Source organism: Pseudomonas sp. B14(2022) (assembly GCF_012030485.1).
GTDB lineage: Bacteria > Pseudomonadota > Gammaproteobacteria > Pseudomonadales > Pseudomonadaceae > Aquipseudomonas.
Genome location: NZ_JAAUVM010000001.1, coordinates 283,290 through 340,960, shown reverse-complemented (window position 1 = coordinate 340,960; position 57,671 = coordinate 283,290). Strand labels below are relative to the sequence as shown.

The 57,671-nt window shown below is 60.9% G+C and carries 50 protein-coding genes (2 of these 50 cut by a window edge); 29 read left to right on the top strand and 21 right to left on the bottom strand.

The genetic code is table 11. The annotated features are described in order from the left end of the window. The 6 genes from HCF10_RS01665 to HCF10_RS01640 form a co-directional block, all read right to left on the bottom strand. Window positions 1–858, bottom strand: the 5' portion of a protein-coding gene (locus HCF10_RS01665; protein ID WP_131698336.1) for a CynX/NimT family MFS transporter. Its footprint begins 408 nt before the window's first position; the window shows 858 of its 1,266 coding nt (coding positions 1–858); it begins with the start codon at window positions 856–858; its stop codon lies beyond the left edge, outside the window. Then, on the bottom strand, window positions 848–1,507 hold the full coding sequence (locus HCF10_RS01660) for a FadR/GntR family transcriptional regulator (RefSeq protein WP_167654760.1): 660 nt from the start codon (window positions 1,505–1,507) through the stop codon (window positions 848–850). The genes HCF10_RS01665 and HCF10_RS01660 overlap by 11 nt, the downstream gene beginning before the upstream one ends. A 260-nt stretch (window positions 1,508–1,767) precedes the next feature. Then, window positions 1,768–2,532, bottom strand: coding sequence for an amino acid ABC transporter ATP-binding protein (locus tag HCF10_RS01655; RefSeq protein ID WP_003171943.1), 765 nt, complete (start codon window positions 2,530–2,532; stop codon window positions 1,768–1,770). Between the two features lie 11 nt (window positions 2,533–2,543). After that, entirely contained in the window at window positions 2,544–3,641 is a 1,098-nt protein-coding gene (locus HCF10_RS01650) for an amino acid ABC transporter permease (RefSeq protein ID WP_131698338.1), read from the bottom strand. 10 nt (window positions 3,642–3,651) lie between these two features. Next, window positions 3,652–4,833 (bottom strand): amino acid ABC transporter permease, encoded by a 1,182-nt coding sequence (locus HCF10_RS01645; protein WP_131698339.1) that lies wholly within the window; start codon window positions 4,831–4,833, stop codon window positions 3,652–3,654. 72 nt (window positions 4,834–4,905) lie between these two features. Then, window positions 4,906–5,937: an amino acid ABC transporter substrate-binding protein gene (locus HCF10_RS01640; RefSeq protein ID WP_131698340.1), complete on the bottom strand. Its 1,032-nt coding sequence runs from the start codon at window positions 5,935–5,937 to the stop codon at window positions 4,906–4,908. Between the two features lie 345 nt (window positions 5,938–6,282). Here HCF10_RS01640 and HCF10_RS01635 point away from each other — a divergent pair, with 345 nt between their 5' ends. Together HCF10_RS01635 and rhlB are read left to right on the top strand one after the other, a co-directional pair. After that, on the top strand, window positions 6,283–6,939 hold the full coding sequence (locus HCF10_RS01635; RefSeq protein WP_167654759.1) for an alpha/beta hydrolase: 657 nt from the start codon (window positions 6,283–6,285) through the stop codon (window positions 6,937–6,939). 95 nt (window positions 6,940–7,034) lie between these two features. Next, a complete protein-coding gene (gene rhlB, locus HCF10_RS01630) occupies window positions 7,035–8,498 on the top strand; it encodes an ATP-dependent RNA helicase RhlB (protein WP_167654877.1) in 1,464 nt (487 codons plus the stop codon). Between the two features lie 130 nt (window positions 8,499–8,628). Here the strand turns inward: rhlB and moaE are convergent, their stop codons facing one another. The 5 genes from moaE to HCF10_RS01605 form a co-directional block, all read right to left on the bottom strand. Next, on the bottom strand, window positions 8,629–9,078 hold the full coding sequence (moaE, locus tag HCF10_RS01625) for a molybdopterin synthase catalytic subunit MoaE (protein WP_145335269.1): 450 nt from the start codon (window positions 9,076–9,078) through the stop codon (window positions 8,629–8,631). Between the two features lie 2 nt (window positions 9,079–9,080). Further along, window positions 9,081–9,323: a molybdopterin converting factor subunit 1 gene (gene moaD / locus HCF10_RS01620; protein WP_131698344.1), complete on the bottom strand. Its 243-nt coding sequence runs from the start codon at window positions 9,321–9,323 to the stop codon at window positions 9,081–9,083. Then, window positions 9,320–9,793 carry a cyclic pyranopterin monophosphate synthase MoaC gene (gene moaC, locus HCF10_RS01615; RefSeq protein WP_131698345.1) on the bottom strand — a complete coding sequence of 158 codons (474 nt, stop codon included), beginning with the start codon at window positions 9,791–9,793 and terminating at the stop codon, window positions 9,320–9,322. The genes moaD and moaC overlap by 4 nt, the downstream gene beginning before the upstream one ends. An 88-nt stretch (window positions 9,794–9,881) precedes the next feature. After that, entirely contained in the window at window positions 9,882–11,276 is a 1,395-nt protein-coding gene (locus tag HCF10_RS01610; RefSeq protein WP_131698346.1) for a PhoH family protein, read from the bottom strand. A gap of 347 nt (window positions 11,277–11,623) precedes the next feature. Beyond that, the gene (locus HCF10_RS01605; RefSeq protein ID WP_145335271.1) at window positions 11,624–12,748 is read right to left on the bottom strand and encodes a polysaccharide deacetylase family protein; all 1,125 of its coding nucleotides are present in this window, start codon (window positions 12,746–12,748) and stop codon (window positions 11,624–11,626) included. A gap of 119 nt (window positions 12,749–12,867) precedes the next feature. On the opposite strand from HCF10_RS01605, the gene yaaA reads away from it, so the two are divergent. The 16 genes from yaaA to HCF10_RS01525 all read left to right on the top strand — a co-directional run bounded on the left by yaaA (window position 12,868) and on the right by HCF10_RS01525 (window position 32,774). After that, window positions 12,868–13,647 carry a peroxide stress protein YaaA gene (yaaA, locus tag HCF10_RS01600; RefSeq protein ID WP_131698348.1) on the top strand — a complete coding sequence of 260 codons (780 nt, stop codon included), beginning with the start codon at window positions 12,868–12,870 and terminating at the stop codon, window positions 13,645–13,647. An 888-nt stretch (window positions 13,648–14,535) separates the two neighbouring features. Then, on the top strand, window positions 14,536–15,852 hold the full coding sequence (locus HCF10_RS01595) for a nucleotide sugar dehydrogenase (protein WP_131698349.1): 1,317 nt from the start codon (window positions 14,536–14,538) through the stop codon (window positions 15,850–15,852). A gap of 83 nt (window positions 15,853–15,935) precedes the next feature. Beyond that, on the top strand, window positions 15,936–17,417 hold the full coding sequence (gene alg8 / locus HCF10_RS01590; protein WP_167654758.1) for a mannuronan synthase: 1,482 nt from the start codon (window positions 15,936–15,938) through the stop codon (window positions 17,415–17,417). A 38-nt stretch (window positions 17,418–17,455) separates the two neighbouring features. After that, complete coding sequence (locus HCF10_RS01585) at window positions 17,456–18,622, top strand: alginate biosynthesis protein Alg44 (protein ID WP_131698351.1); 1,167 nt, start codon at window positions 17,456–17,458, stop codon at window positions 18,620–18,622. A 2-nt stretch (window positions 18,623–18,624) separates the two neighbouring features. Further along, window positions 18,625–20,016 (top strand): alginate biosynthesis TPR repeat lipoprotein AlgK, encoded by a 1,392-nt coding sequence (gene algK / locus HCF10_RS01580; RefSeq protein ID WP_167654757.1) that lies wholly within the window; start codon window positions 18,625–18,627, stop codon window positions 20,014–20,016. Beyond that, complete coding sequence (locus HCF10_RS01575; protein WP_131698353.1) at window positions 20,013–21,500, top strand: alginate export family protein; 1,488 nt, start codon at window positions 20,013–20,015, stop codon at window positions 21,498–21,500. The genes algK and HCF10_RS01575 overlap by 4 nt, the downstream gene beginning before the upstream one ends. Beyond that, entirely contained in the window at window positions 21,500–23,068 is a 1,569-nt protein-coding gene (algG, locus tag HCF10_RS01570; RefSeq protein ID WP_167654756.1) for a mannuronan 5-epimerase AlgG, read from the top strand. The genes HCF10_RS01575 and algG overlap by 1 nt, the downstream gene beginning before the upstream one ends. An 11-nt stretch (window positions 23,069–23,079) precedes the next feature. Next, complete coding sequence (locus HCF10_RS01565; RefSeq protein ID WP_131698534.1) at window positions 23,080–24,528, top strand: alginate O-acetyltransferase; 1,449 nt, start codon at window positions 23,080–23,082, stop codon at window positions 24,526–24,528. A gap of 8 nt (window positions 24,529–24,536) precedes the next feature. Further along, window positions 24,537–25,646 (top strand): mannuronate-specific alginate lyase, encoded by a 1,110-nt coding sequence (locus tag HCF10_RS01560; protein WP_090409225.1) that lies wholly within the window; start codon window positions 24,537–24,539, stop codon window positions 25,644–25,646. A 218-nt stretch (window positions 25,647–25,864) separates the two neighbouring features. After that, window positions 25,865–27,397 carry an MBOAT family O-acyltransferase gene (locus tag HCF10_RS01555; RefSeq protein ID WP_053131362.1) on the top strand — a complete coding sequence of 511 codons (1,533 nt, stop codon included), beginning with the start codon at window positions 25,865–25,867 and terminating at the stop codon, window positions 27,395–27,397. Between the two features lie 11 nt (window positions 27,398–27,408). Beyond that, window positions 27,409–28,593: an alginate O-acetyltransferase gene (locus HCF10_RS01550; RefSeq protein ID WP_167654755.1), complete on the top strand. Its 1,185-nt coding sequence runs from the start codon at window positions 27,409–27,411 to the stop codon at window positions 28,591–28,593. Between the two features lie 16 nt (window positions 28,594–28,609). Then, window positions 28,610–29,266: an alginate O-acetyltransferase AlgF gene (locus HCF10_RS01545; protein WP_131698357.1), complete on the top strand. Its 657-nt coding sequence runs from the start codon at window positions 28,610–28,612 to the stop codon at window positions 29,264–29,266. 149 nt (window positions 29,267–29,415) lie between these two features. Continuing rightward, window positions 29,416–30,867, top strand: coding sequence for a mannose-1-phosphate guanylyltransferase/mannose-6-phosphate isomerase (locus tag HCF10_RS01540; RefSeq protein ID WP_027604735.1), 1,452 nt, complete (start codon window positions 29,416–29,418; stop codon window positions 30,865–30,867). A 213-nt stretch (window positions 30,868–31,080) separates the two neighbouring features. Continuing rightward, window positions 31,081–31,545: a multidrug transporter gene (locus tag HCF10_RS01535; protein WP_167654754.1), complete on the top strand. Its 465-nt coding sequence runs from the start codon at window positions 31,081–31,083 to the stop codon at window positions 31,543–31,545. Between the two features lie 14 nt (window positions 31,546–31,559). Continuing rightward, window positions 31,560–32,372 (top strand): SDR family oxidoreductase, encoded by an 813-nt coding sequence (locus HCF10_RS01530; RefSeq protein ID WP_167654753.1) that lies wholly within the window; start codon window positions 31,560–31,562, stop codon window positions 32,370–32,372. Further along, complete coding sequence (locus tag HCF10_RS01525) at window positions 32,373–32,774, top strand: nuclear transport factor 2 family protein (protein ID WP_145335283.1); 402 nt, start codon at window positions 32,373–32,375, stop codon at window positions 32,772–32,774. Between the two features lie 102 nt (window positions 32,775–32,876). Here HCF10_RS01525 and HCF10_RS01520 read toward each other — a convergent pair whose 3' ends face one another. From HCF10_RS01520 to HCF10_RS01505, 4 genes are read right to left on the bottom strand one after another with little or no spacing between them, the layout of a single operon-like run. Beyond that, window positions 32,877–33,737 carry an efflux RND transporter periplasmic adaptor subunit gene (locus HCF10_RS01520; RefSeq protein ID WP_167654752.1) on the bottom strand — a complete coding sequence of 287 codons (861 nt, stop codon included), beginning with the start codon at window positions 33,735–33,737 and terminating at the stop codon, window positions 32,877–32,879. 10 nt (window positions 33,738–33,747) lie between these two features. Then, window positions 33,748–33,948, bottom strand: a complete 201-nt coding sequence (locus HCF10_RS01515; RefSeq protein WP_027604741.1) for a DUF1656 domain-containing protein — start codon at window positions 33,946–33,948, stop codon at window positions 33,748–33,750. Beyond that, window positions 33,938–36,115 (bottom strand): FUSC family protein, encoded by a 2,178-nt coding sequence (locus tag HCF10_RS01510; protein WP_131698366.1) that lies wholly within the window; start codon window positions 36,113–36,115, stop codon window positions 33,938–33,940. The genes HCF10_RS01515 and HCF10_RS01510 overlap by 11 nt, the downstream gene beginning before the upstream one ends. A gap of 10 nt (window positions 36,116–36,125) precedes the next feature. After that, window positions 36,126–37,661 carry an efflux transporter outer membrane subunit gene (locus tag HCF10_RS01505; RefSeq protein ID WP_145335287.1) on the bottom strand — a complete coding sequence of 512 codons (1,536 nt, stop codon included), beginning with the start codon at window positions 37,659–37,661 and terminating at the stop codon, window positions 36,126–36,128. Between the two features lie 183 nt (window positions 37,662–37,844). Between HCF10_RS01505 and HCF10_RS01500 the strand changes: the two genes are divergently transcribed. The 5 genes from HCF10_RS01500 (at window position 37,845) to HCF10_RS01480 (ending at window position 42,341) form a co-directional block, all read left to right on the top strand. After that, window positions 37,845–38,813, top strand: a complete 969-nt coding sequence (locus tag HCF10_RS01500; RefSeq protein ID WP_027604744.1) for a LysR family transcriptional regulator — start codon at window positions 37,845–37,847, stop codon at window positions 38,811–38,813. 213 nt (window positions 38,814–39,026) lie between these two features. Continuing rightward, window positions 39,027–40,001, top strand: a complete 975-nt coding sequence (locus HCF10_RS01495) for a 2-hydroxyacid dehydrogenase (RefSeq protein ID WP_090409267.1) — start codon at window positions 39,027–39,029, stop codon at window positions 39,999–40,001. A 99-nt stretch (window positions 40,002–40,100) separates the two neighbouring features. After that, window positions 40,101–41,003, top strand: coding sequence for a chemotaxis protein CheV (locus HCF10_RS01490; protein ID WP_131698370.1), 903 nt, complete (start codon window positions 40,101–40,103; stop codon window positions 41,001–41,003). A 3-nt stretch (window positions 41,004–41,006) separates the two neighbouring features. Next, window positions 41,007–41,489, top strand: a complete 483-nt coding sequence (locus HCF10_RS01485; RefSeq protein WP_131698371.1) for a GNAT family N-acetyltransferase — start codon at window positions 41,007–41,009, stop codon at window positions 41,487–41,489. A gap of 108 nt (window positions 41,490–41,597) precedes the next feature. Next, entirely contained in the window at window positions 41,598–42,341 is a 744-nt protein-coding gene (locus HCF10_RS01480) for a YkgJ family cysteine cluster protein (RefSeq protein WP_167654751.1), read from the top strand. A gap of 30 nt (window positions 42,342–42,371) precedes the next feature. Here HCF10_RS01480 and HCF10_RS01475 read toward each other — a convergent pair whose 3' ends face one another. Next, window positions 42,372–43,154 carry a transporter substrate-binding domain-containing protein gene (locus HCF10_RS01475; protein ID WP_167654750.1) on the bottom strand — a complete coding sequence of 261 codons (783 nt, stop codon included), beginning with the start codon at window positions 43,152–43,154 and terminating at the stop codon, window positions 42,372–42,374. A 166-nt stretch (window positions 43,155–43,320) separates the two neighbouring features. After that, window positions 43,321–43,554, bottom strand: a complete 234-nt coding sequence (locus HCF10_RS01470; RefSeq protein ID WP_131698374.1) for a hypothetical protein — start codon at window positions 43,552–43,554, stop codon at window positions 43,321–43,323. 213 nt (window positions 43,555–43,767) lie between these two features. On the opposite strand from HCF10_RS01470, the gene HCF10_RS01465 reads away from it, so the two are divergent. The 6 genes from HCF10_RS01465 to HCF10_RS01440 all read left to right on the top strand — a co-directional run bounded on the left by HCF10_RS01465 (window position 43,768) and on the right by HCF10_RS01440 (window position 53,285). Next, window positions 43,768–44,934 carry an efflux RND transporter periplasmic adaptor subunit gene (locus HCF10_RS01465; protein ID WP_131698375.1) on the top strand — a complete coding sequence of 389 codons (1,167 nt, stop codon included), beginning with the start codon at window positions 43,768–43,770 and terminating at the stop codon, window positions 44,932–44,934. Then, window positions 44,931–48,026, top strand: a complete 3,096-nt coding sequence (locus tag HCF10_RS01460; RefSeq protein WP_167654749.1) for a multidrug efflux RND transporter permease subunit — start codon at window positions 44,931–44,933, stop codon at window positions 48,024–48,026. Before HCF10_RS01465 ends, HCF10_RS01460 begins: the two co-directional genes overlap by 4 nt. Before the next feature lie 31 nt (window positions 48,027–48,057). Next, entirely contained in the window at window positions 48,058–48,735 is a 678-nt protein-coding gene (locus HCF10_RS01455) for a heavy metal response regulator transcription factor (protein ID WP_027604753.1), read from the top strand. Continuing rightward, window positions 48,725–50,089, top strand: a complete 1,365-nt coding sequence (locus tag HCF10_RS01450; protein ID WP_167654748.1) for a heavy metal sensor histidine kinase — start codon at window positions 48,725–48,727, stop codon at window positions 50,087–50,089. The genes HCF10_RS01455 and HCF10_RS01450 overlap by 11 nt, the downstream gene beginning before the upstream one ends. A 288-nt stretch (window positions 50,090–50,377) precedes the next feature. Beyond that, entirely contained in the window at window positions 50,378–51,706 is a 1,329-nt protein-coding gene (locus HCF10_RS01445) for an OprD family outer membrane porin (protein ID WP_167654747.1), read from the top strand. Window positions 51,707–51,791: 85 nt separating this feature from the next. Continuing rightward, window positions 51,792–53,285 (top strand): sensor domain-containing diguanylate cyclase, encoded by a 1,494-nt coding sequence (locus HCF10_RS01440; RefSeq protein ID WP_167654746.1) that lies wholly within the window; start codon window positions 51,792–51,794, stop codon window positions 53,283–53,285. A gap of 113 nt (window positions 53,286–53,398) precedes the next feature. Here HCF10_RS01440 and lpxC read toward each other — a convergent pair whose 3' ends face one another. The 4 genes from lpxC to HCF10_RS01420 all read right to left on the bottom strand — a co-directional run. After that, window positions 53,399–54,310 (bottom strand): UDP-3-O-acyl-N-acetylglucosamine deacetylase, encoded by a 912-nt coding sequence (gene lpxC / locus HCF10_RS01435; protein ID WP_003171886.1) that lies wholly within the window; start codon window positions 54,308–54,310, stop codon window positions 53,399–53,401. 112 nt (window positions 54,311–54,422) lie between these two features. Further along, the gene (gene ftsZ, locus HCF10_RS01430; protein ID WP_053131424.1) at window positions 54,423–55,619 is read right to left on the bottom strand and encodes a cell division protein FtsZ; all 1,197 of its coding nucleotides are present in this window, start codon (window positions 55,617–55,619) and stop codon (window positions 54,423–54,425) included. A gap of 74 nt (window positions 55,620–55,693) precedes the next feature. Continuing rightward, window positions 55,694–56,956: a cell division protein FtsA gene (ftsA, locus tag HCF10_RS01425; RefSeq protein WP_027604757.1), complete on the bottom strand. Its 1,263-nt coding sequence runs from the start codon at window positions 56,954–56,956 to the stop codon at window positions 55,694–55,696. A gap of 15 nt (window positions 56,957–56,971) precedes the next feature. Continuing rightward, window positions 56,972–57,671: the 3' portion of a cell division protein FtsQ/DivIB gene (locus HCF10_RS01420; RefSeq protein WP_131698380.1), read on the bottom strand. 170 nt of this gene lie beyond the right edge of the window; only the last 700 of its 870 coding nucleotides appear in the window; its start codon lies beyond the right edge, outside the window; its stop codon occupies window positions 56,972–56,974.

Here is a 57,671-nt window from a genome sequence, read left to right as displayed (position 1 = left end):
GGCCAGGGAACTGAACAACTGCATGATGATGGAGCCGGACAACGCCAAACCGGCTTCGGTGGCACTCAGGCCACGACCGATCAAAATCGACGGCAGCCAGCCAAACACGATGTACGACAGGGACGATTGCAGACCCATGTACAGGGTGACCTGCCAGGCCAACGGGTCACGCAACAGGCCCTTCACTCGGTAGGCGACCTGGTGGGCGCCGTGTTTCTGGCCGACCTGCGGTAACCAGAACAACGCTGCCACCAACGCCGGCAGAATCCAGAAGCCCAGGCCAATGGTCCAGCGGTCGCCGAAGTAATGACTCAGCGGCACCGTGGCGCCAGCGGCCAACGCTGCGCCCAGACACAGGGCCATGGTGTACACACCGGTCATGGCGCCGGCGTGTCTGGCGAAATCGCGCTTGATGATGCCCGGCAGCAATACGCCGATGATGCCGATGCTCGCACCGGCAATCAGGCTGCCGGCGAACAACCCCACTTCGCCAAACGAACTGCGCAGGATGATGCCGGCGGCCAGGCTCAGCAAAATTCCCAACACCACTCGCTCGGCGCCAAACCGCCGGGCCAGGATCGGGGCCATGGGCGCGAACAAGCCGAGGCACAACACCGGCAAGGTGGTCAGCAAACCGGCCTTGGCCGCCGACAATCCCAGGCTGCTGGAAACCTCGGCCAGCAACGGCGCCACGCTCGACAACGCCGGGCGCAGGTTCAACGCCACCAGGATCAGGCCCAGCAGCAACAGCCAAGGGCGGCTTACCAGCGGGTGACTGGCTTGCACCACTTCGTCATCGGCTTCGGCGTCGATCAACAGCTCTTCCAACTCGGTCGTACGTTTGGTTTCAGGGTTCATTGATCAACTGCCGGCAAAGGGATTTGGCGCGTTCCGCGTCCTGGTGTTCCACGGCTTCGAGCAGGGCGATATGCAGGTCGAACACCGCCTGGCGGCGCGGCGAAATGTTCAGGGTCTGGCGCAACTGGGCGCCGACGATGGCGGAAAAGTACTGGTACAGCTCGCTCAATGCCGGGTTGTGCGCGGCGTCCACCAGGCGTTTGTGGAACTCCAGGTCGGCGCTGATATAGGCCTCCAGGTCACCGTGGTACAGCACCGCGCTGGCTTTGAGTGCCTCGTGCAAACCCGTGAGGTCGGCTTCGGTACGGCGCAACGCCGCGAGCCCGATGGCCTCCACTTCCAGGATCTGCCGCGTCTCCTGCGCCTGCTCCAGGCTGCAGTGAGATAACGCGCGCATGGCTCCCAGCGGGTCGGTCATGGAGCGCAGGTAACTGCCGTCGCCCTGGCGGATCTCGATCAACCCGGAGAACGCCAACACACGCATGGCTTCGCGCACGGTGTTGCGGCTGATGCCCAGCTCGGCGGCCAGCTCCGGCTCGGTGGGCAGACGTTCGCCGACGGCCCACCTGCCTTCGCTGATGCGCCAGCGCAATTGCTCAAGGGCCTGGTCCACCAGGGAGCGTTTGATCAGGGGAGCGATGTCAGACATGGGATGCAGGCTTTCGTCCAATCATAGGATGAATTTTCCTACAGCCTATTCAGAGTTGCCTACAAAGGCAACGCACTAGGGTTCTTAGGCTGGAAAAGGAGCAGTATTTTCGATTGGTACAATTACCCTTAGAGGGTAATTATTCAGCGCAGGTGTCTTATGGAAAAGTACACACCTCATTACGATCTGGCGGTGATCAAGGCCTCCTGAACAGACAAAAATAAACCCGGCCAGGCCGGGTTTATTTTTTCAAGCATCTATCAATGCAGGATCTGGCTCAAGAACAGCTTGGTCCGGTCATTCTGCGGGTTGTCGAAGAAGTCATTCGGCGCCGCCTGTTCGACGATCTCGCCCTTGTCCATGAAGATCACGCGGTTGGCCACGGTGCGGGCGAAGCCCATTTCGTGGGTCACGCACAACATGGTCATGCCGTCTTCGGCCAGGCCGATCATGGTGTCGAGTACTTCCTTGACCATTTCCGGGTCGAGGGCCGAGGTCGGCTCGTCGAACAGCATGATTTTCGGCTTCATGCACAGGGCACGGGCAATCGCCACACGCTGTTGCTGGCCGCCGGACAGTTGCCCCGGAAACTTGTGGGCCTGCTCCGGGATGCGCACACGCTCCAGGTAGTGCATGGCGATTTCCTCGGCCTTGCGCTTGGGCATCTTGCGCACCCACATCGGCGCCAGCGTGCAGTTCTGCAGGATGGTCAGGTGCGGGAACAGGTTGAAGTGCTGGAACACCATGCCGACTTCGCGGCGAATCGCTTCGATCTGCTTGAGGTCGTTGGTCAGCTCCACGCCATCGACCACGATGCGGCCCTGCTGGTGCTCTTCCAGACGGTTGAGGCAGCGAATGGTGGTGGACTTGCCCGAACCCGACGGGCCGCACAGCACGATACGCTCGCCCTGCTTGACGTTGAGGTTGATGTCTTTCAACACGTGGAACTGGCCGTACCACTTGTTGACGCCCTGCATCTGGATAATGCCTTCAGGGCTCACAGGCTGTTTGATCGCTTCGCTCATAACATCAACTCCTAACGCTTGTGGCCTGTGTCGAGCTTGTGTTCCAAATGAATGGAATAGCGCGACATACCAAAACAGAAAATCCAGAACACCAAGGCGGCAAACACATAGCCTTCGGTGGCCATGCCCAACCATTTAGGGTCGGCGGCGGCTTGCTTGACGCTGTTGAGCAGGTCGAACAAACCGATGATGATCACCAGGCTGGTGTCCTTGAACAACGCGATAAACGTGTTGACGATGCCCGGGATTACCATCTTCAGGGCTTGCGGCAGAATCACCAGGCCCATGCTGCGCCAGTAACCCAGGCCCATCGCCGCGGCCGCTTCGTACTGACCTTTAGGAATCGCCTGCAAGCCACCGCGCACCACTTCGGCCACGTAGGCCGACTGGAACAGGATCACGCCGATCAACGCCCGCAGCAGCTTGTCGATGCCCATGCCTTCAGGCAGGAACAACGGCAGCATCACCGAGGACATGAACAGCACGGTGATCAACGGCACGCCGCGCCAGAACTCGATAAACGTCACGCAGACCACACGAATCGCCGGCATGTTCGAACGCCGTCCCAGCGCCAGCACAATACCCAGTGGCAAGGCACCGGCGATGCCGACGGTGGCGATGACCAGGGTCAGCATCAGGCCGCCCCATTGGCTGGTGGCCACGTTGGTCAAGCCGAAGATCCCGCCGTGCAGCAGGAAAAACGCGATGATCGGGTACAACACCAGGAAGCCCAGGCCGTAAATCGCCTTGCGCGGGAAACGCGAGATGAACAACGGTGCCACGCCGACAATGGCCAGCCACACGGTCAGGTCTACACGCCAGCGCAGATCGCCGGGGTAGTAGCCGTACATGAACTGCCCGAAGCGCTGTTGGATAAACACCCAGCACGCGCCCTCTTTAGTGCAATCGGCGCGAGTAGTGCCGACCCAGTTGGCATCGAGGATGGCCCAATGCAGGATCGGCGGCACCACCAGGTAGATCAGGTAAAACGCCAACAGCGTCAGCAGGGTATTGAGCCAACTGGAAAACAGGTTGGCACGCATCCAGGCCATCGGTCCGAAGACTTTACTCGGCGGCGGCATATCAGGTTTGAAAGTATGCGAACTCATGTGCGTTTCCTCACCGCTCGATCAGCGCAATGCGCTTGTTGTACCAGTTCATCAGCAGGGAAATGCTGATGCTGATCGCCAGGTACACGCTCATGGTGATGGCAATAACCTCGATGGCCTGGCCGGTCTGGTTGAGCACCGTGCCGGCAAACAGCGAAACCATTTCCGGGTAACCAATACCGGCGGCCAGCGACGAGTTCTTCGCCAGGTTCAGGTACTGGCTGGTCAGCGGCGGAATGATCACCCGCAGGGCTTGCGGGATGATGACCTTGCGCAGCGTCGGCCCAGGACGCAGGCCCAGGGAACGCGCAGCTTCGGTCTGGCCGTGGCTGACGGACTTGATGCCCGAACGCACGATCTCGGCGATAAACGCTGCCGTGTACACGGTAAGCGCCAGGGTCAGCGCCAGCAGTTCAGGGATCAGTACCCAGCCGCCGACAAAGTTGAAGCCTTGCAGCTTGGGCATTTCCCAGTGCAGCGGCGCGCCGAAGATCAAGGCACACAACGCTGGGATCACGATAAACAGCGCCAGGCCCGCCCAGAACTTATGGAAGGGTACGCCGGTCGCTTCAAAGCGCTTGTTGGCCCAACGCGCCATCAGCACGATTGCCACGATGGCAACCACGATGCTGGCCACAAACGGCCAGAACCCGTCAGCGGCCAGCGCTGCCGGCATGTTCAGGCCACGGCTGCTGACAAAGAAGGTGTCGTCGAAGTTATGGCTGTTGCGTGGCCCCGGCATGGTCAGGAACACCGCGAAGTACCAGAACAGGATCTGCAGCAGCGGCGGAATGTTGCGGAACACTTCCACATACACGGTCGCCAGCTTGTTGATCATCCAGTTCGGGGACAGACGTGCCACACCGATGATGAAGCCGAGCAGCGTCGCCAGGACCACCCCGATCACGGTCACCAGCAAGGTGTTGAGCAAGCCGATGACAAAGACGCGGGCATAGCTGTCCGATTCGGTGTAGTCGATCAGATGCTGCGCGATGCCGAAGCCGGCACTGCGCTCAAGAAAGTCGAAACCCGAGGTAATGCCCCGGTGCTGAAGGTTGGTCTGGGTATTGTCGAAGAGGTACCAGCCCAGCGAGATCACCGCCACAATCGTGATGATCTGGAAGAGCCACGCACGCACTTTGGGATCGCTGAAGCTGAGCTTCTGCTTTGGTGCGCCGATTTGATTTTGCATGAAGTGCCCCGGAGAGAATGGAACAGAACATCACCCGGCGGTTGGCCCACCGGGTGACAGAACCATCAGCGATCAGCGCACAGGTGGTGCGTATTGAATGCCGCCGTTGTTCCACAGCGCGTTCAGGCCACGGTCGATTTCCAGCGGGGTGCTCTTGCCCAGGTTGCGCTCGAACACTTCACCGTAGTTACCGACTTGCTTGACGATCTGTACGACCCAATCTTTCTTCACTTTCAGGTCTTTGCCGTATTCGCCGTCAGCACCGAGCAGACGTGCAACGTCCGGGTTCTTGGTGGACTTGGCTTCAGCTTCAACGTTTTTGGAAGTGATGCCAGCTTCTTCAGCGTTGAGCATGGCGTAGCCAACCCAGCGCACGATGGCCAGCCACTCGTCGTCGCCATTACGCACGACCGGGCCCAGTGGCTCCTTGGAGATGGTTTCCGGCAGAACCACGTAGTCCTTCGGCGCGGCCAGCTTGCTGCGCTGGGCGAACAGTTGGGACTTGTCGGAGGTCAGTACGTCGCAACGACCGGATTCCAGCGATTTGGCGCTTTCATCGGAGGTGTCGAAGGTGATCGGGGTGTACTTGAGGTTGTTGCCGCGGAAGTAGTCGGAAACGTTCAGCTCGGTGGTAGTACCGGCCTGGATGCAGATGGTTGCACCGTCCAGTTCCTTGGCACTTTTGACGCCCAGCTTACTGTTAACCAGGAAGCCGATGCCGTCGTAGTAAGTGATGAAGCCTGGGAATTTCAGGCCCATACCCGCATCGCGGGAGCTGGTCATGGTGGTGTTACGCGACAGGATGTCGACTTCGCCGGACTGAAGCGCGGTGAAACGCTCCTTGGCGTTCAACTGGCTGAATTTGACCTTGGTGGCGTCGCCAAAAACGGCAGCGGCCACGGCACGGCAAACGTCAGCATCGATCCCGAGGATCTTGCCGCTGGCATCCGGTACCGAGAAACCCGGCAAGCCGTCACTCACGCCACATTGCACAAAACCTTTCTTCTGCACGGCGTCCAGCGTAGCGCCAGCCTGGGCGAAACCACTGACACCCAGTACAGCCGCCGCAGAAACGATGGCCAGGGTGGATTTCAATACCTTCATTCAAACCTCCAGTTGCTCTTGTTGTGTCGAAGCTCCAACCTCAGCGCACCCTTATGAGGCGATATCGACCCGTGTTGGCTTTTTTTGGGGTCAAGCGGCATGAGGCTTTCGCGGAAATTCCAGCTGCTATCCCGAAAGCGGCAGTCACTGATAGTGTTACCGTCTCAGGAAAGTTCTGACATCGCCCTACACATAGCAAGGCGCGTACCAGAACGGCGGCTGAGTCGTTTCAGCCCCTAGTCAATGGAAAAAGATTCACCCTTGCGACATTCTCTTAACAGATCAACCTGTCGCGCACCGTTCCGACGCACCCAATCGGAGCGCACGCACATATATGGAGCAGACATGACCGAACCCTTGATTCTTCAGCCCGCCAAGCCCGCAGACGCCTGCGTAATCTGGTTGCATGGCCTGGGTGCCGATCGCTACGACTTCCTGCCGGTGGCCGAGGCGCTGCAGGAAAGCTTGCTGTCCACCCGCTTTGTATTGCCCCAGGCACCGACCCGCCCAGTGACGATCAACGGCGGCTACGAGATGCCCAGTTGGTACGACATCAAGGCCATGAGCCCGGCGCGCTCAATCAGCCTGGAAGAGCTGGAAGTGTCGGCAAAAATGGTGACCGATCTGATCGAAGCACAGAAGAGAACCGGAATAGACGCTTCGCGGATTTTCCTCGCGGGCTTTTCCCAAGGTGGGGCCGTGGTATTCCACACCGCGTTCCTGAATTGGGAGGGGCCATTGGGCGGCGTAATCGCCCTCTCCACCTACGCGCCCACCTTCAGTGACGAGCTCGAATTGTCGGCCAGCCAGCAACGCATTCCCACCCTGTGCCTGCATGGTCAGTACGACGAGGTAGTACAGAACGCCATGGGCCGCAGCGCCTACGAGCATCTGAAAACCCGTGGTGTCACCGTGACATGGCAGGAATACCCAATGGCCCACGAAGTGTTACCGCAGGAGATACACGATATAGGGACTTGGTTGACCGCTCGCCTGGGCTGAAACCCACGTTTATGTAGCCGTATGACAGACGCACTACGCCGCGCCCGATTCTTGCATTACACTGGCCGGCGTACATTCCTTAACCAATTAATGAGATCACCGTGCTCAAAGCACTCAAGAAAATGTTCGGCAAAAGCGAGGCTGAGCCGCTCGCGCCTGTTCCCAGTGCTCCTGTCCCCTCCTCCGGCAGCCGCAATGACGGTCAACAGCCAGGCCGGACTGCACCTGTCGCCCAGCCAAAGACGCCGACGGTGACACCGCCCGAACAGGCAAAACCTGAGACGCAAGCCGCCCCCGCCCCCAAGCCTCGCCGGGAACGCGCCCCCAAACCGCCGGTGATCCCGTGGAAACTCGAAGACTTCGTCGTCGAGCCTCAGGAAGGCAAAACCCGCTTCCACGATTTCAAACTGGCCCCGGAACTGATGCACGCCATCCAGGACCTGGGGTTCCCATACTGCACGCCGATCCAGGCGCAGGTATTGGGCTTCACCCTGGCCGGCAAAGACGCCATCGGCCGCGCCCAGACCGGTACCGGCAAGACCGCCGCGTTCCTGATCTCGATCATCACCCAGTTGCTGCAAACGCCGCCGCCGAAAGAGCGCTACATGGGTGAACCGCGCGCGCTGATCATCGCGCCTACCCGTGAACTGGTGGTACAGATCGCCAAGGACGCCGCTGACCTGACCAAGTACACCGGCCTCAACGTGATGACGTTCGTGGGCGGCATGGACTTCGACAAGCAGCTCAAGCACCTCGAAGCCCGCCACTGCGACATCCTGGTCGCCACCCCCGGCCGCCTGCTGGACTTCAACCAGCGCGGTGATGTGCACCTGGACATGGTCGAAGTGATGGTGCTGGACGAAGCCGACCGCATGCTCGACATGGGTTTCATCCCACAAGTGCGCCAGATCATTCGTCAGACGCCACCAAAGGCAGAGCGCCAGACCCTGCTGTTCTCCGCGACCTTCACCGAAGACGTGATGAACCTCGCCAAGCAGTGGACCACCGAGCCGTCCATCGTCGAAATCGAGGCGCTGAACGTCGCCAGCGAAAATGTCGAACAGCACATCTATGCCGTGGCCGGTGCCGACAAGTACAAGCTGCTCTATAACCTGGTCAACGACAACGGCTGGGAGCGCGTGATGGTGTTCGCCAACCGCAAGGACGAAGTGCGCCGCATCGAAGAACGCCTGGTGCGCGATGGCGTCAACGCCGCGCAACTGTCCGGCGACGTGCCGCAACACAAACGCATCAAGACCCTGGAAGGCTTCCGCGAAGGCAAGATTCGCGTGCTGGTGGCCACCGACGTGGCCGGGCGCGGGATTCACATCGACGGCATCAGCCACGTGATCAACTTCACCCTGCCGGAAGTGCCGGACGACTATGTGCACCGTATTGGCCGCACCGGCCGGGCGGGCGCAGCGGGTGTGTCGATCAGCTTTGCCGGGGAAGATGACTCGTATCAGTTGCCGTCGATCGAGACCTTGCTGGGGCGCAAGATCAGCTGCGAGACACCGCCGACGCACTTGCTGCGGGCTGTAGAACGCAAACGCCCGTAAAGCTTAAATGCGATAAAAATGTGGGAGGTGGCTTACTCCCGATGGCAGTGGATCATTCAACAGAGATGTTGAATGTGCCACTGCCATCGGGAGTAAGCCACCTCCCACATTTGGTTCTGTGTTCGGCTGGCTATTTCCAGCGATCCGCTGCAGCGTGGTCGCTGTCCCGACCTTCCACCCAACGCGCACCTTCGCTGGTGTTCTCCTTCTTCCAGAACGGCGCACGGGTTTTCAGGTAATCCATCACAAACGCACAGGCATCAAACGCGGCCTGGCGATGGGCACTGGCGGCGGCCACGAACACAATCGGCTCACCCGGCTCCAGCGCACCGATACGATGCAGCACTTCGAGCTTGAGCAGCGGCCAGCGTTGTTCGGCTTCGACGCCGATCTTGGCCAGGGCTTTTTCAGTCATGCCCGGATAGTGTTCGAGGAACATCCCGGACACATCTCGGCCCTCGTTGAAATCGCGCACATAGCCGACAAAACTCACCACCGCGCCCACGCCCACATTCGCGGCGTGCATCGCGTTGACCTCGGCACCGGGGTCAAACGGTTCGACCTGTACACGGATGGCCATGTTCAGCCTCCGGTCACGGGCGGGAAGAACGCAACTTCATCACCGGCCTGCAACGGCTCATCGAGACCGCACAACTCCTGGTTGCGAGCACACATCAAGCTGGTTTCGTTGAGCACTTCAAAGCCCGGATCAGCGGCCAGCGCCTGGCGCACGGCGTCGACAGTGGCGAAGTCGCCCTCCATCTCAAGTGAATCCAGGCCTATTTTTTCGCTGTAACGCGCGAAAAACAGTACGTTGATGCTCATTGTTCATCCGCCTTGAAATGCCCGCTTTTACCGCCGAGCTTTTCCAGCAGGCGAATGGTTTCGATGGTCATGCCGCGATCCACGGCCTTGCACATGTCGTAGATGGTCAGCGCGGCGACACTGGCCGCCGTCAACGCCTCCATCTCCACGCCGGTCTGCCCGGACAGCTTGCAGCGCGCGACGATGTGCACCGAGTCTGCGCCCTCGGCACTCAGTTCGACCTTGACCCCGGTCAACATCAGCGGGTGACACAGGGGGATCAAATCACTGGTTTTTTTCGCCGCCTGGATCCCGGCAATGCGGGCCACGGCAAACACGTCGCCCTTGGGATGGGCGCCGTCGACAATCATTTGCAGGGTTTCGGGCAGCATGCGCACCCGCGCTTCGGCCACCGCCTCCCGGAACGTCACGGACTTGTCGGTGACGTCGACCATATGGGCGCGACCTTGGGAATCGAGATGAGTCAGCACAGGGATACTCCTGATCAGGAGCAGCGATTGTAAACCCAATGCATAAGAAATGTGGGAGGGAGCAAGCCCCCTCCCACACTGACCGCGTTTACAAATGCGATTCGGCGTATTCAGCCAGAATCGAGCGAGGTACCCCTTGCAGCGCAATGTGCACGCCGTTCGGGAAATCCTTGAAGCGTTCCGTCAGGTAAGTCAGCCCGGAGCTGGTCGCGGACAGGTAAGGGGTGTCGATCTGTGCCAGGTTGCCCAGGCACACCACTTTGGAACCGGCACCGGCACGGGTGATGATGGTTTTCATCTGGTGCGGGGTCAGGTTCTGGCATTCATCGATCAAAATCAGGCTTTGCTGGAAGCTGCGACCTCGGATGTAGTTGAGGGATTTGAACTGCAACGGCACTTTGCTGAGGATGTAGTCGACGCTGCCATGGGTGTTTTCGTCATCCATGTGCAAGGCTTCGAGGTTGTCGGTGATCGCCCCCAGCCACGGCTCCATTTTTTCCGCCTCGGTGCCGGGCAGGAAGCCGATTTCCTGGTCCAGGCCCTGCACGGAGCGGGTGGCGATGATGCGGCGATAGCGCTTGGTCACCATGGTCTGCTCAATGGCGGCGGCCAGGGCGAGGATGGTTTTACCGGAACCGGCAGCACCCGTCAGGTTGACCAGGTGGATGTCCGGGTCGAGCAGCGCATACAGCGCCAGGCTCTGGTAGATGTCACGCGGTTTCAGGCCCCAGGCTTCCTGGTGCAACAGGGGTTCCTGATGCAGGTCGAGGATCAGCAGCTTGTCGACCTGGATCTCTTTGATCCAGCCCACGAAGCCCTGCTCGTCGACGATGAATTCATTGATATGCACGGCCGGCAGGTTGTCGATCAACTGTACCTGGTGCCAGGTGCGGCCGTGGTCCTGACGGGTCTCGACCTTGCTGACACGGTCCCAGAACGAGCCGGTCATCATGTGATAACCACGGGACAGCATCGACACGTCATCGACCAGTTGGTCGGTACTGTAGTCCTCGGCGGCGATCCCACACGCTCGTGCCTTGAGGCGCATATTGATGTCTTTGGTCACCAGCACCACGCGCAGGTCCTTGTCACGAGCGTGCAGGTCGATCAATTGGTTGATGATTTTGTTGTCGTTGAGGTTTTCCGGCAGCAGGCTGTTGGGCTCGCTGCGCTTGCTCATCAGGATCGACAGCAAGCCCTTGGGCCCGCTTTTGCCGCGCTGGATCGGCACACCGACTTCAACGTCGTCGGGTGACGCTTCGCCCAGGGTCTTGTCGATCAGGCGGATTGCCTGGCGGCATTCGGCAGCAACGCTGTGGTGGCCGCTTTTGAGTTTATCGAGCTCCTCAAGCACGATCATCGGGATGGCGACGTGGTGTTCTTCGAAGTTAAGCAGTGCGTTTGGATCGTGGATCAATACATTGGTATCAAGCACATAAAGGATTGGCTGGTCGGAAGAAGGGGTGCGTCCATGATCATCCATACTCGGTCACCTTTGTGGGAGCCAGTCGACGCAATACCACGACAGTGCTGCGCCTCGATTCGACCACCGACTGCACCTGAGTGACGTCAAGCGCAGTGCCCACATGAGGAGTCTTGGAAGACGCCACCTGTGTTGCAGGTTTCGGCGATCTGACTTCGTAATACCGCAAAACCCATGACAGGAAAAAGCACTTTGACGCTTTTTTGAAGTTTATTTTTCAGGATGACGAATAGCACTAGCCGAGTGCCCGATGCACCGTTAAAGTCGGAAGTCCGCCTGCATCGAAATGTCGCACAAAATTGCCCCAAAAATGCCTCTCGCCCAACAGGGCCGGGCACTTCATCTTTTTAACGAAATGCCTCCCGGCAGTCCTGCCAACCCAGCCCACTTTGCGCCGTTGCCTGCAGCAACATCGGCAGTGCCACCCGCGCCTTGTCCTGGGTGTCGTGAAACACAATCACGCCTTTGCGCCACAACAGCATCAACGTCAGCACCCGCTGCGCCGACTCATCGGCCTTGAGCTTGCCCGGCTCGTCCTGGGAATCGATGTCCCATAACGCCACCTGCAAGCCCTGCGACTGGAAAAACCCCTGGCTGTCCGCGCGACGTTGCCCGTAAGGCGGGCGGAACAGCGGCACGTAGTTTTCCGGCATCAGGTTCTGCACCAACTGCGCGCTGCGGGTGATGGAGCCTTGCCAGTCCACCCAATGGCTGTGGGAACGGTACTGCCAGCCCTGGGTGCCGACGCACTGCCCCTGGTACAACGCCTCCACCTCCGCGGCGGAACTGCGCTCCACACGGGTTTGCAGGCTGCTGCCGAGGGCAAAGAAGGTGGCGTTCATCTTCTGCTTGCGCAGGTAGTCGGCGACCCAGTCGGTATTGCCGCCGACCGGCGCCGGTCCGCCGTCGAAGGTCAGCAGGAAGAGGCGGTCGTTGAACTCGTCGCCATTGCGTTCATGCTCGCCAAAGCGCGCAACTTCGCTGCTGATCTGCGGAAACAGCGCGGCCTTGCGCAGCAGTTCGTCCAGATAGCGCTCATGGAAGGCATGGCTGGGGGCTGCCCAGCCTATATAGAAAGAGTCTTCGCTGATCGCCAACTTGCCGGCCTGCTCGCGCAGGTCGTCCATGCTCTCCACCAGGTAGCAGAACGAGGCGTCGACTTCGCAGCTCTGCTGGGCAAAGGTGTAGTTCTCCAGCAGGCGCTGCCAAAGCTCGCGGCGCAGGTCGTCGATGGCCGCCAGGTTGATGATCTTCAAGCCCAGGCGCTGCTTGAGTGCGGCTTCGTCCAGGGATTCACTGGCCAGCAGGCTGTGGGCGAACATCAGGATTTCCGCACGCGAAGCCACATCGAACAGCGCCGGGCTGCTGAGTTTTTCCGGCCAGGTACCACGATCCAGACTGGCTACATCCACCGGCGCCGCCTGGGCATTCAGGCACAGCAGGCAAGCCGACAACAAAAGCGCTATTCGCACACAGGGTCTCCCTCTCCAGAGTCACCGGCCATCATAGCGGATCGCGCCTATCGCCATCATAGGTGGAGTCAAAACGCCCGAGCCCCTAGAATCCCCGCACGATTACAGGAGACGACTTCATGCTGATGGTGATTTCCCCCGCCAAAACCCTCGATTTCGAGACCCCAGCGGTGACCCAGCGCTTTACCCAGCCGCAGTACCTGGACCATTCCCAGGTGCTGATCGAGCAACTGCGCGAACTGAGCCCGGCGCAGATCAGCGAATTGATGCACGTGTCCGACAAGATCGGCGGCCTCAACGCCGCCCGCTTCGGCAGCTGGACCCCGGCCTTCACCCCTGAGAATGCCAAGCAGGCCTTGCTGGCGTTCAAGGGCGACGTGTACACCGGCCTGAACGCCGAGACCTTCACCGATGCCGACTTCAGCTACGCCCAGGACCACCTGCGCATGCTCTCGGGCCTGTACGGCCTGCTGCGCCCCCTGGACCTGATGATGCCGTACCGCCTGGAGATGGGCACCAAACTCGCCAACGCCCGTGGCAAGGACCTGTACGCCTTCTGGGGCACGCGCATCAGCGAGTGGCTGAACGAAGCCCTGGCCGAACAAGGCGACGACGTACTGCTCAACCTGGCCTCCAACGAGTACTTCTCGGCGGTCAAGCGCACGGCCCTGAACGCGCGGATCATCAACACCGAGTTCAAGGACCTGAAGAACGGCCAGTACAAGATCATCAGCTTCTACGCAAAAAAGGCCCGAGGCATGATGAGCCGCTTCGTGATCGAAGAGCGCATCAACGATCCGGCCAAGCTCAAGCAGTTCGATGTGCAGGGTTACCGCTTCAATGCGGAGCAGTCCAAGCCGGACAATCTGGTGTTCTTGCGCGATCACGCACCGGAATAACGCCGTACCAGCCTCTTTCAGACAACGAAATCCAAATGTGGGAGGGGGCTTGCCCCCGATGGCAGTGCATCAGTCGATACATAGTCGACTGACACAACGCAATCGGGGGCAAGCCCCCTCCCACATTTTTGCCTGCATTCCACACCAAAAATCGTCACTTATTTGACGTCAAAAAATATACCGACACATCCCTAACAATTCTTTCACTCGACATTTCCAATTTTTTTTCGTAGTGGCACCACTTTTTAAAATCACTAGTGGCACAAAACTATCCCCGCACACCAACTACCTGTAACTACTGGCCCAAATAGCAAGTGCTATCAATATAGTACCAGTGCCATCTTTGCCTATATTTCAAGAAATTTCCGGAAACAGGATGAGCGGCCAGGAACTTCGTCCTAAAGCACCGCTCATACCACCGGTAACGAAATTCTCTGTTTCTGTAGGAGATGACTTACAAGGCGGACCAACGGAAGTAGCGAAGTTGTCATATTCAACTTTGACTCAGTGGTCACATTACCAACCGATTAGTTGAGAGCGGCGATAAGGATCCATTGCCACGAACTATAAGGCCAAGGCTGTGCTTACCCTAATGGGTCAGTGAGACACCCCAAGGCGTTGATATTTAAAGGCTTACAGCCTCTATCAAGGCCCTGCGGCACTGGCGCCAGACCCTTCTCCCAGGAAGGCTGGCTGCATTTCAGGGCAGGCCCCAATAACAAGGCCAAGTTGCGCACAACTTGAGTGCAATAGTTAGTCACTCGTTATTCAACATGCCTGTACGCGGCAAGTCGGCGTCTATTCGCCCAACTTTCGCGGCATTTGTGACGTTTGCAAACATGAACTCCGGCCATCTAATGGCATGATTTAAATACAGAGGTAATTGCGATGCGCATCAGCATATTTGGTTTGGGTTACGTTGGCGCAGTGTGTGCCGGTTGCCTGTCTGCCCGTGGCCACGAAGTGGTTGGCGTAGACATCTCCAAGGAAAAGATCGACCTGATCAACGCCGGCAAATCGCCGATCGTCGAGCCGGGTCTGGGCGAACTGTTGAGCCAGGGCATCGCAAACGGTCGACTGCGCGGCACCACCAACTTCGCCGAAGCCATCCGTGATACTGACCTATCGATGATTTGCGTCGGCACGCCGAGTAAGAAAAACGGCGACCTGGAACTCAACTACATCGAATCGGTATGCCGCGAGATCGGTTTTGTCCTGCGTGACAAGACCACCCGCCACACCATCGTGGTACGCAGCACCGTGTTGCCGGGCACCGTCGCCAACGTGGTGATCCCGATCCTCGAAGATTGCTCCGGCAAGAAAGCCGGCGTCGACTTCGGCGTTGCGGTCAACCCGGAATTCCTGCGCGAATCCACCGCCATCGCCGATTACGACCTGCCACCGATGACCGTCATCGGCGAATTCGACAAAGCCTCCGGCGATGTCCTGCAGTCGCTGTACGAAGAACTCGACGCACCGATCATCCGCAAGGACATCGCTGTGGCCGAGATGATCAAGTACACCTGCAACGTGTGGCACGCCACCAAGGTCACCTTCGCCAACGAGATCGGCAACATTGCCAAGGCAGTCGGCGTCGACGGTCGCGAAGTGATGGAAGTGGTCTGCCAGGACAAGACCCTCAACCTGTCCCAGTACTACATGCGCCCAGGCTTTGCGTTCGGCGGCTCCTGCCTGCCTAAAGACGTTCGCGCCTTGACCTACCGCGCCAGCTCCCTGGACGTGGAAGCGCCGCTGCTCAACTCGCTGATGCGCAGCAACGAATCCCAGGTGCAGAACGCCTTCGACATCGTTGCCGGCCACGACAAACGCAAAGTCGCCCTGCTGGGCCTGAGCTTCAAGGCCGGTACCGACGACCTGCGCGAAAGCCCGCTGGTAGAACTGGCCGAGATGCTGATCGGCAAGGGTTACGACCTGAGCATCTACGACAGCAACGTCGAGTACGCCCGTGTGCACGGCGCGAACAAGGACTACATCGAAGGCAAGATCCCCCACGTGTCGTCCCTGCTCAACTCGGACTTCGATGACGTGATCAACAACTCCGACGTGATCATCCTCGGCAACCGCGACGAGAAGTTCCGTTCCCTGGCGCAGAACGCACCGCACGGCAAGCAAGTGATCGACCTGGTGGGCTTCATGTCCAAGGCGACCTGCACGACCGGTCGTACCGAAGGCATTTGCTGGTAACAGCAACGGTAAGTTTCGAGCTGCAGGCGTATCAATCCCCAGCGCTTGCAGCTCGAAGCCTTCTTCACCTTCGGATGACGCTTATGTCCAAGTTAAAACACGTACTGCTCCACTCCGCCGGCTGGCTGTTCTTTCTGAGCCTGCTGATGGGTCTCGCCCTGCTGTTGCCGGCGAGTACGTTCGACTCCGAGTCGAAGAATTTTATTTTCCTGATTGGCGCCGTCGGTATCTGGCGCTACTCGATGGGTGCTACGCATTTCTTTCGCGGCATGCTGTTCCTGTACGTGGTCTACCCGCACCTGCGCCGTAAAGTACGCAAGTTGGGCAAGGCTGCGGACCCGTCCCACGTGTTCCTGATGGTCACCAGCTTCCGTATCGATGCGCTGACCACCGCGCAGGTCTACAGCTCGGTGATTCGCGAGGCCATCGAATGCGGCTTCCCGACCACCGTGGTCTGCTCGCTGGTGGAAATGTCCGATGAGCTGCTGGTCAAGAGCCTGTGGGAACGCATGAACCCGCCGGACCACGTCAAGCTCGACTTCGTGCGTATCGCCGGTACCGGCAAACGCGACGGCCTGGCCTTCGGTTTCCGCGCCATCTCCCGCCACCTGCCGGACGACCGCGCCGTGGTTGCGGTGATCGATGGCGACACCGTGCTTGCCGAAGGCGTGGTGCGCAAGACCGTGCCGTGGTTCCAGCTGTTCGGCAACGTCGGTGGCCTGACCACCAACGAATTCTGCGAAGTGCGCGGCGGCTACATCATGAGCGAGTGGCACAAACTGCGCTTCGCCCAACGCCACATCAACATGTGCTCCATGGCCCTGTCCAAGCGCGTACTGACCATGACCGGTCGCATGTCGGTGTTCCGTGCCAACGTCGTGACTGACCCGGGCTTTATCGCCGACGTGGAAAGCGACTCGCTGCAACACTGGCGCCTGGGCCGCTTCAAGTTCCTCACCGGTGATGACAAGTCCAGCTGGTTCAGCTTGATGCGCCTGGGCTACGACACCTTCTACGTGCCCGATGCCGCGATCCATACCGTGGAACACCCGCCGGAAAAGAGCTTTATCAAGGCCAGCCGCAAGCTGATGTTCCGCTGGTACGGCAACAACCTGCGCCAGAACTCTCGAGCCCTCGGCCTGGGTGTACGCCGCCTCGGCCTGTTCACCAGCATCGTGTTGTTCGACCAGCGCGTGTCGATGTGGACCTCCCTGCTCGGCCTGACCGTGGCAATCATCGCCACCTTCAAGTACGGCGGCGCGTTCATCCTCGCGTACCTGCTGTGGATCGGCATCACCCGCCTGATCCTCACCCTGCTGTTGTCGTGCTCCGGCCACAACATCGGCCCGGCTTACCCGGTGATTCTCTATTACAACCAGATCATGGGCGCGCTGGTGAAGATCTACGTGTTCTTCCGCCTTGATCAACAGTCCTGGACACGCCAGGACACCAAACTGACCCGCGATTTGGCCAGCTTTCAACGTTGGTTCAACACCTGGTCGTCTCGGACCATGACCTTCTCCGCCGGCAGCATCTTCGTTGCCGTGTTGCTGATGATGGTCTGACCCTGCCAAGCCTGAATTAACCAAGGAATTACACCGTCATGAACAGCCAAGTAAACGCCAACGTTGTCCACGAATCCGAAGCACAGCGCCAACATGCCCGGGTCAAAATCCCGGCCAAGCTGCGCTTTTTCAACACTGACCGCACCCAGACCGAAGCACGGGTCATCGACCTGTCCGCCGGCGGCCTGGCGTTCACTGCCACCCAGCCGTTGACCGTGGGTGAAGTGCACAAGGGTCGCCTGCAATTCGTCATCGATAACCTCGGCCTGGCCATGGATGTGGAGCTGCAGATCCGCTCCTACGACCGCCAGAGCGGCCGTACCGGTTGCCAGTTCCAGAACCTCGACGCCCAGGATATCTCCACCCTGCGCCACCTGATCACCTCGCACCTGTCGGGTGACATCGTGACCATGGGTGATGTGCTGGCGACCCTGCAACGCGATAACTTCACCAAGGCACGCAAGGTCAAGGACGGCGGCAGCAACATGAGCGCCTTTGGCCGCCTGCGCGCCGTGACGTTCAGCCTGGCGATCTTCCTGGTGGGTCTCGCAGCCTTCGGTTTCGTCTTCAAGTCGGTGTACGGCATGTACTTCGTCAGCCACGCCCAGGCGGGCCTGGTAAGCGTGCCTGGCATGAACGTGACCATGCCGCGCGACGGCACCGTGCAAAGCCTGCTCAAAGGTGACGCGGTGGCGGCCAAAGGTGCGCCACTGGCGACCTTCAGCACCAGCATGCTGGATGTGCTCAAGGGCCACCTGGACGAAGACCAGCTGCAACCGGCCAAGGTCGAAGAACTGTTCGGCAAGCAAATGACCGGCACCCTCACCTCGCCGTGCGATTGCGTGGTCGCCCAGCAACTGGTCGCCGACGGCCAGTACGCCAGCAAAGGCGACGTGATCTTCCAACTGGTGCCACGCGGCAGCCAGGCCAATGTGGAAGCACGCTTCTCCTATCGTCAGTTCGGTGACGTGCGCCCAGGCACCCCGGTGAGCTTCCAGGTGGCCGACGAAGAGCAGACCCGCACCGGCACCATCGTCAGCAGCACCAGCCTGAACAGCGCCGACCTGTCCTCCGACATCCGCGTACAGATCAAGCCTGACGCCCCGCTGGACAGCGCCTATGCCGGCCGCCCGGTGGAAGTGACCAGCGACCGTGGCCCATCCCTGAACTGGCTGATCGATAAAGCCATGGCTGCGGGTCTTTAATCATGAGCGCCCTTCGAACCCTGCCCGTGCCCCTGGCGCTGGCCATTGCCCTCGCCGGTTGCGCCGGCCTGCCCGACCAACGCCTGGCCAATGAAGCGCTCAAGCGTGGCGACACCGTCACCGCGCAGCAGAATTACCAGCAACTGGCAGAGCTGGGTTACAGCGAGGCCCAGGTGGGCCTGGCCGATATCCAGGTAGGCACCCGCGATCCGGCGCAAATCAAACAGGCCGAGGCCACTTACCGTGCCGCGGCGGATACCTCGCCGCGTGCCCAGGCGCGTCTCGGTCGCCTGCTGGTGGCCAAGCCAGGCTCCACCGAAGCCGAACACCATGAAGCCGAAGGCCTGCTGAAAAAAGCCTTTGCCAATGGCGAAGGCAACACGTTGATCCCGCTGGCGATGCTGTACCTGCAATACCCGCACAGCTTCCCCAACGTGAATGCCCAGCAGCAGATCAGCAAGTGGCAGGCGGCCGGTTACCCGGAAGCCGGCCTGGCCCAGGTGCTGCTGTATCGCACCCAGGACACCTACGACCAGCATCTGGATGACGTTGAGCGCATCTGTAAGGCCGCGTTGAACACCACCGATATCTGCTACGTCGAGCTGGCCACGGTCTACCAGAAAAAAGCCGAGACGGAAAAACAGGCCGAACTGCTCAAGCAGATGGAAGCCGGCTACAGCCGCGGCACCGTCACCGCCCAACGCGTCGACAGCGTAGCCCGCGTACTGGGCGACGCCACGCTGGGCAAGACCGACGAGAAAACCGCCCAGGCCCTGCTGGAAAAAATCGCCCCCGGCTACCCGGCTTCCTGGGTCAGCCTGGCGCAACTGCTCTACGACTTCCCCGAACTGGGCGACGTCGACCAGATGATGAAGTACCTGGACAACGGCCGCGCCGCCGACCAGCCGCGCGCCGAGCTGTTGCTGGGCAAGCTCTACTACGAAGGCAAGTGGGTGCCGGCGGACGCCAAGGCGGCTGAAGCGCACTTCCAGAAAGCCGTGGGCCGCGAAGTGGCTGCCGACTACTACCTCGGCCAGATCTACCGCCGTGGTTACCTGGGCCAGGTCTATTCACAAAAAGCCCTGGACCACCTGCTGACCGCTGCGCGCAACGGCCAGAACAGCGCCGACTTCGCCATCGCCCAATTGTTTTCCCAAGGCAAAGGCACCAAGCCCGACCCATTGAATGCCTATGTCTTCAGCCAATTGGCTAAAGCCCAGGACACGCCAGAGGCCAATGACCTGGCCACGCAGCTCGAAGCCCCGCTCACGCCGGAACAACGCGCCCAAGGCCAACGCCTGGTGCAACAGGAACTGGCCGCGCGCGGCACCCTGGCCCAGAGCACGCTGCAACTGCACGCCCTGGAAGAAGAAGACGGCGAGGAATCCCTATGAAGCTCAATCCATTCGTGCAGGCCGGCATCGGCCTGACTTTCGCCCTGCTGTGGTCGTGCCCGACCCTGGCCGCGCTGACCGAAGCCAAGAACTTCGGCCTGGAAGTCAAAGCCACCGCGCAGTCAGAAGATGACCGCGACCTCGGCACCCAGAAAGGCGGCGACGTCAACGGTGTCGGCCTCGACCTGCGCCCGTGGATCTACGGCGAAAGCGGCGCGTGGAGTGCCTACGCCATGGGCCAGGCGGTCGTGTCGAGCGACATCATCGAGACCGACACCCTGCAACAGTCGGCGGATGACGAAAACCAGCAAACCACCAACAACGACCGCAAGGCCAAGAAAAACTACCTGGCCATGCGCGAGTTCTGGGTCGGCTACAGCGGCTTCACGCCCTACCCCGGCGAGATCCTCAAGCTCGGTCGCCAACGCCTGCGCAACGACGACGGCCAATGGCGCGACACCAACATCGAAGCGCTGAACTGGACCTTCGACACCACCCTGCTCAAGGCCAACGTCGGCGTCGCCGAACGTTTCAGCGAATACCGCACCGACCTCAAGGAACTGTCGCCCAAGGACAAGGACCGTCAGCACCTCTACGCCGACGCGTCCTACCAGTGGACGCCAGGCCAGTGGATCGGCCTGCGTGGCCATCACACCCATGACAATGGCAAGCTCGACTACCCGGAACCGGGCGTGGCCACCGACTCCCTGGACAAGCGCGAGAACGGCGACCTGACCTGGCTCGGCATCGAAGCCAACAGCGACGCCTACAACTGGCGCAACACCAACACCGTCAACTACTGGGCCAGCATCACCGGCATGAAAGGCGACCGCGACTCGGTCAATGCCTTGAACGCCGACGGCACCCGTCCTACAGAGGCCAAGCGCAGCGATGACGTCAGTGGCTGGGCTACCGATCTGGGTATTCGCCTGCGTCTGGACCCGCAATGGCAAGTGGGTGCGGCCTATGCCCGCGCCAGTGCCGAGTACGAGCAGAACGGCCTGCAAAGCAACCGTTCGAACTTCACCGGCACCCAGTCCCGCCTGCACCGTTTCGGCGAAGCGTTCCGTGGCGAGATGAACAACATGCAGTCCATGAGCCTGTTCGGTTCCTGGCAGCTGCGTGAGGACTATGACGCCAGCCTCGTGTACCACAAGTTCTGGCGTGTCGACGGCAACAAGCCGGTGGGCAGCAACGGCATCGACGCGGTGCAGAACAACACCGATGACGTGACCGGCGCGATTCTGTCCAGCACTTCCCTGCCGCTTGAAGACGGCAAGAAAGACCTGGGCCAGGAAATGGACTTGGTCGTCACCAAGTACTTCAAGACCGGCCTGCTGCCGGCCGCGCTCAGCCAGTCGATCGACGAGCCGTCGGCCCTGGTGCGTTTCCGTGCAGGTGTGTTCAAACCGGGTGACGCCTACGGCAGCCAGGTCGACTCGTACATGCATCGCGCGTTTGTCGACGTGATCTGGAAATTCTGATGGGAGCCTGTGCAATGAATGCTCAAAGCCTACTCGTCGCGGCAATGCTGGTGGCCAGTGCCACAGCGTTTGCCGATACGGCGGCCAAGGCGCCGACCATCGCCAAGGAACTGCAACAGGCCAAGACCTACACCATTTCCAGCCCGCCGACCGCGCCGCTGGAAATGGCCAAGCCTGCCCTGCCGGACCTGTCGGGCTATACCGCCGCAGCGATGGAAAAGAAGATCGTACGCACCAAGCCCGGCAAGATCAGCATCCGCCGCATGATGCAGGAAGACGCCCTCAAGGACTTTATCGGCGGCGACAACAAGATGGCCGAATGGGTGGTGCGCCAGCACGGCATTCCCCAGGCGATCTTTGTCGACGACGGTTACATGAACCTCAAGGACCTGCTGGGCAAAGTGCCAAAGCAGTACTTCAGCGAAACCTCGCCGGGCGTGTTCCTGGCCAAGTTGCCGATCGTGGTCGGCCGCAAGGGCATCCTGGACATCGATAAACACACCCAGGAGCTGCGCCTGTCCCAGCAGGCCGGTTCGTTCCTGATCAACGACGGCCAGCTGTTTGTGCGTGACACCAAGATCACCGGCTGGGACGAAAAGGCCAATGGCCCGGCGCTGTTCAAGTCGCCCAAGGAATTCCGCCCGTTCCTGCTGTCCTGGGGCGGCACCGAGACCTACATCTCCAAGACCAAGATGGCCAGCTTCGGCTATGCCAACAGTAAGTCGTACGGGGTGAGTATTTCCCAGTACACGCCGAACATGGCCAAGGTGCTCAAGCGCCCTGAGCCGACCGGCTGGATCATCGATTCCGAGTTCTCGGACATGTGGTACGGCTTCTACTGCTACGAGACCACGGGCTTCGTGATCAAGGGCAATACCTACAAAGACAATATCGTCTACGGCATTGACCCTCATGACCGTTCCCACGGCCTGATCATCGCGGACAACACCGTCTACGGCACCAAGAAGAAGCACGGCATCATCATTTCCCGGGAAGTGAACGACAGCTTCATCTTCAACAACCGCAGCTACGACAACAAGCTCTCGGGCCTGGTGATCGACCGTAACAGCGTCAACAACCTGATTGCCGACAACGAGATCTACCGCAACCACACCGACGGCATCACCCTCTATGAGAGCGGCGACAACCTGTTGTGGGGCAACAAGGTGATCAGCAACCGTCGCCACGGCATCCGCGTGCGTAACAGCGTGAACATCAAGCTGTACGAAAACACCGCCATGGCCAACGGCCTGACCGGCGTGTACGGCCACATCAAGGATTTGACCGATACCGACCGCGACATCGCCCTCGACCCCTTCGACGCCAAGGTCTCGCTGATCGTGGTCGGCGGTGAGTTGGCGGGTAACGGCAGCGGGCCGCTGTCCATCGACTCGCCATTGAGTATCGAGCTGTACCGCGTGTCGATGCTGGCGCCGACCAAATCCAGCGGCATCAGCTTCTCCGGCGTGCTGGGCGATCGTCAGGAAGAAATTCTCGACCTGCTGGTGCGCCAGCAGAAAGCCGTGCTGATCGACCCTGTCGAACGCCAGACCGAAATGCAGGACTGAGGATGACCCTTATGCACCCACACATGATCAAACTGCTGAGCCTCTCGGGTCTGACCCTCGGCCTGCTCGCGGCCAGCCAGGGCGTGCGCGCCGACGAAATCAAGGCGCCGACTTTCACTGCCGAACCGTGCTGCAGCCTGTGCCCGGCCGCCCACGACGCGAAGAACTACACCACGCGCTACCAGCAGAACTTCACCACCCTGGTGCAAGCCCAGGGCGACTGGCTGTTCCGTACCCAGGAAGACCTGCGCACCGAATTCGACACCAGCCCTTCCGGCTACAAGCGCATGCAGCAGTTACACGATGCGTTCAAGGCCAAGGGCGTGGAACTGGTGGTGGTCTACCAGCCGACCCGTGGCCTGGTGAACCGCAACAAGCTCAACCCTGCGGAAAAAGCCTCGTTCGATTTCGACAAGGCCCTGGGCAACTACAAGACCATGCTCGGCCGTTTCGCCAAGATGGGCTATGTGGTGCCGGACCTGTCGCCGTTGACCAACGAGCAACTGCCGGACGAACTGCCGGCCCACGACTTCTACTTCCGCGGCGACCAGCACTGGACCCCATACGGCGCCCAGCGCACGGCGAAAATCGTCGCGGCCAAGGTTAAGCAGATGCCTGAATATGCCGAGATTCCCAAGCGCGAATTCGAGACCAAGCGCTCCGGGCGCATGGGCAAGACCGGCACCCTGCACAACATGGCCGGGCAACTGTGCGGCACCAGCTACGCGATCCAGTACATGGACCAGTTCACCACCGAGCCGAAAGGCGAAGCCGGTGATGGCGACCTGTTCGGCGATTCGGGCAACCCGCAGATCACCCTGGTGGGCACCAGCCACAGCGGCAAGAACTACAACTTCGCCGGGTTCCTGGAAGAAGAAATTGGCGCCGATATCCTCAACGTCGCCTTCCCCGGCGGTGGCCTGGAAGGTTCGATGATCCAGTACCTGGGCAGCGACGATTTCCAGAAGAGCCCGCCGAAAATCCTTATCTGGGAGTTCTCGCCGCTGTATCGCCTGGACCAGGAGACCATCTACCGCCAGATGATGTCGCTGCTCGACAACGGCTGCGAAGGCAAGACCGCGCAGATGAGCGCGAGCACTACCTTGAAACCCGGCAAGAACGAATTGATGGTTAACAGTTCGAACAAAGACCTGCGTAACGCCAATCACCAGGTTGATATCCGCTTCGCCGACCCGTCGGTGAAAACCTTGCAAGCCACCCTCTGGTACATGAACGGGCGCCACGAGGACATCAAGATCGAGAAACCCGAAACATCCGATACAGACGGGCGTTTCGCCTTTGAACTGCGCACCGATGAAGACTGGGCCTCGCAGAACTTGCTGGCGGTCGAAGTACAGGGCCCCGAAGCGGGCGCTGCCGCGCAGAAGGTCGAAGCGAAAATTTGCACACGCAACGTATTCCCAAGCGGCGGTCAGAAGACTGCCTCACTCGGGCAATGAGGTTACTTATGCAGAAGTTATTGATTCCATCGTTGCTGGGCCTGGCGATCTTCGCCGGTGCAGCCAACGCCGCCGCGCCACTGCGTCCGCCCCAGGGCTACTTCGCACCGATTGAAGCGTTCAAGACCGGCGACTTCAAGAATGACTGCGATGCCATGCCGGCGCCGTACACCGGCTCGCTGCAATTTCGCAGCAAGTACGAAGGCTCCGACAAGGCCCGTTCCACGCTGAATGTTCAGTCGGAAAAAGCCTTTCGCGACAGCACCGCCGACATCACCAAGCTGGAAAAAGACACCAGCAAGCGCGTGATGCAGTTCATGCGCGACGGTCGTCCGGAACAATTGGAATGCACGCTCAACTGGCTGACCAGTTGGGCCAAGGCCGATGCGTTGATGTCCAAGGACTTCAACCACACCGGCAAGTCCATGCGCAAATGGGCCCTGGGCAGCATGGCGTCGGCCTATGTACGCCTGAAGTTCTCCGACTCGCACCCGTTGGCCAATCACCAGCAGGAATCGCAACTGATCGAAGCCTGGTTCAACAAACTGGCCGATCAGGTGGTGAGCGACTGGGACAACCTGCCGCTGGAAAAAACCAACAACCACTCCTACTGGGCCGCCTGGTCGGTGATGGCAACCTCCATCGCCACCAACCGTCGCGACCTGTTTGATTGGGCCGTGAAGGAATACAAGGTCGGCGTGAACCAGGTCGACGACCAAGGCTTCTTGCCGAACGAGTTGAAACGTCAGCAACGTGCCCTGTCGTACCACAACTACGCCCTGCCGCCGCTGTCGATGATCGCCAGTTTTGCCCTGGTCAACGGTGTTGACCTGCGCCAGGAAAACAACAGCGCGCTCAAGCGCCTGGGCGACAAAGTGCTGGCCGGGGTCAAGGACCCGGAGATCTTCGAACAGAAGAACGGCAAAGAGCAGGATATGAAGGACCTCAAGGAGGACATGAAGTATGCCTGGCTCGAACCGTTCTGCACCCTCTACACCTGCGCGCCGGATGTGATCGAGCGCAAGCACGGGATGCAACCGTTCAAGACCTTCCGCCTCGGGGGTGACCTGACCAAGGTCTACGACCCGGCGCATGAAAAAGGCAACAAAGGTTCCTGAGCGAACTCGGTAAAAAATGTGGGAGGGGGCTTGCCCCCGATAGCAGGGGGTCATTCAACACAGATGGCGACTGTTACACCGCCATCGGGAGCAAGCCCCCTCCCACATTTTTGAGCCGGTTTCGTCAGTAGGAATGTTGTACCGCCCTCCCCGTTTTTTCGTGGGGGGTTTGGGGGGGCTCTGGCCCTTGACTGTTGGTTAAACATGGAGAGATCGGGATGGTTTTCTCGTCCAATGTGTTCCTGTTTCTGTTCTTGCCGATCTTTCTCGGCTTGTACTACTTGAGCGGGCAACGCTATCGCAACCTGCTGCTGCTGTTGGCCAGCTACGTGTTCTACGCCTGGTGGCGAGTGGACTTCCTGGCGCTGTTTGCGGCCGTCACGCTGTGGAACTACTGGATCGGCCTCAAGGTCGGTGCCGCCGGCGTGCGCACTAAGCCGGCCCAGCGCTGGCTGCTGCTCGGCGTGGTGGTCGACCTGTGCATCCTCGGCTACTTCAAGTACGCCAACTTCGGCGTCGACAGCATCAACGTGATGATGAAGTCGGCGGGCCTGGAGCCGTTTATCCTCACCCACGTGCTGCTGCCGATCGGGATCTCGTTCTACATCTTCGAGTCCATCAGCTACATCATCGACGTGTACCGTGGCGATACCCCGGCCACCCGCAACCTCATCGACTTCGCGGCGTTCGTGGCGATCTTCCCGCACTTGATTGCCGGCCCGGTGTTGCGTTTCCGCGACCTGGCCGACCAGTTCAATAACCGCACCCACACCCTCGACAAGTTCTCCGAGGGCTGCACGCGGTTCATGCAAGGTTTCATCAAGAAGGTCTTCATCGCCGACACCCTGGCGGTGGTGGCCGACCACTGCTTCGCCCTGCAAAACCCCACCACCGGCGATGCCTGGCTGGGGGCGCTGGCCTACACCGCGCAGTTGTACTTCGACTTCTCCGGCTACAGCGACATGGCGATCGGCCTGGGCTTGATGATGGGTTTCCGCTTCATGGAAAACTTCAAGCAGCCGTATATAAGCCAGTCGATCACCGAGTTCTGGCGCCGCTGGCACATCAGCTTGTCCACCTGGCTGCGTGACTACCTGTACATCACCCTGGGCGGCAACCGTAAAGGCACGCTGACCACCTACCGCAACCTGTTCCTGACCATGCTGCTCGGTGGCCTGTGGCACGGTGCGAACATCACCTACATCGTGTGGGGTGCCTGGCACGGCATGTGGCTGGCGATTGAAAAAGCCATCGGCCTCAACACCGCACCACGCAGTTTCAACGTCCTCCGCTGGGCTTTCACTTTCCTGCTGGTGGTGATGGGCTGGGTGATCTTCCGCTCCGAAAACCTGCACGTCGCCGGCCGTATGTACGGTGCGATGTTCAGCTTTGGCGAGTGGTCGCTGTCGGAACTCAACCGCGCCAACCTCACCGGCCTGCAAGTCGCGACCCTGGTGGTGGCGTACGCAACATTGGCGTTCTTCGGCCTGCGCGACTTCTACACCAACCGCCCTGCCGAGAAAACCAAGCCGGCCGACCCGAGCCTGATCAAGGCCGTGCCGGGCGACAACCCAGGCAGCATCCACGAGCCAGGTTTCACCGTAGGTCGTGACGCTGCCGTGCAACCGGCCTACTGGACCGCTGACTGGCCACGCTACGCCATGCGCGCTGCGGTGCTGCTGCTGTTCGTGGCGTCGATTCTCAAACTGTCGGCGCAGAGTTTCTCGCCGTTCCTTTACTTCCAATTCTGAGGGAGCCGACCATGACCCGTTCATTACGCGTCCTCTATATCGGCCTGTTCCTGGTGGTGCTGCTGGCCCTGGGTGCCTGGTCGCTGCGCAGCTTCCTGGGCTTCAGCACCAACGCCGACGCGACCGTGCTCAACGGTCGCTGGACCAAGGCCGTCGAGACCCATTACGACGAGGAGTTCCCGATCAAGCGATTGGGCACCAACCTCTGGGCCGCGCTGGACTACAAGCTGTTCAATGAAGGTCGCCCTGGCGTGGTGCTGGGCCGCGATCACTGGCTGTACAGCGACGAGGAGTTCAACCCCGCCGTCAACGAAGACCAGAACCTTGAAGGCAACTACGCGCTGGTCGAAGGCGTACGCCAGAAGCTCAAGGCCCAGGGCATCCAGTTGGTGATGGCGATCGTGCCGGCCAAGGTGCGCCTGTACCCGGAACACTTGGGTGAAGTGAAACCGGCGAGCATCCACGCCAACCTATACCAGGACTTCCACGCCCGTGTCGCCGCCGACAAGATCATCGCCCCGGACCTGCTTGGCCCGCTGCAACAGGCCAAGCTGGGCGGCAAGCAGGTGTTCCTGCGCACCGACACCCACTGGACCCCGGATGGCGCGGAAATCGCCGCCAAGCAGTTGGCTAAAACCATCGCCGACAAGACCCCGCTCCACGGCGAGCCGCAGCGTTTTGTCACCGAGGCCGAGAAGACCGAGCCGCATAAAGGCGACCTGCGTCTGTTCCTGCCCCTGGACCCGCTGTTCGAAAACCTGATGCCGCCGAAGGAGCCGCTGCAAAAACGCGTCACGCACCTAGCCGAAACCAAAGGCGACGACGCGCTGTTCAGCGACAGCGAAACCCCGGTGGCACTGGTGGGCACCAGCTACAGCGCCAACCCCAACTGGAACTTCGTCGGCGCCCTCAAGCAAGCCCTGGGCAGCGACGTGGTCAGCTACGCCGAAGACGGCCACGGCCCGATCCTGCCGATGCTCAGCTACCTGAAAAGTGACGACTTCAAGAACAGCCCGCCACAGGTGCTGATCTGGGAGTTTCCTGAACGTTATCTGCCCGTGAACAACGAAATCGGTGATGCCGACCCATCGTGGGTTGCGCAACTTAAACAAGCCGGTTCGCGCCAACAAAACATGGCAATCAACACCCCAGCTAAAAACCCAAAATCCGAGACGCCCGACCGGGCGCAAAACTGAAAGAGAGGTAACTCACATGACTTTCACTACTACTCCGCGTCGTCTCGCCAAGACCCTGGCACTGGTTGCCGGCATGAGCGTTGTATCGATGTCTGCCTTCGCCGGTGGTGACGCCGCCCTGTACGGCCCTGTCGCGCCGAAAGGCTCAAGCTTCGTACGCGTCTATAACGCCTCCAATCAGGAAGTCAGCGCGACAGTTGGCAGCACCAACCTCAACGAAGTGGCCCCACTGGCCAGCAGCGACTTCAGCTTCATGCCCGGCGGCGACTACAGCGCCAAGATCGGCAGCCAGACCGTGCCGGTCAAACTCGCCGCCGATCACTACTACACCCTGGTCAACAACAGCAGCGGCCAGCCACAACTGATCGAAGAACCGCCGTTCAAGAACAAGCAGAAATCCCTGGTGCGCGTGCAGAACCTGAGCGACAAGGCCCTGACCTTGAAGACCGCCGACGGCAAGACCGACGTGGTCAAGTCGGTGGCCGCCAAAGGCCGTGGCGAACGTGAAATCAACCCGGTGAAGGTGAGCCTGGCGTTGTATGACGGTGACAAGAAAGTCGGCGATGTGAAGCCGGTTGCGTTGGAACGTGGTGAAGCGGCGGTGCTGTATGTCACCGGCTCTGGTTCGAGTTTGTCGCCAGTTTGGGTCAAGCGCCCGGTGTCGACCCGCTGATTAGCTTTTGAAATTGACGCTCCCCCTTGTGGGAGCGGGCTTGCTCGCGAATACGGTGGTTCAGTAACAGATGTACTGACTGAATCACCGCCATCGGGAGCAAGCCCCCTCCCACAGGCTCTGACCCAAATTGATTCAAGGAGAAACACATGATCCCAGTAATCCTTTCCGGTGGTAGCGGCTCACGTCTTTGGCCGCTTTCCCGTAAACAGTTCCCAAAACAATTCCTGGCCCTGACCGGCGAGCACACGCTGTTCCAGCAAACCCTGGAACGCCTGGTGTTCGAAGGCATGGACTCCCCGATCGTGGTCTGCAACAAGGACCACCGCTTTATCGTCAACGAGCAACTGGCCAACCGTAAGCTGGAGTGCCAGCGCATCCTGATGGAGCCCTTCGGCCGCAACACCGCGCCGGCCGTGGCCCTCACCGCGATGATGCTGGTCAACGAAGGCCGTGATGAACTGATGTTGGTGCTGCCGGCCGACCACGTGATCGACGACCAAAAAGCCCTGCAACGTGCCCTGGCCCTGGCCACCGTGGCCGCCGAGCGTGGCGAGATGGTGCTGTTCGGCGTGCCGGCGACCCGTCCGGAAACCGGCTACGGCTACATCAAGTCCACCAACGATTCGCTGCTGCCCGAAGGCGTGAGCCGCGTGCAGCAGTTCGTGGAAAAACCCGATGAAAAACGCGCCGTCGAGTTCGTCAAAAGCGGCGGTTACTTCTGGAACAGCGGCATGTTCCTGTTCCGCGCCAGCCGCTTCCTGGAAGAGCTGAAAAAGCACGACCCGGACATCTACGACACCTGCGTGCTGACCCTGGAACGCAGCCAGCAAGACGCCGACACAGTGACCTTCGACGAAGCCACCTTCGCCTGCTGCCCGGACAACTCCATCGACTACGCCGTGATGGAAAAAACCCAGCGCGCCTGCGTAGTACCGTTGAGCGCCGGTTGGAGCGACGTGGGTTGCTGGGCTTCGCTGTGGGCGGTCAACGATAAAGACGCCAACGGCAACGTCACCAAGGGCGACGTGGTGATCCAGGACAGCAAGAACTGCATGATCCACGGCAACGGCAAACTGGTGTCAGTGATCGGCCTGGAAAACATCGTCGTGGTGGAAACCAAGGACGCGATGATGATTGCCCACAAGGACAAGGTCCAGGGCGTCAAGCAGATGGTCAACACCCTCAACGAACAGGGCCGCAGCGAAACCCAGAACCACTGCGAAGTCTATCGTCCGTGGGGCTCCTACGACTCGGTGGACATGGGCGGCCGCTTCCAGGTCAAGCACATCTCGGTCAAGCCGGGCGCGTGCCTGTCGCTGCAGATGCACCACCACCGCGCCGAACACTGGATCGTGGTCAGCGGCACCGCCGAAGTCACCTGTGACGAGAACGTGTTCCTGCTCTGCGAGAACCAGTCCACCTACATCCCGATCGCTTCGGTGCACCGCCTGCGCAACCCGGGCAAGATCCCGTTGGAGATCATCGAAGTGCAATCGGGCAGCTACCTGGGCGAAGACGATATCGAGCGGTTTGAAGATATCTATGGTCGCTCGACCCCGGTTGAACGTGGCGTGTCGGTGAAAACTATCGCGCAGTAAAACAGTCGTAAAAAGAAGCCCTCGCCCAGCCCATTGCGTCCCCTATCCGCAGTGGGTTGGGTGGGGGCTTTTTGTTTGGGATTTGCGCTGGCTGGGCGGGCCTCATCGGGGGCAAGCCCCCGATGAGGCCGGCACACCCACTACAGCACTCAAGGTAGCCAATCCCACCTACGCTTAAGTTAGGATGCTCGTTCCCTATTCGAGGTGGTCTCCATGTTCTTCGGCGTTCTCCTGATCATCACCTGGCTGATCCTCCTGCTGCGCTACCCGGCCAAGGCCCTTCCGGTTTCCCTGGCTGCCTTGGCAGGCCTGGGTTGCGTGGCCGTCTGGGTGGTCTGGCTGGACAGCCGCGAAGCCTCGCAACTGGCGCGCCTTGAACTGCGCATCAACTACGCCCCGCAGGAATGCCCGGCTGACCGCCCGCTCAAGCTGACCCTGAACAACGGCAACGACGTGCCGCTGACTGAACTGCGCTGGCGCGTCGCCGCCTATGCGCCGGGCGACACGGTCAACCTGGCCGACAACGTCTACGCCGCTCCACGCTATCGCGGCCCCGGCGAGTTGCAGGCCGGCGCCACCTGGGACGATTGTTTGCCCACACCGCCCCTGCGCCCCGGCTACCGCCCGCAAACCCTGGAATTTCGTGCCGAGCACCTGCAAGGCAGTTTCTCGGACTGACAAAGGACTGATCCATGCCCAACGTACTCATCACCGGTTGCTCCAGCGGTATTGGCCGCGCCCTGGCGGATGCCTTCAAATCCGCCGGTTTCAACGTGTGGGCCAGCGCCCGCCGCCCGGAAGACGTCACCGCCCTCGCCGCTGCGGGTTTCAATGCCGTCGAACTCGACGTCAATGACAGTGCGGCGTTACAGCGCCTGGCCGAACAGCTGGGCGAGCTGGATGTACTGATCAACAACGCCGGCTACGGCGCCATGGGCCCGCTGCTCGATGGCGGCACCGAAGCGATGCAGCGCCAGTTCGAGACCAATGTATTTTCCATCGTCGGCGTGACCCAGGCGCTGTTCCCGGCCCTGCGCCGCAGCAAAGGCCTGGTGGTGAATATCGGCAGCGTTTCCGGCGTATTGGTCACCCCGTTTGCCGGCGCCTACTGCGCCTCCAAGGCGGCGGTGCATGCGTTGAGTGATGCATTGCGCATGGAGCTGGCACCCTTTGGTATCCGAGTGATGGAAGTGCAGCCCGGCGCCATCGATACAAGCTTTGCAAAAAACGCCGGCGCCCAGGCCGAGCTGTTGATCAACGAAAAATCGCCGTGGTGGCCATTGCGCGAGGGCATTCGCGCACGCAGCCAGGCCTCTCAGGACAAGCCCACCCCGGCCAGCGTGTTTGCAGCGGATGTGCTCAAGGCGGTGCAACAACCACAGCCGCCGCGCCTGTTGCGTTCGGGTAATGGCAGCCGGGCGTTGCCGCTGATGGCGGCGTTGTTGCCCAAGGGATTATTGGAAGCCGTGTTGAAAAAACGCTTTGGTTTGAATGGGAGTTTGTAAATGATCGACTACAGCGATTTTTTTGAAGAAGTGATCCAGACCCACGTCGAGATCGAACAATGGTTTGCCGGGGTTGCGCCAGAAGGCACCCTGCAAAGCCTGCTTGCGCGCTTCTCCCCCGACTTCAGCATGATCGCCCCCGCCACCGGTACACGCGTCAATGCAGCCGGGGTCAACGCGCTGTTCACTCGCCTGGGTGGTATGCGCCCCGGGTTGAAAATCACCTTGAGTGAAATGACCGGGATTGACCGGCATGCGCGCGGGGCCACGGTGACTTATCGCGAGCATCAGGTCGATGCCAGCGGCACCCGGACGGATCGCCGGGCGACCGTGGTGTTTGAGAAACAGGCCAGTGGTGCGCTGTTATGGCGGCATTTGCATGAAACATTTATCAAGGCCTGACTCGGTCAAATGTGGGAGGGGGCTTGCTCCCGATTGCGGTGATTCAGTCAACGTATCAAGTGACTGATACTCAGCAATCGGGAGCAAGCCCCCTCCCACATTTCAGTTCGGCGTTTGGTTAACGATCACCGTGCAGGTAATCCCCGCTGCCAACAACACCCCCTCCGGCACTTCATCAATGTGAATCCGCACCGGCACCCGCTGGGCCAGGCGCACCCAGTTGAAGGTCGGGTTCACATCGGCGATCAGCTCACGACTCTCCGGGTTGTCGCGGTCGTAGATGCCGCGCGAGATGCTTTCTACGTGCCCCTTCAACGTCTCGCCGCTCATCAGCTGCATGTCGGCTTTGTCACCCACCTTCACATGGGGCAATTTGGTTTCTTCGAAGAAGCCATAGACCCAGAACGAGTTCATATCGACCACGGCCATCTTGGCTTCGCCGATGCGTGCGTAGTCGCCGCGATGCACGTTGAGGTTAGTGACGTAGCCGTCCACCGCCGCCACGACCTGGGTGCGTTTCAAGTTGAGTTCGGCCGCTTCGAGTTGCGCCAGCGCGTGCTGGTAATCCGCCAGGGCCGAGTCGGCGATGTTGCTGGCGTCGTCGCGGTTTTCCTTGGAGATCACCAGGGCATCGAGGTCGGCGCGGCGGTGGGCGTTGACCTTGCGCATTTCCCAGGTGGCTTTGCGCGAGGCGACCAGGGATTGCGCCTGTTTGACGGCAATGCGGTAGTGCTCGGGGTCGATCTGCATCAGCAGGTCGCCCTTTTTCACCAACTGGTTATCGCGCACCGGCACGTCGACCACTTCGCCGGTGACGTCGGCGGCCACGTTGATGATGTCGGCGCGCACCCGGCCGTCGCGGGTCCACGGCGTTTGCATGTAGTGCACCCACAACGTGCGGCCAATCCAGATCGCCAAAGCCAGTACCAGCAAGGTCGCGAGCAGGCTGAAAAACTTTTTCATCGGGGCATTCTCAACGGTAGACGGTCAGCGCCAGGGCGCCGAACAGGCAAACGAACAGGCTCAGGCGCAGCAACGCCGGGTGCCAGAAAAAACGGTACAGGTCGAACCCGGCCAGGAAGCGGTCCAGGGCCCAGGCCAGCGCGGCCGCGATCAGGAACATGAGGGTCATGGTCGGCATATAGATGCCGTGGAATGCGATTTCACGAGGCATTCGGGGTTCCTTTGAGGGCCGCCAGCGGTGATTGCGGGTCCAGCAACGAGGTGCGGATAAAGTGCAGGTAGCTTTTCACCCGGCGCAGGGCCGAAGTGTCGAAGTGTGGGGCGAAGGGTTCGTCGGTGGCCTGCACGCGGCTGATCGCGTGGTCGACGGCGATCAGGCCACGCTCCAGGTTGCTGGCGCTGGGTTGCAGGAACAGTCGCACCAACGAGCGGCCCATCACCCGAATCGCCTGGCGCCAGGGCTGGGATTCGGCATAGGCCGGATGCACCGGCAGGATCGCCTGTTCCTTGCGCAGCTCGATGATCGCGTGACCGACTTCCAGCACCACGAACATCCAGCGCAGCAAGTCGCGTTGCACTTGCGGCTGGCCGACAGCGAGGCCGTAGGCCTGGTGCAGCAGGTCTCGGGTGCGGCTTTCGAAACTCGACGCCAACCCCTTGAGCTTGCCGCTGATGGCATACACCACCTGTTCGCGCAGGTCCTGCTCCAGGCGGCGCCACAGCCAGCGGCTGTTGGGCGGCAGGATGATCGCCCCCGCCGCCGCGCACACCAGCATGCCAATGATCATGGCGATGTAGTCGTTGATAAAGGTGTAGGGGTTGTAGACCGTGAGGTTGTCCGGCACCGAGCCGGTGCTGAAGAAAATCAGCAAGCCCACGCCAACGCCGGCGTATTGCGGGCGTGAGGCGAGGAACGCACCGAGGATGATCACCGGCGCAAGCATCACGCACAGCAGCGGGAAGCCGTCGATCCACGGGAACACGAAGAACATGTCGACAAAGCCCACCAACGCGCCGATCAAGGTGCCGCAGGCCATCTGGAACGCCATGCGCTTGGGGTTGGGTGTGGCGGCGGACAAGCCGACGGTTGCGGCGGCGATCAAGGTCATGGTGGCGCCGCTGGGCCAGGCCGTGGCCACCCAATAGCTGCCCAGCACAATCAGGATGAACGACGCGCGAATCCCCGAGGCGGCGCAGGCCAGCCAGTTGGTTTTCGGGCTGAAGGTTTCGTCCCATTGCTCCCGTGCATGGCTGTGATCGGCCAGGGAGGCATGGGTTTGCGCGTAGTTGTGCAGGTCATTGACGAAGCGGTAGAGCAGCTCATAAGCGGTGTGAAAATCCAGCTGCTCGGCTTCACTCGGGTTGCCCTCCTGGAAGGTCGCACGCAGGCTGCGCACTTTGGCGGGCAGGCTGTCCTTGTAAGCGCTGAGTTGGTTGACCAGGCGTGCGGCATCGGGGCTGGTGAGGGCGCGACCGGAGAAGCCGTCGAGCACTTCGGCCAGGTCCTGCAGGCCCGGTTTGATCGCCGCCACCACATGATCCGCGGAGTCCGTGCGCAGGCGTTCGAGCAACTGGTGCAAGGCATTGAAGCGCGTGGTGATGCTCATGAACTCGCTGTTGAGGCGACTGAGCCGACCGTTGCGCCGGCGCATGTGCGGGTCTTCGAACACCGTGAGGCTGCGCAGCCCTTCCAGGCCCACGGCCTCGGCGATAAAGCGCACGTTGCTGGCCTCGAACCCTTCACGCTGGCTGCGCCCACGCAGGCCGTCGGTGACAAACAACGCGAACACACCAAAGCGCTGATAGAGCGCATTGCGCATCGCGGCGCTGGAGGTCTGCGGCAGGATCGCCGCGCTGACCAGGGTGGAACACAGGATCCCCAGGGAGATTTCCAGCACCCGCCATACCGCCGCCATAAAGGCGCCATCCGGATGGGCCAGGGCCGGCAGGCCGACCATCGCTGCCGTATACCCCGCGAGCACGAAGCCGTAGGCGCGAAAGTTACGGTTGCGTGTCGCGCCAGCGGTGCAAATGCCGACCCAGATTGCCAGCGCCCCCAGGAACAACTCGGTGTTCTGCGCAAACAACGCGATCAACAACACCATCACCGCCGACCCCGCCAGGGTGCCGAGGAAACGATAGAAGCTCTTGGCGAACACCTGGCCGCTCTGGGGTTGCATCACGATAAATACGGTGATCATCGCGGTGCGCGGTTGCGGCAGTTCCAGGCGCATCGCCAGCCACAGCGTGAGGAACGCGGCGATCAGCACCTTGAAGATGTACACCCAGGTCACGCCGTCGCTGCGTGCCCAGTCAAAAAAACCACGGCGCCACTCAAGGGAATGCAGCCAGCGCAGCGGTGCAGGCAAGGGAGTCATTAAATCCTACTCAGTGGTCAAACACGGCAAGCGCCGCCGGGGTCTTGCTCGGGAGGGTCTTGGCGTCTTGCGGTACGTCTTTGCCGGCGTCGAGGCCGCCACCCAGTGCGGTCACCAGTTCGGCATGGGCGCCAAGCCGCGCGGCCTGTACCTGTTGCTCGATCTGTTGTTGGCGAAACAGCAGGGTCTGGGCATTGAGCACATTGAGGTAATCGGTCAGGCCGCGCTGGTAGGCGATCATCGCGATGTCGTAGGTCTTTTGCGCCGAGGCCACCGACTGCGCGGCAAACGAAGCTTGCTTGTCCATGGACTCGCGGCGGATCAACTGGTCGCTGATGCCCTTGAGCGCATTGACCAGGGTCTGGTTGTAGTGCGCCACGGCGATGTCATAGCCGGCGCTGGCTTCACCCAGTTCTGCACGCAGGCGGCCGCCGTCGAAGATCGGCAAGCTGATCGCCGGGCCGACGGTGTAGTTGAATTTCTTGCCGGCGAGAAACGCCAGCATGCCGCCGCCGGTGGCCATGTAGCCGAGGCTGCCGACCAGGTCAACGTTAGGGTAGAAACCGGCGTGGGCGACATCGATGCCACGGGCTTGCGCCGCGACCTGCCAACGGCTGGCAACCACATCCGGGCGTTGGCCGAGCAATTGCGCGGGCAGGCTCGAGGGCAGTTTCAGCGGTGCGGCAAGGGACAGCGTCGGACGTTGCAACGTCGCGCCCTCCCCCGGCCCCTTGCCGGCCAACGCCGCCAACTGGTTACGGCTCAGGGCGATTTCTTCGTCCAGGGCATCCAATTGACGATGGGTTTCCGGCAGCGGTGTTTCGGCCTGGCTCACGTCGAAATGGGTGCCGATGCCGGCGTCCAGGCGTTTGTTGGCGAGGTCGAGGATCTGCTGTTGCTGGGCCAGGGTCGCCGCGACGATATCGCGGTTGGCGTAATGCAACGACAGCTGGATATAGGCGCGCACTACGTTGTTCTGCAGTTCGAGTTGGGCCTGGCGGGCTTCGGCCGCGCTCATGTGGGCCAGGTCGACGGCACGCTCGGTGGCGTTGCTTTCGCGGCCCCACAGGTCGAGGGCGTAGCTCAAACCCAGGGACGCATTGTTGTCCCAGGTGTTGGCACCGCTCAATTCACCCGGGCCGTAAAACTGATCCTTGGGCCAATTGTGGCGTTTGAGGGTGGTATCACCGTTGATCTGCAGCGACTCGGCCGACTCGGCAACCCCAGCCATGGCGCGCGCCTCCCGCACCCGCGCGGCGGCCATGGCCATGCTCGGGCTGCTTTGGGTAGCGAGTTCGACCCAGCGATTGAGCTGGGGATCGCCGTAGGCCTGCCACCATTGCGCGGTGGGCCAATGGGCGTCCTGGGCGGCGCTGCGGATCGCTTCGTCGGTGGCCAGGGTAGTCGCGTTGAGGGTCTGGCCTTGGGGGGCGATTCCTCCGGTTCCGATGCAGCCGCTGATTGATAACGATAAAGCGCAAACACTGAGAGCCTTCAGCGCTCGGTTAATGAGAGTCTTCAGCTCTCTGCTGATGCGACGCGGCACGGCGAAGGAATTCCTGAGGTGGTGTTGCGGGGGGAGGTGGCGCAATTCTAGGCGCCGCCGTGGAGGACGATAAGCTGGCATTCCTGTGAATCTTTGTTACCGTTCAAGCGATAATCCGTTGGTAGGGATCACTGGACGGCGTAACTTTCTGTCACAATTTGGCATCTCCCCTGAGAACTCTCCATGGACACTTTGCAAAACATGCGCGCCTTCAGTTGCGTGGCCGAAGCCGGCAGTTTCACCGCCGCCGCCGCGCAACTGGACACCACTACCGCCAACGTCTCGCGCGCGGTCTCCAACCTTGAGGCCCATCTGCAAACCCGCTTGCTCAACCGCACCACCCGTCGTATTGCCCTCACCGAGGCCGGTAAACGCTACCTGCTGCGCTGCGAGCAGATCCTGGCCTACGTCGAAGAAGCCGAAGCCGAAGCCAGCGATGCCCACGCTCGCCCCGCCGGGCAGCTGAAAGTGCACACCATGACCGGTATCGGCCAGCATTTCGTCATCGACGCAATTGCCCGCTACCGCCGCACCCACCCGGACGTGACCTTCGACCTGACCCTGGCCAACCGCGTGCCGGACCTGTTGGACGAGGGCTACGACGTGTCCATCGTGCTGGCCAGCGAACTGCCGGACTCGGGCTTCGTCTCCCAACGCCTGGGCATCACCTACAGCATCGCCTGCGCCTCGCCGGACTACGTCAAGGCCAAGGGCTGCGCGCAACGGCCCCAGGACTTGCTCAACCACGCCTGCCTGCGCCTGGTCAGCCCGGTGATCCAGTTGGACAAGTGGACCTTCAACGGCCCCGAAGGCCAGGAGAGCGTGGCGATCAATACATCGCCGTTCCTGGTCAACTCGGCCGACGCGATGAAAACCGCGATCACCAGCGGCATGGGCGTCGGCCTGTTGCCGGTGTATGCGGCCATCGAAGGCCTGCGCAACGGCACATTGGTGCGGGTCATGCCCACCTACCGTTCCCAGGAACTGAACCTGTACGCCATCTACCCCTCGCGCCAGTACCTGGATGCGAAGATCAAGACCTGGGTGGAATACCTGCGCGGCTCGCTGCCTGAGATCCTGGCGGCGCACCAGGCAGAGCTGGTGGCGTATGAATTGAGCGGCAGCCTGAGCGGTGCGCGGCTGGCGAACTGATTTCTACCAGGCGATACAGGTCAAATGTGGGAGGGGGCTTGCTCCCGATGGCAGTGGATCGGTCAATACATCTGGCGACTGACGCACCGCTATCGGGAGCAAGCCCCCTCCCACATTTTTCCCTGTCCACTTTAGGTCTGCAGTGTCCTGACAACAGTGGCAAGGAATGTTAGCTTGCTTGGCATTCTTCCGTAGTCGATGAGCCCGCCTGCAATGAAAAAGACCGTCCTCGCCTTCAGCCGTGTCACCCCGGAAATGATCGAACGCCTGCAACAGGATTTCGACGTAATCGCGCCCAACCCCAAGCTGGGCGATATCAACGCTCAATTCAATGAAGCCCTGCCCCACGCCCACGGTTTGATCGGCGTGGGTCGCAAGCTGGGCCGCGCGCAGCTCGAAGGCGCGAGCAAGCTGGAGGTGGTGTCCAGTGTGTCGGTGGGCTACGACAACTACGACGTGCCGTACTTCAACGAGCGCGGGATCATGCTCACCAACACCCCGGACGTACTCACCGAAAGCACCGCTGACCTGGCCTTCGCCCTGCTGATGAGCAGCGCGCGTCGGGTGGCCGAGCTGGACGCCTGGACCAAGGCCGGACAATGGAAAGCCAGCGTCGGCGCGCCGCTGTTTGGCTGTGACGTGCATGGCAAGACCCTCGGCATCGTCGGTATGGGCAATATCGGCGCGGCCGTGGCCCGTCGTGGACGCCTGGGTTTCAATATGCCGATCCTGTACAGCGGCAACAGCCGCAAGACCGCGCTGGAACAGGAACTGGGCGCGCAGTTCCGCAGCCTGGACCAGTTGCTGGCCGAGGCGGATTTCGTGTGCCTGGTGGTGCCGTTGAGCGACAAGACCCGCCACCTGATCAGCACCCGCGAATTGGGGTTGATGAAGTCCAGCGCGATTCTGATCAATATCTCCCGTGGTCCGGTGGTCGACGAACCGGCGCTGATCCAGGCCCTGCAAAACCAGACCATTCGCGGCGCCGGGCTGGATGTGTATGAACAGGAGCCGTTGGCCGAGTCGCCACTGTTCCAGTTGAGCAATGCGGTGACCCTGCCGCACATCGGCTCGGCGACCCATGAAACCCGCGAAGCCATGGCCAACCGCGCGTTGGACAACCTGCGCAGCGCCCTGCTGGGCCAGCGTCCGCAGGATCTGGTGAACCCGCAGGTGTGGAAGGGCTGAGACGGGCCCAACCCGAAACAAAATCGGGTTAAAGCCTGGCTCTCCCGAGTCGATAACCTTCAATAGAAGTTCGTCATCCCTGATCCACAGAAGGTTTTTATGTCCACCACCAAAGCCCGCGCAGACTCACTCTCGCTTCTGCTCTTTACCTTGCGCAGCGGCAAACTCATGGCCATCAACCTGCTGAAAGTCAGTGAAATCATCCCTTGCCCGCCGCTGACCAAGCTTCCGGAGTCCCATCCGAACGTCAAAGGCATCGCCACCCTACGAGGCAATTCGTTGGCGGTGATCGACCTGAGTCGCGCCCTGGGGGAAATGCCCCTGGAAGACCCGGACGGCGGCTGCCTGATCGTCACCGACGTGAGCCGTTCCAAGCAGGGCCTGCATGTGCAGGCCGTGAGCAAGATCGTGCACTGCCTGACCACCGATATCCGCCCGCCACCCTACGGCTCCGGCGGCAACCGGGCGTTTATCACCGGGGTAACCCAAGTGGAAGGCGGGCTGGTGCAGGTGCTGGACATCGAAAAAGTCATCCACGGTATCGCCCCGGCGCCGATTGAAGCGGCGCCCACCGACCTGACCATGGAAGAGGCGGAAGTGCTCGGCAATGCGCGGATCCTGGTGGTGGATGACAGCCAGGTCGCCTTGCAGCAGTCGGTGCACACCCTGCGCAACCTCGGCCTGACCTGCCACACCGCGCGCAGCGCCAAGGAAGCCATCGATGTGCTGCTGGAGCTGCAAGGCACGGCCGCGCAGATCAATGTGGTGGTGTCGGACATCGAGATGTCCGAAATGGATGGTTATGCCCTGACCCGCACCCTGCGCGAAACCCCGGACTTCCAGGATCTTTACGTGTTGCTGCACACCTCCCTGGACAGCGCGATGAACAGCGAAAAGGCGCGCCTGGCCGGTGCCAACGCGGTGCTGACCAAGTTCTCCTCGCCCGAACTGACCAAGTGCCTGGTGGTCGCCGCCCAGACCGTGGCGCAACAGGGGCTGTAACCGGTGGCGGAGTATTTCCAACTGCTGCGCCGCGACCTAACCGGCAGCCTGCCTGCGCCGCAATGGCCGGCCCATACACAGTTGGATCATTACCGCGACGAACGGGCCCCGGCGATCCATGCGGTGCTGCGCATGACCCAGGAACAAGGTGGTGGCCGCGTTCCCCCTCTGAAAGCCTGGCAGCATCTGTTCGTCAGCGATGCCGAATTCGATCCTACGCTATGCCTGGTGGCCAGCAACGGCGATGGCATTCTCGGTGTGGCGCAGTGCTGGACCAGCGCATTTATCAAGAACCTGTCCGTGCATCCTTGCGCTCAAGGCCAAGGCTTGGGCCGGGCGTTGTTGCTGCACTGCTTCCAGGTGTTCAAGCAGCGCGGCGAACCTTATGTCGACCTCAAGGTGCTGGAGAGCAATCTGCGTGCGCGACAACTGTACGAAAGCGCGGGCATGGTCTTTGTGCTGCGGGATGTGGTCGCCGACGACTGACAGGCGCTGGCGCATAACTTGCTTCCAGAGCAGTACAACGGTGGACAGAGGTAAAAACCCGTCACCGTTATTGCGTACCCTCTGACATAGCCTGGTGACAGATCCGCCATGAACACCCATTTTTCCTGCGTCGGCTGCGGCAAATGCTGCACCGACCATCACGTCCCCCTGACCCTCGCGGAAGCCCGTATGTGGGCGGCGGACGGCGGTAACGTCATTGTTCTGGTAGAGGGTTTCCTCGGAAATGGCCTGGGCCTGCCTCAGCAGCAGCGCGAACATGCCGAGCGCCGTTCGGTGGTGGTACCCAGCGGCAACACCGAGGCGTTTGTGGCCATCACCTTTGCCGCCTATAACGTCGGGCGCTGCCGGAATCTTGACGCAGACAACCTGTGCCGCATCTATGAGCGTCGCCCGTTGGTGTGCCGCATCTACCCGATGGAGATCAACCCGCATATCCCGCTCAACCCCGCCGCCAAGGATTGCCCGCCGGAATCCTGGGAACAGGGCCCGGCGTTGATCGTCGGTGGTGAATTGATAGATCAGGAACTGGTGGAACTGATCCAGCGCTCACGCCAGGCCGACCGAGACGACGTGCAGACCAAGGAGGCCGTGTGCGCGTTGCTCGGCATTCGCACCACGGCGCTCAAGGGGGATGGGTTTACCGCCTACCTGCCGGACATGGGCGCATTTGCCCAGGCGATTGAGCGGGCAGTCGACCGGCCTGCCGTGGCCAATGAATGGGTGTTTCATGTATCGGGGATGGACATCGCCGAGCAGTTGCTGGACGCCGGCGCGCAGATTGCCACCGAGGTGCCGGCCAACTATGCGTTTATTTCGCTGCGGGCCGCCTAAACCTCACTGGCCACATCGCGCGGCGGTCGATCACTGCTCGGCAGGAACGGCGTCAAGGCGGTAGGGCTGGATGATCCGCTGGTACTCGCCATTCTGCTTCAGCTGTTCAAGGGCGCAGTTGAGTTCGTTGCGCAATACCGTGTCGGGCTTGCGCACCGCGATGGCCACGCCATCACCCAGTAACGTCGACGAAATGGCAGGGCCGACGAAGTCGAAATCCTGACCGTCTTCAGTGTCGAGCAGAGCTTCACGAATTTCGACGGTGCCTTGCAGGGTCGCGTCAATTTCGCCGGCTATTAGGCTGCGGACCAGCTCACTATTGAGCCAGAAACTCTTGACGATGACGCCCTTGGGTACCCACGCCGACCGCGCAAAAGCCTCACGATTGCTCCCCAGCAACACGCCGACGCGCTTGCCCTTGAGCGACTTTGCACGCGGCTGCAAGCCTGACGTGCTGCGGGCCACCAGACGCGTGGTGAAGGGGTAGAGGTTATCGGTGAAGCTCACCCAGCGCCGCCGTTGCGACGTAGGTGCCATCCCCATGATCGCGTCGAATTTTCTGGCTTCAAGGGAGGTGAAGTCTTCGGCAAGCACCTGGTCGACCCAGATGCAGCGTGCATTCAACTGCACGCACAGGGCGTTGCCCAGCTCGATATTCAAGCCTATCAACTGCCCTTGCGGGTCGCGGCTCTGGAAGGGGGGGAATTGGGCGGCAACAGCAAAACGGATTTCGCGACGTGGTTGATCATCAGCCGCAGAGGCATCAGCCAAAAGCAACAGGGCAAGCACTACACAAATGTGTATCAGGGCCAAGGGAGACGTCCTTTTCCGGAAAGACCAGCATCACCCCACTCCCTCCTGAAACCACTGGGGCAGAGCAAAGGCTGTGCAAGCTTTCAAGAAACGGTCGTAGACCTACAATCAGAAATTTCAGCAGAAACTGTAGGCAATAGTCGACACAACGTGCGACTTGTTAACCTCAGCGTTTACCCATCGAACGACGCGTACCCGGCGGTGCCATGCCTGGCGACTTGGTATGGCCGTTCTTGGCGCCGTTTTTGTACCACGGTTGGGCCGCATTCCTGGCCCCAGCCAGCTCACCCGGCTTGAACGGAAACTTGAACGCCGGGATCTCGGCTTTTTCAACGCCTTCGGCGTTGGCCGGATCGACGATGTCGGTCGCTTCAACAGGGGGTTGTGTCGGGGAAGTCATGAAAGCTCCGGAGCGTGCAAAAAATGATGCGAGGCCGGCTTGCGGGCCACACTGGCGCGCAGTATACCTGCGAGCTTCAGATCTTTAACCACCACCTGTACGAATGGTCGGAGTTTGCTGACAGCGCTGTCAGTTAGCCGTCACCGTGCTGACCGGGTTGAAGGGCTATAAAGACCGCTCACTCTCCCCATCCTTTGCCCCGGCGCCTCACCCATGCACATTCAACGAAAAACTGCCCTGATCGTGGGTGTCCTCGTGGTCGTGGCGGTTGCAGCCTGGGCGCTGACCCGCCCAGCCAAGGCCAGACTGGCGGCACCGACCGCGATCCCGGTGCGGGTGGTGAGCGTAGCGCAGCAGGACATTCCACGCTTTGTCAGCGGCATCGGCACGGTGTTGTCCTTGCACAGCGTGGTCATTCGCCCACAAGTCGACGGCATTCTCACCCAATTGCTGGTCAAGGAAGGCCAGTTGGTCAAGGCCGGCGACTTGCTGGCCAGAATCGATGATCGCTCGATCCGCGCCAGCCTCGACCAGGCCAAGGCACAGCTGGGCGAGAGCCAGGCGCAGTTGCAGGTGGCGCTGGTCAACCTCAAGCGCTACAAGGAATTGAGCGTCGACGACGGAGTGTCCAAGCAGACCTACGACCAGCAACAAGCGCTGGTCAACCAACTCAAGGCCACCGCCCAAGGTAACCAGGCCGCGATCGATGCAGCCCAGGTCCAGCTTTCCTACACCCAGATTCGCTCACCCGTCAGTGGCCGCGTCGGTATTCGCAATGTGGATGAAGGCAACTTCCTGCGCACCAGCGATACCCAGGGCCTGTTCTCCGTGACCCAGATCGACCCGATTGCCGTTGAGTTCTCTCTGCCGCAACAGATGCTGCCGACCCTGCAAGGCCTGATCGCCGCACCTACCCAGGCCAGCGTCGACGCCTACCTGGGTGCCGACACCGACGGCCAGACCGGTGATTTACTGGGAGAAGGCCACTTGAGCCTGATCGACAACCAGATCAGCTCCACCACCGGCACCCTGCGCGCCAAGGCCGAGTTCAACAACGCCTCGCAACGCCTGTGGCCGGGGCAACTGGTGACCATCAAGATCCAGACGGCCCTCGACAAAAATGCCTTGGTGGTGCCGCCGACCGTGGTGCAACGCGGCCTGGATTCGCACTTCGTGTACCGGGTCAATGGCGACAAGGTTGAGGTGGTGCCGGTGCAAGTCACCTATCAAAACAGCGACGTGAACATCATCAAGGGCGTGCAGGCCGGCGACGTGCTGGTCAGTGATGGCCAGTCGCGGCTCAAAGCCGGTGCCCAGGTGGAGGTGCTCAAGGAACCCCCGCAGGTGATCCAGACCGTCGACGCCAAGGTGCAGCCATGAACGGCAGCCGTTCACCCTCGGCCTGGTGCGTCGACCACCCGGTCGCCACACTGCTGCTGACCTTCGCCCTGGTGCTGCTCGGGATCATTGCCTTCCCGCGCCTGGCCATCGCGCCACTGCCGGAGGCGGAATTTCCGACAATCCAGGTCGCCGCACAACTGCCCGGCGCCAGCCCGGACACCATGGCCTCCTCGGTCGCGACGCCGCTGGAAGTGCAGTTCAGCGCCATCCCCGGCATGACCCAGATGACCTCCAGCAGTGCCTTGGGCTCAAGCCTGTTGACGCTGCAATTCACCCTCGACAAGAGCATCGACACCGCCGCGCAAGAAGTGCAGGCGGCGATCAACACCGCATCCGGCAAGCTGCCCAGCGACATGCCAAGCCTGCCCACCTGGAAGAAAGTCAACCCGGCGGACAGCCCGGTACTGATCCTCAGTGTCAGCTCCGACAGCATGCCCAGCACCGAGCTGAGTGACTATGTGGAAACCCTGCTGGCGCGGCAGATCAGCCAGATCGACGGCGTCGGCCAGATCAACATCACCGGCCAGCAACGCCCGGCGATCCGCGTGCAGGCCTCCCCCGACAAACTCGCGGCCATCGGCCTGACCCTGGCCGATATACGCCTGGCCATCCAGCAATCGAGCCTCAACTTGGCCAAGGGTGCGATCTATGGCGAAAACAGCGTGTCGACCCTGTCGACCAACGACCAACTGTTCCATCCGGAGGACTACGCGCAGTTGATCGTGTCCTACAAGGACGGCGCACCGGTGCAACTGCGCGATATTGCCAAAGTCATCAACGGTTCGGAAAACGCCTACGTGCAGGCCTGGTCCGGCGACACTCCGGGGGTCAATCTGGTGATTTCGCGCCAGCCAGGCGCCAACATTGTCGAGACGGTGGACCGCATCCAGGCCGAGCTGCCGCGCCTGCAAGGCATGCTGCCGGCCTCGGTGCAGGTCAGCGTATTGTCTGACCGCACCAAGACCATCCGCGCGTCCCTGCATGAAGTGGAAGTGACCCTGCTGATCGCCATCCTGCTGGTGGTGGCGGTGATGGCGCTGTTCCTGCGCCAGTTGTCGGCGACGCTGATTGTGTCCAGCGTGCTCGGCGTGTCGCTGGTCGCCAGCTTTGCGCTGATGTACTTGATGGGCTTCAGCCTGAACAACCTGACCCTGGTGGCGATCGTGATCGCCGTGGGCTTTGTGGTGGACGATGCCATCGTGGTGGTGGAGAACATTCACCGCCACCTTGAGGCGGGGCTCGACAAGCGCGAAGCGGCGATCAAGGGCGCCGGCGAGATTGGCTTTACCGTGGTGTCCATCAGCTTCTCGCTGGTGGCGGCGTTTATTCCGCTGCTGTTCATGGGCGGTGTGGTCGGACGGTTGTTCAAGGAATTCGCGCTGACGGCCACCTCGACCATCCTGATTTCGGTGGTGGTCTCGTTGACCCTGGCGCCGACATTGGCGGCGCTGTTCATGCGTGCCCCGACCCATCCCGCCCACGATAAACCCGGCTTCAGCGAGCGCCTGCTGGCCGGCTATGCGCGCAACCTGCGCCGCGCGCTGGCCCATCAACGCACCATGGCCGCCATTTTCGTGGTGACCCTGGCCCTGGCCGTGGTCGGCTACGTGTTTATCCCCAAGGGCTTCTTTCCGGTACAGGACACCGGCTTTGTGCTCGGCACCAGCGAAGCGGCGGCCGATGTGTCGTACCCGGACATGGTGGCCAAGCACAAGGCCCTGGCCGAGATCGTCAAGGATGACCCCGCGGTGCAGGCGTTTTCCCATTCGGTGGGCGTGACCGGCAGCAACCAGACCATCGCCAACGGCCGCTTCTGGATCGCCTTGAAAGACCGGGGTGATCGCGACGTGTCCGCCAGCCAGTTTATCGACCGCATCCGGCCCAAGCTCGCAAAAGTGCCGGGCATCGTGCTGTACCTGCGCGCCGGCCAGGACATCAACCTCAGCTCCGGCCCCAGCCGTGCCCAGTACCAGTACGTACTCAAGAGCAATGACGGCCCGACACTCAACACCTGGACCCAGCGCCTGACCGAAAAACTGCGCGCCAACCCGGCGTTTCGCGACCTGTCCAACGACCTGCAACTGGGCGGCAGCATTACCCATATCAGCATCGACCGGCAGGCCGCCGCGCGCTTTGGCCTGACCGCCACCGATGTCGACCAGGCGCTGTACGACGCTTTCGGTCAGCGCCAGATCAACGAGTTCCAGACCGAGATCAACCAGTATCAGGTAGTGCTGGAGCTGGACACCCAACAGCGCGGCAAGGCCGAAAGCCTGAACTACTTCTACCTGCGCTCGCCGTTGACCAACGAGATGGTGCCGTTGTCGGCAGTGGCCAAGGTCGACCCACCGACCGTGGGGCCCTTGTCCATCAGCCATGACGGTATGTTCCCCGCCGCCAACTTGTCGTTCAACCTGGCACCCGGTGTGGCGCTGGGTGACGCGGTGATCATGCTCAACCAGGCCAAGAATGAAATCGGCATGCCGACCACCATCATCGGCAACTTCCAGGGCGCGGCCCAGGCGTTCCAGAGTTCGCTGGCCAGCCAGCCCTGGCTGATCCTCGCGGCGCTGGTGGCGGTCTACATCATTCTGGGTGTGTTGTATGAGAGCTTCGTGCACCCGCTGACGATTATCTCCACCTTGCCCTCGGCGGGGTTGGGCGCGCTGATCATGCTGTCGCTGATGGGCCGGGACTTTTCGATCATGGCGCTGATCGGCCTGGTGTTGCTGATCGGCATCGTGAAGAAGAACGGCATCCTGATGATCGACTTTGCCCTGGAGGCCCAGCGCGTCAGGGGCATGTCGCCGGAAGATGCGATCTACGAAGCCTGCGTCACGCGGTTCCGCCCGATCATCATGACCACCCTCGCCGCCCTGCTCGGCGCGGTGCCACTGATGCTCGGCGCCGGCCCCGGCGCGGAAATGCGCCAGCCCCTGGGCATTGCGGTGGTAGGCGGCTTGCTGGTGAGCCAGGCGCTGACGCTGTTCACCACACCGGTCATATACTTGTACCTTGAGAAATTTTTCCACCGGCCCAAACCAGCTGCCGAGCTGGCGACCACACACTGAGGCCAAGGCACCGCCCTGGAGCAAAAGGCTCATGCGCGTACTGATTGTTGAAGATGAAGAAAAAACCGCCGACTACCTGCACCGTGGCCTGACGGAGCAAGGCTACGCCGTCGACGTGGCGCGCGAGGGCGTCGAGGGCCTGCACCTGGCGCTGGAGAACGATTACGCGGTGATCGTGCTCGACGTGATGCTGCCTGGCCTCGACGGCTTTGGCGTGTTGCGCGCATTACGTGCGCGCAAGCAGACGCCGGTGATCATGCTCACCGCCCGTGAGCGCGTGGAAGACCGTATCCGCGGGCTACGCGAAGGTGCCGACGATTACCTCGGCAAACCGTTTTCATTCCTTGAACTGGTGGCGCGCCTGCAAGCCCTGACCCGCCGCAGCGGCGGCCACGAGCCCGTGCAGGTGACCGTCGCCGACCTGTGGATCGACTTGATCAGCCGCAAGGCCAGCCGCAACGGCGTGCGCCTGGACCTGACCGCCAAGGAGTTCTCGCTGCTCAGCGTATTGGCGCGGCGCCAGGGCGAGATCCTCTCCAAGACATCGATCGCAGAAATGGTCTGGGACATCAATTTCGACAGCGACGCCAACGTCGTGGAAGTGGCGATCAAGCGCCTGCGCGCCAAGCTTGACGGGCCGTTCGAACACAAGCTGCTGCACACCATTCGCGGCATGGGTTATGTACTGGAGAATCGCAGTGTCGGCTAACTCCATTGCCCTGCGCCTCAGCAGCATGTTCACCCTGGTGGCGGCGCTGATATTCCTGTTGATCGGCGGCGCGCTGTATCAGCAGGTAGACCGCAGCCTGGGCTTGCTACCCGGGGCGGAGCTGGATGCGCGCTACAGCGTGTTGGAATCCTCCGTGAACCGCTTCGGCACACCGGACCATTGGGTGAAGATTCAAGCCAAGCTCAAATTATTGGGTGAGGAAGACAAGCGTATTCGCTTCTGGGTCGTCAGCAGCGATCCGAACTACGAGTATGGCAACCCCGATGCGCAGATCCGCGCCTTCGCCGAAGGCCCAACGGGTAAGCGCGATCTGCGCCTGCCGGGGCGCGACTACCCATTCAAAGTGCTGGTGAGCCAGTTCCCGGCCAAGGACCTACGCCCGCCGTTGCGTTTCATGATCGCCATCGACACCGAAAACTTCCGTGCCACCCAGCACCATCTGCTGGTGGCGCTGGTCAGCCTGGCGCTGGTCGGCGTGGTGCTGGCCTCGCTGCTGGGGTTCTGGGTTTCGCGCATTGGCCTCAAGCCGTTGAGCAAACTTTCGGATGAAGCACAGAAGCTGGCGCCGCCGAAGCTCTCCGGGCGCCTGCAACTGTCGCCGCTGCCGCCGGAGCTGAGTCAGTTCGTCAACTCATTCAACGCCACCCTGGACCGCGTGGAACAGGCTTACTCGCGACTGGAGTCGTTCAACGCCGACGTCGCCCACGAACTGCGCTCGCCGCTGACCAACCTGATCGGCCAGACCCAGGTTGCCCTGACGCGCGGGCGTTCGGCCGAGCATTACTTCGAGGTGCTGCAATCCAACCTCGAGGAACTGGAACGCCTGCGTTCGATCATCAACGACATGCTGTTCCTCGCCAGCGCCGACCAGGGCAGCAAGGCCACCAAGCTGATTGAAAGCTCATTGGCCGACGAGGTCGCCACCACCCTCGACTACCTGGACTTCATCCTCGAAGACGCCCAGGTCCGGGTGCAGGTCCACGGCGACGCCCAGGTGCAGATCGAAAAAGCCCACTTGCGCCGCGCCCTGATCAACCTGCTGAGCAATGCGGTGCAGCACACCGCACCCGGGCAGGTGATCGACGTGAACATTGATGTGCTGGAGCATCAGGTCGCCATCGGCGTGACCAACCCTGGCGAGGTGATCGCCAGCGAACACCTGCCACGCTTGTTCGAACGCTTCTATCGGGTGGATGCGTCGCGCAGCAACAGCGGGGCGAACCACGGTTTGGGCCTGGCCATCGTCAAGGCAATTGCGCTGATGCATGGCGGCGATGTGTTCGTGCGCAGCGACGTCAGTGGCAATACCTTCGGCATTACCTTGCCGGTCTAGACACCTCTCACATGGCCTTCAGCATCACTGTTGCGATTTGGGCAACAGTCATTATCTTGTTACACTCTGTATCGCAGCGCTCGCCTGCGTTAATTTGACGCATCGATGAGCGCGACGGCAAAGGCAGCTGACCCGCTTACCCGAATTTCCCTCGACTTATTTCCAGGGCTCTACACTGGGAATCTGTCTTAAAGCCGCTGACTTCAGCGGCTTTTTTTTGCCGTAAAAAAAGGCCAGGCACACCCCCACGACATTGGCCGTTTTCGATTGACCAAAGGAGCTGTACCGGTGAAGAACTCGCTGACGTTCACCCCGATATTCCTCGCGATTGCAGCAACGATCGTTCCCCTTGCCCACGCGGCAGACACCACTCCCGCCGACGGATTCGTCGAAGGCTCGCACCTCAACATCAACACCCGCAACTACTACATGAACCGCGACCGTCGCGACATCCACACCGATGACAGCAAGGAGTGGGGCCAAGGTTTTATTGGCACCTTCGAATCCGGCTACACCCAGGGCACCGTCGGCTTCGGTCTGGACGCCCACGCCATGCTCGGCCTCAAGCTCGACGGCGGTGGCGGCACCGACGGTTCCAGCATCCTTCCCTACGGCAGCACTGACGGCAGCGGTAAAGCGCCCGGTTCGTTCTCCACCGCGGGGGGTACCTTGAAGATGCGCGCCTTCGATACCGAGTTGAAGGCCGGTGACCTGTTCCTCAACAACCCGGTGATCGCCGGCGGCATGACGCGCATGCTGCCGCAGACCTTCCGGGGTGTGAGCCTGACTAACCACAGCTTCGACGGCTGGTTGCTCGAAGGCGGCCAGGCCAGCTTCACCAAGCTCTACAACCAGAGCGGCCACCGACGCATCGGCACCAGCTATGGCGTATTGCCCAGTAACGCTGACAGCCAGCACATGAATTGGGCGGGCGTGTCGTTCAGCGGCATCCCGGGAGTGACCAGCAACCTGTACGCTTCCGAACTCAAGGACGTGTGGCACCAGTACTACTACGACCTGGACTACACCTACGCGTTGAGCGACCTGGTCAGCCTCAACCCGGGCCTGCACTACTACCACACCCAGGACACCGGCCAGTCGCTGCTCGGTGATATCGACAACAACACCTATAGCCTGCATTTCACCGTCGGCGTGGGTCACCACAGCGTCACCGCCGCCTACCAGCGGGTCAACGGCAACACGCCGTTCGACTACATCAGCCAGGGCGACAGCGTGTACCTGGACAACTCCCAGCAATACTCGGACTTCAACGGCCCCAACGAACGCTCCTGGAAGCTCAAGTACGCCTACGACTTTGCCGGCCTCGGCATGCCCGGCCTGACCTCGGCGGTGTCCTACATCAGCGGTAAGACCGACCTGACCAAGGTCGACCCGCAAAGCCGTGGCTACAGTGCCTGGTACAGCGCCGATGGCAAGGACGCCAAACACTGGGAACGGGATATCGATTTGAAGTATGTGGTGCAGGGCGGCAAGGCCAAGGACTTGGCGGTGCGCCTGCAATGGGCGACCAATCGTGGCAGCAATGGCTACTCGGCGGTGGATCGGGATGTGGATGAATACCGGGTGATCGTCGACTATCCGATCAACGTGTTCTGACACTCGGATCTTTCTTTTTTACCGAGTATTTAATTTTCATCGGGTACAACTAAACTGCCAGTATTGTCCCGCTGAAGTTTGCCCGATGAGTCCACCCCGCGTTCGAAACCTACCGGCACACCCAGAGCTATTACTGCTTCTGGGCAGTGGCCTTACCGTCGCCCTGATCGTGGTCATCGTCGCGGTGTTGCTGATTCGCGAACACGCCAGCACCCTGCAGGCCGCGACGCGTTCAACCACCAATATTGCCCAGTTGATCAATGCCGACGTGCTGCGTAACGTCGAACTCTACGACCTGGCCCTCAAGGGGTTGATTGCTGCCAGGCAACGTGAGGATCTGTCCCAGGTTTCTGCGAATATCCAGCACCTGGTGCAGTTTGACCTGTCCACCGCCGCGCCTTTCAAAGGTGAAGTGCTGTTGTTGGATGCCAAGGGCGCGGTGATCGCCGATTCTTCCACCCTGCAGCCCACCCCGCGCAATTTTGCCAACCGCGATTACTTCCAGGTGCATACCAAGGACGCCCAGGCCGGCTTGTATATCAGCCGGCCGTTCAAGATTCATTGCGACTGCGATCAGGTCTGGCGCATGGCATTCAGCCGGCGTGTGTCGGGGCCTGACGGCGAGTTTGCAGGCGTTGCGGTCGCGACCATGCGCCTGGCGTATTTCGACCAGTTGTTCAACACCGTCACCATCGGCAACAGCAGCAGCGTCAACCTGCTTAATAAAAAAGGCTTTTTATTGGCCCAGCAGCCGCTGCTCGAAAGCGACATGATCGACAAGGACCTGAGCGATCGACCGAATTTCAAGAGGATACTGCATGAAGGCAGTGGCACCTTCCAGGCCATCTCTTCCATCAGCGGCAAGGAGCGTCTGTACACCTTCACCAATGTGGGTGAGCTACCGCTGATTGTGGTGGTGGCACTGTCCAGCCAGGATGTATTCGCCCCCTGGAAACGCGCTGCGCTGCTGACCAGTGGCGCCACCGGCATCCTGTGTATCGGTTTGTTATGGCTGACCTGGATGCTGCGCCGCGAACTGCGACGCCGCTATCGCGCGGAACGTGTGCTGTCAGAACTGGCAGCCATCGACGCGCTGACCGGCTTGGCCAACCGTCGCATCCTGGATGAACGCCTGCGCCTTGAATGGGACCGCGCGCAACGCTCGCTCGAACCACTGACCGTGCTGATGATCGACGTCGACCACTTCAAAGCCTTCAATGACCGCCATGGCCATCACGGTGGAGACGCGGCATTGCGCATTGTGGCTCAGGTGATAGGCGCCAATATCCGCCGCCCGGCTGATCTCGCGGCGCGCTATGGCGGCGAGGAATTCGCGGTGGTGCTGCCCCATACGGACGCGAAGGGTGCCTGGGTCATCGCCGAGCATATCCGCAGCAGCATCGAGCATTTGCCAAGGATGGCCGGGGATGAGCGGCCGATTACGGCGAGCATCGGCATGAGCACCTGGGACAAGCGCAGCCGTATGTCCCTGGAGGCGTTGCTGCTCAGTGCGGACCGGGCGTTGTACGAGGCCAAGCACACGGGGCGCAATCGGATTGTGGATGCCTCGGCAGCCTGAATAGCGCAAGCGGCCCTCGTGGCGAGCGGGCTTGCCCGGCAAGGGAAGTGTCCAGACAATAAAAAAGGCCACCCGAAGGCAGCCTTTAAAAACTAAAGAAAGAGAGTTGTTACTTACACCGCCGCAACGGGACGCATGTAAGAGATCGGTGCGGTGCTGGCATCTTCGAAGGTCACGACTTCCCAAGCGTCTGTCTGCTCAATCAACTTGCGCAGCAGCTGGTTGTTAAGGGCGTGGCCCGACTTGAAGCCTTTGAACTCGCCTATCAGGCTATTGCCGAGCAGGTAGAGGTCACCGATTGCATCGAGGATCTTGTGCTTCACGAATTCGTCTTCATAGCGAAGGCCGTCTTCGTTCAGTACACCATCCGCGTCGACCACAATGGCGTTTTCAACGCTGCCGCCGAGTGCGAGGTTGTGCTTGCGCAGGTACTCGATGTCACTCATGAAACCAAAAGTACGGGCGCGGCTGACTTCTTTTACGAACGAAGTGCTGGAAAAATCCACGCTTGCACTTTGGGTGCGGTCACGGAATACCGGGTGATCGAAATCGATCTCAAAGCTCACTTTAAAGCCTTCGAACGGGACGAAGGTGGCGCGCTTGTCGCCGTCTTCTACTGTCACTTCCCGCAGAATGCGTATGAACTTCTTGGCTGCGTCCTGTTCTTCCAGGCCGGCAGATTGAATCAAGAATACGAAGGGTCCAGCGCTGCCATCCATGATAGGGACTTCGGACGCGGAGAGCTCGACGTAGGCGTTATCGATGCCCAAACCGGCCATGGCCGAGAGCAAGTGCTCCACCGTGTCCACTTTGACGTCACCGTTGACCAACGTGGTCGACATCGTGGTTTCGCCAACATTTTCCGCGCGAGCAGGAATCTGCACCACAGGGTCCAGGTCGGCACGCACAAACACGATGCCGGTATCGACAGGTGCAGGCTTGAGGGTCAGGTATACCTTCTCCCCGGAGTGCAGACCTACACCTGTGGCACGAATAATATTCTTCAGGGTGCGTTGTTTAATCATGGCTTGGACCGCTTCAGCGCAAATTGCGAACTGGTATCAACAAAGGCTGGCGATAATAGCAGACCAGACCTTTGCTGAACACCAATCACCTTCATAGCCCTGATACATTCCATTAATCGGCCTGACGACGCAGGAATGCCGGGATATCCAGATAGTCCAGATCATCTTGCGGATTCGGGCTACGGGACGCAGCAGCACCGGCCTGAGCCTGGTTGCGCATCACGGTCGGACGGTCCAGGTCACGGTAGTTCACCGACGGCAGTTCCTGGCGCGAAGGCGCTGGAGCGGCAGCCGCTTGGCTGGCGTGGCTGGTATGAACGGTATTGTCGATGACCTTCACAGGCTTCTCGATTTTTGCGCCCAGGCCGGTAGCAACCACGGTCACGTGCAGTTCGTCGCGCATGTCCGGGTCGATAACGGTACCGACTTTGACCATGGCGTGCTCGGAAGCGAAGGCTTCGATGATGCTACCCACGTCGGAGTACTCACCCAGGGACAGGTCAGGACCGGCGGTGATATTCACCAGGATGCCGCGTGCGCCTTGCAGGTTCACGTCTTCCAGCAACGGGTTGCGGATGGCCGCTTCGGTGGCTTCACGTGCACGATTCGGACCGCTGGCGCAGCCAGTGCCCATCATTGCCATGCCCATTTCGCTCATGACAGTACGTACGTCGGCAAAGTCGACGTTGATCATGCCTGGACGCTTGATGATGTCGGAGATACCGCGAACGGCACCGGCCAGTACATCGTCAGCCTTGGCGAACGCGGACAGCAGGCTTGCGTCCTTGCCCAGGATGGTCAGCAGCTTCTCGTTGGGAATGGTGATCAACGAGTCGACGCTTTCAGACAGCAGACGGATACCTTCGTCGGCGATCTGCATGCGCTTGCGGCCTTCGAACGGGAACGGACGAGTCACGACAGCGACCGTCAGAATCCCCATTTCCTTGGCCACTTCGGCAATGATCGGCGCTGCACCGGTACCGGTACCGCCGCCCATGCCAGTGGTGATGAACACCATGTTGGTGCCCTGCAGCACTTCGGCAATACGCTCGCGGTCTTCCAGGGCGGCTTGACGGCCGACTTCCGGATTGGCGCCAGCGCCGAGGCCCTTGGTCACGGCTGTGCCCAATTGCAGGATGGTCCGCGCGCCGATGCTTTTCAGCGCCTGGGCATCAGTGTTGGCGCAGATGAATTCAACGCCTTCAATGTTGCTCTTGACCATATGGTTGACAGCGTTGCCGCCGCCACCGCCGACACCGATCACTTTGATGACCGGGCTGGCGGGGATGTTGTCTACGAGTTCGAACATGTTCCCTCTCCTTTCATTTTCTCTAGTTTTTTCGCCTACTGCTTGTTTCGGTGCTGCGGTGTTGCGGTAAATCTTTAGAAATTGCCTTTTACCCAAGCCTGCAACCGCTCGAACAACGGCGCCTTGGCCTCGTCGTCGCTGCGGTAGCTGTCACGGTTGCTCGGGCCCGACAGGGAAATGCCGTCGGTCTGCTTCTGCAGCCCGTACAACAGCAAGCCCACACCGGTGGAATAAATCGGGTTGCGCACCACGTCGCCCAGGCCTTTCACGCCATGGGGAACACCCAGGCGTACCGGCATGTGGAAGATTTCCTCGGCCAGTTCGACCGCGCCTTCCATCTTCGAGGTGCCACCGGTCAGCACGATGCCGGCCGGGATCAAATCTTCGTAGCCGCTGCGACGCAGTTCAGCCTGGATCAGGGTGAACAGCTCGTCGTAGCGCGGCTCGACCACTTCGGCCAGGGCCTGGCGCGACAGCTCGCGCGGTGGACGGTCGCCCACGCTTGGCACCTTGATGGTTTCACCGGCACCAGCCAGCTTGGCCAGGGCGCAGGCGTAGCGGATCTTGATTTCTTCGGCGTACTGGGTCGGCGTACGCAGCGCCATGGCGATATCGTTGGTGACCTGGTCGCCGGCAATCGGGATCACCGCGGTGTGACGGATCGCACCTTCGGTGAAGATCGCGATGTCGGTGGTGCCGCCGCCGATGTCCACCAGGCAAACGCCCAGTTCTTTTTCGTCGTCGGTCAGTACCGAGTAGGCCGAAGCCAGTTGTTCGAGAATGATGTCGTCGATTTCCAGGCCGCAGCGGCGCACGCATTTTTCAATGTTCTGCGCGGCATTGACGGCACAGGTCACCACGTGGACCTTGGCTTCCAGACGTACGCCCGACATGCCCAGGGGCTCACGAACGCCCTCCTGGTTATCGATCACGTAGTCCTGCGGCAGGGTGTGCAGCACGCGCTGGTCAGCCGGGATCGCCACGGCCTGGGCGGCGTCAAGGACGCGCTCAAGGTCGGCTGCGCTGACTTCACGGTCGCGAATCGCCACGATGCCGTGGGAGTTCAGGCTGCGGATATGGTTGCCCGCCACGCCGACGAACGCCGAGTGAATCCGGCAACCGGCCATCAGCTGCGCTTCTTCGATGGCGCGCTGGATCGATTGCACGGTGGACTCGATGTTGACCACCACGCCCTTCTTCAGGCCACGGGACGGATGCGTGCCAATACCGACGATTTCGATCGTGCCGTCTTCCCCGACCTCGCCTACCAGCGCCACCACCTTGGAGGTGCCGATATCGAGACCGACGATCATTTTGCCGCTTTGCACGTTTGCCATGGGTCCTGCCTCTTCTTAATTCTTCGCGACAGCGGGTTGCGCTGCCGTGGGCGCAGCCGGTTCACGCCAGCCGACGGCAAGGCCGTTGGCGTAACGCAGGTCGACGCTCGCAATGTTCGTAATCTGTTCTTTCAAGGTCTTGTCATAGATGGCGATGAAGCGGCGCATCTTTTCCACCAAGCGGTCGCGTCCCAGCAACAACTGGATGCCCGGGCCGGAACTGCCTGCCCCGGTCGTCAAAAACCAGCTGCCCCGTTCACGCAATTCCAGGCGTGCAATGGAGAAGCCCATTGGCCGCAGCATCTGGCTCAGGGCCTGGTACTGCTGCATCACTTGCTGCTGCGCCCGCTGCGGCCCGAACAGCTGCGGCAGGTGCTCGTAGTTGGCCAGCTCACGCGGGGTGAACGCCTGGCCCTGGTTGTTCAACAGCGCCTCTTCGCCCCAACGGGCCACGGGCAGTTGTTCTTCCAGGCGGATCGTCACCTGGTCCGGCCATACGCGGCGGACTTCGGCGTGGGCGATCCACGGCATCTGTTCCAGCTCCCGGCGCATGCCGGCCAGGTCGATGGTGAAGAAGCTCGCGGCCAGGAACGGACCAATACGCTGCTGCACCGCTTGCTGGCTGATGTAGCTCAAGTCGCCCTGCACGCTGATCTTGGTGATTGGCCGATCGGCATAGGGCAATAGACGCTGTGCACCTTCGTAAGTGCCGAAG

Excerpts from the sequence above, each read along its gene's own strand:
- HCF10_RS01660 (WP_167654760.1), bottom strand. The coding sequence starts at position 1,507 with ATGTCTGACATCGCTCCCCTGATCAAACGCTCCCTGGTGGACCAGGCC.
- HCF10_RS01655 (WP_003171943.1), bottom strand. The coding sequence starts at position 2,532 with ATGAGCGAAGCGATCAAACAGCCTGTGAGCCCTGAAGGCATTATCCAG.
- HCF10_RS01650 (WP_131698338.1), bottom strand. The coding sequence starts at position 3,641 with ATGAGTTCGCATACTTTCAAACCTGATATGCCGCCGCCGAGTAAAGTC.
- HCF10_RS01645 (WP_131698339.1), bottom strand. The coding sequence starts at position 4,833 with ATGCAAAATCAAATCGGCGCACCAAAGCAGAAGCTCAGCTTCAGCGAT.
- HCF10_RS01640 (WP_131698340.1), bottom strand. The coding sequence starts at position 5,937 with ATGAAGGTATTGAAATCCACCCTGGCCATCGTTTCTGCGGCGGCTGTA.
- HCF10_RS01635 (WP_167654759.1), top strand. The coding sequence starts at position 6,283 with ATGACCGAACCCTTGATTCTTCAGCCCGCCAAGCCCGCAGACGCCTGC.
- moaE (WP_145335269.1), bottom strand. The coding sequence starts at position 9,078 with ATGGCCATCCGTGTACAGGTCGAACCGTTTGACCCCGGTGCCGAGGTC.
- moaD (WP_131698344.1), bottom strand. The coding sequence starts at position 9,323 with ATGAGCATCAACGTACTGTTTTTCGCGCGTTACAGCGAAAAAATAGGC.
- HCF10_RS01610 (WP_131698346.1), bottom strand. The coding sequence starts at position 11,276 with ATGGATGATCATGGACGCACCCCTTCTTCCGACCAGCCAATCCTTTAT.
- yaaA (WP_131698348.1), top strand. The coding sequence starts at position 12,868 with ATGCTGATGGTGATTTCCCCCGCCAAAACCCTCGATTTCGAGACCCCA.
- HCF10_RS01595 (WP_131698349.1), top strand. The coding sequence starts at position 14,536 with ATGCGCATCAGCATATTTGGTTTGGGTTACGTTGGCGCAGTGTGTGCC.
- alg8 (WP_167654758.1), top strand. The coding sequence starts at position 15,936 with ATGTCCAAGTTAAAACACGTACTGCTCCACTCCGCCGGCTGGCTGTTC.
- HCF10_RS01585 (WP_131698351.1), top strand. The coding sequence starts at position 17,456 with ATGAACAGCCAAGTAAACGCCAACGTTGTCCACGAATCCGAAGCACAG.
- algK (WP_167654757.1), top strand. The coding sequence starts at position 18,625 with ATGAGCGCCCTTCGAACCCTGCCCGTGCCCCTGGCGCTGGCCATTGCC.
- HCF10_RS01575 (WP_131698353.1), top strand. The coding sequence starts at position 20,013 with ATGAAGCTCAATCCATTCGTGCAGGCCGGCATCGGCCTGACTTTCGCC.
- algG (WP_167654756.1), top strand. The coding sequence starts at position 21,500 with ATGGGAGCCTGTGCAATGAATGCTCAAAGCCTACTCGTCGCGGCAATG.
- HCF10_RS01565 (WP_131698534.1), top strand. The coding sequence starts at position 23,080 with ATGCACCCACACATGATCAAACTGCTGAGCCTCTCGGGTCTGACCCTC.
- HCF10_RS01560 (WP_090409225.1), top strand. The coding sequence starts at position 24,537 with ATGCAGAAGTTATTGATTCCATCGTTGCTGGGCCTGGCGATCTTCGCC.
- HCF10_RS01555 (WP_053131362.1), top strand. The coding sequence starts at position 25,865 with ATGGTTTTCTCGTCCAATGTGTTCCTGTTTCTGTTCTTGCCGATCTTT.
- HCF10_RS01550 (WP_167654755.1), top strand. The coding sequence starts at position 27,409 with ATGACCCGTTCATTACGCGTCCTCTATATCGGCCTGTTCCTGGTGGTG.
- HCF10_RS01545 (WP_131698357.1), top strand. The coding sequence starts at position 28,610 with ATGACTTTCACTACTACTCCGCGTCGTCTCGCCAAGACCCTGGCACTG.
- HCF10_RS01540 (WP_027604735.1), top strand. The coding sequence starts at position 29,416 with ATGATCCCAGTAATCCTTTCCGGTGGTAGCGGCTCACGTCTTTGGCCG.
- HCF10_RS01535 (WP_167654754.1), top strand. The coding sequence starts at position 31,081 with ATGTTCTTCGGCGTTCTCCTGATCATCACCTGGCTGATCCTCCTGCTG.
- HCF10_RS01530 (WP_167654753.1), top strand. The coding sequence starts at position 31,560 with ATGCCCAACGTACTCATCACCGGTTGCTCCAGCGGTATTGGCCGCGCC.
- HCF10_RS01525 (WP_145335283.1), top strand. The coding sequence starts at position 32,373 with ATGATCGACTACAGCGATTTTTTTGAAGAAGTGATCCAGACCCACGTC.
- HCF10_RS01520 (WP_167654752.1), bottom strand. The coding sequence starts at position 33,737 with ATGAAAAAGTTTTTCAGCCTGCTCGCGACCTTGCTGGTACTGGCTTTG.
- HCF10_RS01515 (WP_027604741.1), bottom strand. The coding sequence starts at position 33,948 with ATGCCTCGTGAAATCGCATTCCACGGCATCTATATGCCGACCATGACC.
- HCF10_RS01510 (WP_131698366.1), bottom strand. The coding sequence starts at position 36,115 with ATGACTCCCTTGCCTGCACCGCTGCGCTGGCTGCATTCCCTTGAGTGG.
- HCF10_RS01500 (WP_027604744.1), top strand. The coding sequence starts at position 37,845 with ATGGACACTTTGCAAAACATGCGCGCCTTCAGTTGCGTGGCCGAAGCC.
- HCF10_RS01495 (WP_090409267.1), top strand. The coding sequence starts at position 39,027 with ATGAAAAAGACCGTCCTCGCCTTCAGCCGTGTCACCCCGGAAATGATC.
- HCF10_RS01490 (WP_131698370.1), top strand. The coding sequence starts at position 40,101 with ATGTCCACCACCAAAGCCCGCGCAGACTCACTCTCGCTTCTGCTCTTT.
- HCF10_RS01480 (WP_167654751.1), top strand. The coding sequence starts at position 41,598 with ATGAACACCCATTTTTCCTGCGTCGGCTGCGGCAAATGCTGCACCGAC.
- HCF10_RS01470 (WP_131698374.1), bottom strand. The coding sequence starts at position 43,554 with ATGACTTCCCCGACACAACCCCCTGTTGAAGCGACCGACATCGTCGAT.
- HCF10_RS01465 (WP_131698375.1), top strand. The coding sequence starts at position 43,768 with ATGCACATTCAACGAAAAACTGCCCTGATCGTGGGTGTCCTCGTGGTC.
- HCF10_RS01460 (WP_167654749.1), top strand. The coding sequence starts at position 44,931 with ATGAACGGCAGCCGTTCACCCTCGGCCTGGTGCGTCGACCACCCGGTC.
- HCF10_RS01455 (WP_027604753.1), top strand. The coding sequence starts at position 48,058 with ATGCGCGTACTGATTGTTGAAGATGAAGAAAAAACCGCCGACTACCTG.
- HCF10_RS01440 (WP_167654746.1), top strand. The coding sequence starts at position 51,792 with ATGAGTCCACCCCGCGTTCGAAACCTACCGGCACACCCAGAGCTATTA.
- lpxC (WP_003171886.1), bottom strand. The coding sequence starts at position 54,310 with ATGATTAAACAACGCACCCTGAAGAATATTATTCGTGCCACAGGTGTA.
- ftsZ (WP_053131424.1), bottom strand. The coding sequence starts at position 55,619 with ATGTTCGAACTCGTAGACAACATCCCCGCCAGCCCGGTCATCAAAGTG.
- ftsA (WP_027604757.1), bottom strand. The coding sequence starts at position 56,956 with ATGGCAAACGTGCAAAGCGGCAAAATGATCGTCGGTCTCGATATCGGC.